Source organism: Mesorhizobium sp. M0408 (assembly GCF_040321495.1).
Lineage (GTDB): Bacteria > Pseudomonadota > Alphaproteobacteria > Rhizobiales > Rhizobiaceae > Mesorhizobium.
On sequence record NZ_JAMYRO010000031.1, the window covers coordinates 1 to 57,671 of the forward strand.

Genomic DNA, 57,671 nt, shown 5'->3' on the forward strand with positions numbered 1-57,671 from the left:
TGCTCCACCCCCCCGGCGCCCCCCACCGTCAAATGGGGGGGTGGGGGCGTTACCTGAAACCCCCCCCGGGGCCCCCGTAGCGGGGGCCCGCGGTCAAGACCAACCGCCAGACGATGCGCGGCTACGGCGCCTGAGGAAGAGACCATGATCATCCGCAAGCAAGACCGTCGCCTTCGTGTCGGTGTGCTCGGCTGCGGGCCAATCGCGCAATTTGCCCATCTGGAATCCTGCGTGAAAGCCCGGAATGCCGACCTCTACGCGATCTGCGATGCCGCTCCCGACCTGCTGGCGCGCATGGGCGCGACCTATGAGCCCGAAAAAATGTATGGCGACTACGATGAGATGCTCGCCGACCCTGAACTGGAAGCGGTGATCGTTGCGACCTCGGACGCCTATCACGTTGCGATGTCGATCAAGGCGCTCGAGGCCGGCAAGCACGTGCTGTGCGAGAAGCCGATCGGCGTCTCGGTCGAGGAAGGTGAGACGCTCGCCGATGCGGTTAAGCGCTCCGGCAAGGTGCTGCAGGTCGGACATATGAAGCGCTTCGACCCGGCACTGGAAGCGGCGCGCGATTTCGTCCGCGACGAGATGGGGGAAATCCTGGCGCTGAAGGCCTGGTATTGCGATTCCACGCATCGCTACACCAACACCGATGCGGTGCAGCCGCTGCCCGTCACCAGCAAGCTGGCAAAGAAGCCGGCCGGCAATCCGAAGGCCGACCTCAGGCAGTATTTCATGCTCGCGCACGGCTCCCACCTTGTCGATACCGCACGCTTCCTGTGCGGCGAGATTGTCGCGGTGCGCGCCCGCCTCAATGAGCGTTTCGGCGCCTATTGCTGGTTCGTCGAAACTGAATTCGCCAATGGCGCGCTCGGCCATCTCGACCTCACCGTCGCCGTCCGCATGGACTGGCACGAAGGCTTTCAACTCTATGGCGAGAACGGCTCCGTGATCGCAAAGACCTTCAATCCCTGGTATTTCCGAGCGAGCGAGGTCGACATCTTTCACGAGAAGGATGCGACGGCGCGAAAGCCGCTTGGCGCCGACGGCCATTTCTTCAGGCGGCAACTCGAAGGCCTCGCCAACACGGTCCTCGACGGCGCGCCGCTGCGCGGCGCCGATGTCGAGGACGGCCTCGCCTCGATCCGCGCCATGGTGGCGATCGCCCGCTCGGTGGAGAGCGGGCTGCGCGTCGAGATCGCTGCCGTCACGGGAGCGGTCTGATGCAGGTCGGGGTGTTCGCCAGGACCTTCCCGGGCAGCGAGCCGGCCGGCGTGCTGGCGGCGGTGCGCGACGCGGGATTTGCCGTCACCCAGTTCAATCTTGCCTGCGCCGGCCTGCCGTCGATGCCGGATGCGGTACCTGACGGTGCCATCAGCGCCATCGCGGCAGCATCCGGTGCCTCCGGCGTCGCCCTGGTGGCGCTGTCGGGCACCTACAATATGGCCCATTCGGACAAAGCGGTGCGCGACGACGGCATGCGCCGGCTTGGCGTGGTCATCAAGGCCGCGGCGTCCCTTGCTGTTCCGCTCGTCACCCTGTGCACGGGAACGCGCAACGCGGACGATCAATGGGCGTATCACCCCGACAACGCCGACCGTGAGGCATGGGACGACATGGCAGGCGAGATCGAAAAGGCGCTTCAACTCGCCGAGCGTCATGGCGTCGATCTCGGCATCGAGCCCGAACAGGCCAACATCGTAACCTCGGCGCAGGATGCGATGCGCCTCATCGCCGAGATGGGCTCGAAGCGGTTGCGCGTCGTGCTCGATCCGGCCAACCTGTTCGAACAGGCGAGCCCCGAGGAAGCAAGCGCCATCGTGGCCGCCGCCGTCGAACGCACTGCCGGCCACGTCGCCATGGCGCATGCCAAGGACCGCTTCGCCGACGGGCGCTTTGCCACCGCCGGCAGGGGCGTCGTCGATTTCCCGGATTTCGTCGCCAGGCTGAAGTCATCAGGCTTTGACGGGCCGCTGGTCACGCATGGCCTCTCGGCCGAAGAGGCACCAGGGGTTGCTCGCTTCCTGATGGGGCTGACCTGATGGCGCGCCTGGCCGCTCTGCTTCGCGACGACGCCACGCTTCGGATTTCTGATAATGGCAACGGGCTTGCCGTCGTCTTCCAGCATGGGCTGGGCGGCGGCGAGGCGCAAATCGCCCAGGCTTTCCCGGCCGGTGCCGACTTGCGGCGCATCACGCTGGAATGCCGCGGGCACGGCGCCTCCGGACTGGGCAGCCGCCGTCCGTTTTCCCTGAGCATGTTCGCGGACGATGTTGTTGCCGCCGCCGATCAAGCCGGTCTCGACCGTTTCGTCGCCGGCGGCGTTTCCATGGGCGCCGCCATTGCCTTGCGCCTTGCCTGTCGCCACCCGGACCGCATCGCGGGTCTGCTGCTTGTACGCCCGGCCTGGATTTTCGACAGCGCGCCGGTGAACCTGCGGCCGATCGCCGAGGTCGCCGGCCTCATCCTCGACCACGGCCCCGACAAGGCCAGGACGATCTTCGCGCAATCGGAAACCGCCGAGCGCCTGCAGCGCCACGCGCCCGACAATCTCGCCTCATTATTCGGCTATTTCGACCGGCCGGACGCCGCGCCATTCGCGCAGGTCCTCGCCGACATCGCCGCCGACGGACCGGGCGTTTCTGAAAGCAACGCCGCTGCCCTTGGCGTCCCCACGCTGGTCATCGGCAACGCCATGGATGCGGTGCATCCGCTGCCGGCTGCGCGCACGCTTGCCACGGCGATCCCCGGCGCAACCTTTGCGGAAATCTCTCCCAAGGCGCTCGACAGCGTCAGGCATTTCGCCGAGCTGCAGGCTGAGATCACGACCTTCCTTCGCGCTCACTTCAACATCCGGAGCCTTGTCCCGTTATGACGACCAAATCCCTGTCCGGCCCCGCTGCCATCGCCGCCCTTCCGCGCAACCGGCTGCTCGGCGAGTTTTCGCTGTGGTCGGCCGACCTCGCCAATATGGAGCGCGACCTGAAGCGCATAGATCCGTTTGTCGACCTCCACCACATCGACGTCGCGGACGCCCGCTTCACCCCCGGCTTCCTGTTCTTTCCGGACCTGGTGGCGCGGATTGCCATGCTGACGGCAAAGCCGATCCATGTGCATTTGATGGTTGAAGCGGAGATCGTCGAGGAGCAGACGCGCCAATTCATCGAGGCCGGCGCCGATCTTGTCAGCGTCCATGCGGAAAACGGCGAGGCCGGCCTACGCGCCGTGCGGCTGGCGCGTGAGCTCGGCGTCGAGGCCGGGGTGGTGCTGAGACTGGAAACGCCGGTGGCCGCGGTCAAACCTTTCCTGTCGCAAGTGGCTTTCGTGACGCTTCTCGGCACATCCATCGGCGTCAAGGGCCAGAGCCTGTCCGACCAGGCCGGCCCGCGCCTGATCGAGGCACGGGCGCTGATGCGAAAAGCAGGTCGAGAGAACGAAATCATCTTGGCTGCCGATGGCGGCATCCGCCACGAAACGGTGCCCCGCCTGCGCGCCGCCGGCGCCGAAACCGTGGTGCTCGGATCGCTGGCATTCGGCGACCCCGACCTTGCGCAGCGCATGGCCTGGCTGCATGGGCTGGAGATTGCCGCCTGATGACAAAGGTTGCGCTTGCCTTCGATCTCGGCGGAACGGAGCTGCGCGGCGCGCTGGTCGAGAGCGGCGGCCACGTGATCGCCCATGTTTCGGCCCCGACGATGGCGATCGCGGGATCGGAAGCGGTGATCGGCCAGATCATCGCGCTGGCCGGGGACCTTCTGACACAGCACCCACAGGCCAAGGTTGCCGGCATCGGCGTCGGCGCACCGGGGCCGCTCGACCCCAAGGCCGGGATCGTGATCGCACCGCCGACACTGGCTGGCTGGCACGATGTGCCCTTGATCGACATTCTCGGCAAGTATTTCGGTCTGCCGGTGCGGCTGGAGAACGACGCCAATGCCGCAGCACTCGGCGAATGGCGCTTCGGCGCCGGGCGTGGCACCGGGTCGATGGTGTTCGTCACCGTGTCGACTGGCATTGGCGGTGGCGTCGTTGCCGAGGGTCACGTCTATCATGGCCGGCGCGGGCTGGCGGCCGAGATCGGCCACATGACCATCACCGGCGAAGGAGACCGCTGCTTCTGCGGCGCCGTCGGCTGCTTCGAGGCGGTCGCCTCCGGAACCGCGCTCGGGCGGCGCGCCACGGCGCTGACGGCGCCGGGCGACGGCTCGCTGCTGCGGCGCCTTTCGGCCGACGGCGACATCTCGGCCAGGCACGTGGTCGATGCCGCGCGTGCAGGCGACGGGCGCGCGCGCACACTCATCGAGGCGGAGGCGAATTGGCTGGGCATCGGCTTCACCAATCTGCTTCATCTCTATTCGCCGGACCTGATCGTAATGGGTGGCGGTCTCGCCAACGGTTTCGACCTCTTGGCTCCAAGCATCAGGGCGGTCGTCGAGCAGCGGGCGATGCCCGCCTACCGGGACGTACCCATCGTGCCGGCGCAACTCGGCAATCAGGCCGGACTGATCGGCGCCGCCAGCCTGATCCTGTGGGAAGGCGAACCAGGCGCGCCGCTGGCGATGGCGCAAGATGACGAAAACAACAACGACACGACCAAACGTGCCGGTGCCCGGGAGGCAAGCCATGGCTGAGCTCAAGCTGAGCGGCGTGCGCAAATCCTACAGATCCGTCGAGGTCATTAGTCCACGACCAGGCGACTCTGCTCGACTACACCGCTGGAGGTGCGCGCCATCGCAATGGGCGCATACAAGCCTTCTGGTAGTCGCGGCGAGACTGCGAACTGCCCAGCGGCGGCATGACCGTTCGAAGCAGGGCTCGGCCAGCGTCGCCCGTGCGGAGGCGTCATTAATTTTGCTGACAGATTGCCGATCTACATTGGTCGGCGGTGCCTGGCGGGCGGCTCGACTGTTGGTTGGGGACAAGGATTTCGACGTGGTTCGCGCTGGCTGCGATCGGCGCCGAGGTTACCTAAGGCGATGTGCCGGCGGCCGAAGCCGCATCCACCTTCTCGAGCTCGAGCTTCGGTGAGAGAAGTGACCGGGAGGAAACTCTTGGCTGCTACGGTCCTACCAGCACGTAAATCCCCCATCGACGGGTACGACGGCTCCGGTCATCAAACTGGCCGCGTCGGAAGCGAGGAACAGGACAGCGCTGGCGACTTCGTGCGCCTGGCCCATGCGGCCCATTGGCGTGTCTCGCAACCACGCTTCTATACGCGGCGCGTTTTCCGGAATCGCCAGGACCATCGGCGTTTCGATGTAGGTTGGCGCCACCGCGTTAACCCGCACGCCATGAGGCGCCCATTCGGCGGCGATCGAGCGGGTCATGTGATGCACGGCCGCCTTGGAGACATTGTAAGGTGTTTGCGGCTGCGGCCGGTTGCAGATCGTGCCCGACATGGAACCCAGATTGACGATTGAGCCGCGGCCGGCCGCGATCATGTGGCGGCCGAAAGCGCGCGAGCACCAGAAGACGCCGTTGATGTTGACGTTCATCATCCACAGCCAGAGTTCATCACTGATATCTTCCGACGAAATGCCGCTGCTGCCGACGCCGGCATTGTTGACGAGAATCGAAGCCGGCGTGCCACGAGTGGCGAGCGTGTCAGCAATCTCGCTCATCCTTGTTGACGAAGTGACGTCACCGAGCATCAGCTCGGCCGAGTAGCCTTTCGCAGTCAGTGCATCCCTGCCAGCACTGCCGATCTGCTCGTCGGGCTCTATGATGACCACATGCGCTCCGGACTCGCCCAACGCTTCGGCACATGCGAGGCCAATACCTCTGCCTCCGCCGGTCACCACGGCGACCTCGTTGTCCACCCTGAAGCGCGCTTGGTACATGGCCTACCTCCCCGAATTTCGATGCCGAGACGCTACGTCTCAAATGTCGAAGTTGGTCGGCAGAATGACGATATCGCGAATTGTCACCGTTCTCGGCCGGGTCAGCATGAACAGCAGGACTTCGGCAATTTCCTTCGGCTCAAACAGATTTCCGGCCGCCATCGCCCGGTCGAGGTTCTCCTTCGGCCAGTCGGCGACGAGGGGCGTCAGGACCGGTCCGGGGGCGATCGCGCCGACACGGATGCCGTGCTTCGCCACCTGTCGCCTCAGCGCATGGACGAACGCTTGAACTGCGTGCTTGGAAGCGGTGTAGATCGGCTCCCATGGTATTGCGGTATGGCCGGCAACGGAACTGGTGACGACAATGTCTCCCGTGCCCCGCTCGATCATGTGCGGCAGGACCGCATGGACCGTTCGGAATACGGCATTGACGTTCAGCTTCAGCATCCCGTCAAAGGCGTCCGGATCACCATCAATGAAATCGCCGCCGATATAGGCGCCGGCATTGGCATGGAAGGCGTCGAGGTGACCGACCTTGTCCAGAATGCCGGGCATCATGCCTGCCACGCTTTCCGGATTGGTGAGATCCACCCTCAAAGGAATCGCGTTCTCGCCGAGATCAGCAGCCAGGCTGCGCAGTTTCTCATCCGCATAGTCGATCAGGACCACCCGCGCGCCAGCATCGAGACAACCACGGACACAAGCAAGGCCGATACCCGATGCCGCGCCCGTGATTGCAATGACCTTTCCAGAGAGTTGTTCGCTCATCTTCGTCCTCCAGCCGTCGGGTTGCTTTCGGTGTTGAGTGCCTCGCCCGTGCAGGCGAAGCGGTACTCGTCCAGGCTGCGCTGGATCGAGGCGATCAGTAACGAGGTAGGCTCGAGCGGTTTGCCTGCAAACGCCTCGAATGCGGGCAGATGCTGGCGAAACAGCGTGAGCGGCACCGTCTTGCCGTGCAGGGCCGCGGTCAGGCTCGCGACCGCTGCTTCCGCCTCCGGCTGGTTCCAGTAATACCGGATGCGGTCCGAGAACGAGTAGTGGCGCTGGATGCGCTGTTCGGCTTCCGAGCTGTGATAGTGGCCCTGCCAATTGCCGGGTTTGGCCAGCATCAATCGCTCCATGGCCTGATAGAGTGGACGGGCTCCGTATTCAGGCAAAAGATCGGTCGCGATAAGGTCCAGCGCGTAGAGCGCCTCACGCAGGACGAAGGTCAATTCCGGCCCCACTTTCAGGATCGGGAAGCCGTCCTCGACCAATTGGCGCAAATATGTTCGTCCCTGGTAGTCGGTTGAATGCGCCTCGTAGACCAGGCCAGGCTCCTGCTCGAGCAGCCGCGTCAGCCCGCGTGCCCTGGCGGAATCGTAAAGGACCACATTCTCATTGCCGAACTCCACACCGGGCTGGACCACCAGTGCGATGACGCGTGAGAACGCATCGGCCAAGCCTTGCTTCAGGAACAGGTCGCGATGAACATCGATCGTGTGCGTCGCCGCCGCTACGCTGGTCGGCTCAATGTCGCTGATTGCATGGTTGGCGCCGCCGGGCGTCGGCACCTCGGTGCCGATGATGTAGACCGGGGCCTCATCTCCTGCGGCGCGCGCCGCGCGCTCTGCCGCCAAGGCCAGCCGCGCTGCACGCTCCGCCGTTCTGGCGTCGTCGAGCGCGGCAGGCTCGCCGGCGCATCCCATCGAAGCATCGAGGTGGATCTTTCGAAAGCCGGCGGACACGTACGCCGTGACCATCTCTTCTGCCTTCGCCATCGCTGCGCCGGCATGTTCCCCGCGCCACGGATTTGGCCCAACGTGATCCCCACCGAAGATGATCCTTTCCATCGGAAGCTTTTCTTCTGCCGATATGTGCTGGACGAGACGAACAAAATCGCTGGGCAGCATTCCGGTGTAGCCACCGAACTGGTTGACCTGGTTGCAGGTTGCTTCGATCACAAGCATGTCGGAGAAGCGTGCAGCATTGCGCGCTGCTGCCCGAATGACCAATGGATGCGCTGAGCAGACAGACGTGACGCCTATCGGCGAACCATTGCGCCGCGCCGCCGCCAGGCTTTTGAGGAGACCGGTCATCGAGCGTTTCTCGGGGTCACGGCGATGAATTCGTCAAGCTGCCGACGCGAGGCGGCACCTTCCATCGGACCTTGAATAGTAACGTTGCGGGCTCCCGCGGCATTGGCATACTCTAGGGCTTTGAACACAGGCATGCCGAGACGGCGGCAAGCGACGTAAGCGCCGCCGAAACAGTCGCCAGCGCCCGTCGGATCAATTTCCGCAACCCTGAACGCCGAGCAATCAATTCGCGAGCCGTCAGCACCGAAGAATGTTGATCCGTGTTCGCCGCGTTTAAGCGCAATCTCTGTCACACTGCGCCCAAAGAGCGCGATGACCGCGGCAGATTCACCATCAACTCCAGCTGCCATGAACAATTCGTCGCCGGAGGGCAGGATAAGGTCGGCGACATCGACGAGCTTGGCGAAGCGCTCCTGCGTCTGCCCGAGCCCGAGCAATTCCTTGCGCAAGTTCGGGTCAAGTGAAACGGAGCCGCCGCGCCGCTTGATGACGCCGATGGCATGATCCATCGTCTCCCAGATACCCGGGATGGCAAAAGCGCTACCCATGACGTGGAGGTGTCCAGCCCGCTCGAAGAGCGCCTTCGCTTCAACCGTCAGGCTCACCAGGGCCGCCGCCGATTTTCCGATGTTGAAGACAAAGTCGCGCGAGCCGTCATTGCGATAGCGAACAAACGCGCTTCCGGTCGGATAATCCTGGCTGACCGAGATGGCCGATACGTCCACGCCGTCAGACCGGAGCCGCTCGATGTTGATGCGGCCGAAATCGTCATCGCCGACCGAGGCGACAATTGCCGCCGACCCGCCGATCTTGGCGCATTGATCGATGAAAATCGCCGGCGCGCCGCTGGGAAAGGGGCCGATAAGCTCTATCGGCTCGAGAAAGCCGTCGCCGCGACTTTTAGCCATGATCTCCACCAGGATCTCGCCGATGACCACCGTCGGCCCTAGTGCGTCGGGTGCGAGCTTGGTCTGACTTAAAATCGCATCTGCGGGCATCATACAACTCGGCTAGCGCACATCTTTTGACTGGAGCACGCGCCTGGAGGTTGCGGCCGCTCGCTCCACAGCGAACGACAACCCGAGACGGCCACGATGGGAATGCGGGATGCTCCTCCAGAGGCTACATTAATTATGTTTGTCGCTTTATGCAACATATTAATCAATCGAGACGGACACGCCACAATGGCGTTCTAAATCGCGATCAGACGGGTAGCCCGAGCAGCAGCATCGGTTCGGCAGTGCCGAACCTGGACATTAGTCTTCGTCTTCCTCTGCCCCTTCGAGTTCCGCCGTACCGTCGGCGAAACGCTGGCTTTGCAGAGACAAGTATCGCTGATGTAACATGCAGGCCGCACCGAAGGCGGAACCGACAGTTCCTTCATCATTCATTGTGATCGATGGGAACGGGAAACTGGATTCCTGTATGGCATGGATGTGTGCAGCGACCCTGGCAGCCATCAAGGGATAGAGTGCGGCGACCGAACCGCCTAGCACGATCTTGTCGGCGTCGATGATTCGGCAAGTCTGCACCAGGCCTATTGCCAAAGCCCTTGCCCAGTCCTCGGCTGTTGAGACGGCGCTGGGCAACCGGTTTTGGACATCGGAAAGGAAGTTGCCGAATGTCGGATCACTGAGGGCGGAGGTCTTGCGATAATCGGCCATAATGTTTTCAAGGCCGATTAGTTGTTCGAGATTGCGGCGCGGGCCTGGCGCGTCGCTGATAATCAAGTGCCCAATCTCCCCCGCCAGCCCGTTGGCGCCGCGAAAAAGGCTGCCGTCAACGATAATGCCGCCGCCGACACCGCTCTCCATAACGAGAAAAAGCGTGACGCCGGAATGCACCTCGCTGCGCCCGTAAGTCGCGCCGATCGCGAATGCGTTGGCATCGTTCTCGGCAAGGACCGGAACACGAATCGGCAGGGCGTCTCTCACCAGCTTTGCAAGGTGAACATTTCGCCAGCCGAGAAGCGGCGCAAAGTGGACGAAGCCATTCTTATCCATTTGCGCCGGGGTTGATACGCCAACGCCTTCACATCGCTCCAGTTTTGACACAGGAATAGATTGGAGAGCCAGCCTCACGGCGCGGTCGACCGCGGCCTCTACGTTGATCGACGGACCATCAAACGGTTCCACATTCGTCGAAACGATATTGGTTCCAAGATCGATCTCTACCGTACTGATATGCTCGACACCGATCTCGACCCCAAGGAAGAAAATAGCATCCGGCACAAGCTCCAGCATGATGCCGGGACGGCCGGCTCGGGCACAGCCCGCTTGTTCAGGCAGATCCTCAATTGCTTCGCGCACCAGACCGTCAGCCGTCAGGCTCGCGATGATATGCCCCGACGAAGAGCGGTTAAGCCGTAACTTGCGCGCGAGTTCGGCTCGAGTGAGACGTCCAAATTGATGAAGGGCTCTTAGAGCCGCCACTTCATTGTTTTGTCGAATCCTGCGATTTGAACTGGCGGTCAGCGCCGGGTCATTCACTTAGGTCTCTCCAGGTTACCTGCGGTCCGCAAGCCGAACGCAACCACAACGCGCTCACTTGGTACACGCCGCGCAGGCGTGCAGCAACTGGCGCGATCTTATTGAACGCGCATCCCCCGAAGCTTCTGTCTCACGGATCCGAGGCTGCCGATGAACAGCGAAAAAACCGCAGCACTACAGCGCTGAAGACCGCGGAGCAGGGCGCCTTAGGCAGAGGGTCCGCACTGCCGCATAATCAGATTATCCTCGACTTATGGACGGGCATTCGTCGTTCGCCGACGAACCGCCTCTTGCATTTTCAGGTCGATGAAGGCCTTGGCGTGCTTTGCCAACGGCATGTTCTCGGTCCAGGTATCGCGCCATATGGCGCATGCGAGGGACAGACCCTCATCGACCACGGCGCTGGAGAACGATTCAAAGGTGATGTCGCGGTTATAGCCGATGTCTAGCAGCGCGTCGAAGATGCGATCGAAATCGATCACTCCATCGCCGAGGTAGCCGCGATTGCTTTCGCCGATGTGAAAATAGCCGATCTTGTCGCCGGCCAGACGAATGGCCGCCGCTGGATTGGCCTCTTCGATGTTCATATGAAACGTGTCGAGATGGAGCGTGACGTGATCGGAGCCGGTCGCCTTGATGAAGTCGAGGCCCTGAGCCGCCGTGTTCAAGAGATTCGTCTCGAACCGGTTGACGACCTCCAGGACCAGATCGACGCCGGCCTTCTTTGCTGCGTCAGCCGTCTTGGCAATGGCTGCAATGCTGTTCTTGCGGCCGCGATCACTCGGCATTGTCGAGTATTTCGTATGCGCGGAATAGAGAATGCCCCCGAGCTTGGTGCCGCCGATGTCCCGCACCGCCGCGACTGCATTCGCGAGTAATTCCTCACCTGCCTTCACGACAGCGCCGTCCTCGCTCGACACATCGGCGCCCAAGGGCAGGCCCATGGTGAGGGCGATTTCGAGATCTAACGACTGAGCCTTCTTGGCGAGGCGATGGATGTCGAACTTTTCGGGTTGAAGATACGCAAACTCGATCAGCCGGTAACCGCACGCAGCCGAATTCTCCATCGCTTCTTCAAGCATGGCCTGAGTGCCACCGCCGGTCCATACGAACGAATGAATGCCCAATCTGCGCATCGGCTGTTTCCTCCTGGGTACTGGCGACTCTATAAATGTTGACAATGACAACAAAAATGCCCCCATCGTGACAAATGTCAAGGTCCTCGACGGCGCAACCAATGCTTGTGCGCGCGGCAACTCCTAACCGGATTGAGCATCATTCACGCAAATATGCAGAGGATAATACGCGGAATCCCGGGGCCGTTGCCTCGGCGGGTTTTTTGGCTTGACAGAATTCCCGTACCGTTTAATTTGTGGCCAAGAACAACATATAACGCTGCCAACCAGCGAAACGTGGAGGAGGAAATTAACTTGCCCTGATCCAATTTCTCCGCTCTTCGCGACAGATGGGCTGATAGCGCTCTTCTGTGCTCGTTCGCATGAATATGGCCAACTCGGTCCGTGAGTTGAGACCAAGCCGGCAATTCGAAACAGCAGAAAATGTTGCCTCCCAAGGCCGGCACCTGAGGGGAGTTTTCTGCTCGGGTGCGGGCACGAAAAGCGATGAATCTTCATAGGGCCAGTGCCCGTGCGTTGGCGTCTTAAATTTGGATCAAGCCGGGAGGCGCCACCGGGCCGATTGGAGGAAATCGCGGAGGCGGGGCCCCCACAATGCCTTTGATGGCCAGGAGGTTTCCGGTCTGGCGAGAAGGAACATTGCCATGACTGCGAAATGACGGACTGACATTCAAGATTCTTTGGAGGAGTGAAAGATGAGACATGAACTCGGAATAGGCCTTGCCGCATTGGCAGTGGGGCTAACGACCAGCGTGATGCCTGCCATGACGTATCAAAGGTTACAATGAGCACATCATATTTTGACATAAAGATATGTTTATGTCACGGTGTATGATCTTGGAAGCCGAGGCTCACCGTGGTGCATTCTGAATCCTCCTTGGATTCCCTTTTCGGACCCGTTGTCGCCAAGGCGGATGGATCGGAGATTCGTTCTGCCTTGGAATCGGCCGCGCGCGAACGAATCCTCATCCTCGACGGCGCGATGGGCACGCAGATCCAGGGGCATGGCTTCAACGAGGAACAGTTCCGCGGCGACAAGTTCGTCGGCTGCGCCTGCCATCAACAGGGCAACAACGACCTGCTGATCCTGACGCAGCCGAAAGCGATCGAGGAAATCCACTACCAGTACGCGATTGCCGGCGCCGACATCATCGAGACCAACACCTTCTCCTCCACGTCGATCGCCCAGGCCGATTACGGCATGGAGGATGCGGTCTATGACCTGAACCGGGACGGTGCCCGTCTGGTGCGGCGGGCGTGCATTCGCGCCCAACAGGAAGACGGCAAGCGACGCTTCGTCGCCGGCGCGCTGGGACCGACCAACCGCACCGCCTCGATGTCGCCGGACGTCAACAACCCCGGCTATCGCGCCGTCAACTTCGACGATCTGCGCATCGCCTATGGCGAGCAGTTGCGCGGCCTGATCGACGGCGGCGCCGACATCATCCTGATCGAGACGATCTTCGACACGCTGAACGCCAAGGCGGCGATCTTCGCCTGCAACGAGATCTTCCTCGAAAAGGGCGTGCATCTTCCGGTCATGATCTCAGGCACGATCACTGACCTGTCGGGCCGCACGCTGTCGGGCCAGACACCGACGGCCTTCTGGCATTCGATCCGCCACGCCAGTCCGTTCACGGTCGGCCTCAACTGCGCGCTCGGCGCCAACGCCATGCGCGCACATGTCGCCGAGATTTCCGGCGTCGCCAACACCTTCACCTGTGCCTATCCCAATGCCGGCCTGCCCAACGAGTTCGGCCGCTACGACGAGAGCCCGGAATTCATGGCGGCGCAGATCGAGGGTTTTGCGCGCGAGGGACTGGTCAATGTCGTCGGCGGCTGCTGCGGCTCGACGCCGGATCACATCCGCGCCATCGCAGCGGCAGTGAGGAAATATCCGCCGCGCGCCATTCCGGAGATCGAGCGCAAAATGCGCCTGTCAGGTCTGGAACCCTTCACGCTCACCAAGGAAATTCCGTTCGTCAATGTCGGCGAGCGCACCAACGTCACCGGCTCGGCGAAATTCAGGAAACTGATCACCGCCGGCGACTACCCTGCCGCCCTCGACATCGCGCGCGATCAGGTCTCCAACGGTGCCCAGATCATCGACATCAACATGGACGAGGGCCTGATCGATTCGAAGAAGGCGATGGTCGAGTATTTCAACCTGATCGCCGCCGAGCCGGATATCGCCCGCGTGCCGGTGATGATCGACAGTTCGAAATGGGAGATCATCGAGGCTGGCTTGAAATGCGTGCAGGGCAAGCCGCTGGTCAATTCCATCTCGATGAAGGAAGGCGAGGAAGCTTTTCTCCACCATGCGAAACTCGTCCGCGCGTATGGCGCGGCGGTCGTCGTCATGGCGTTCGACGAGGAAGGCCAGGCGGACACGCAGGCGCGAAAAGTCGCCATCTGCACCCGCGCTTACAAGCTCCTGACCGAGCAGGCCGGCTTCCCGCCGGAAGACATCGTTTTCGACCCGAACATCTTCGCCATCGCCACCGGCATCGACGAGCACAACAATTACGGGGTCGACTTCATCGAGGCGACGCGGGAAATCATCCAGACCCTACCTCACGTCCACATTTCGGGTGGCGTCTCGAACCTGTCCTTCTCGTTTCGCGGCAACGAACCGGTGCGCGAGGCCATGCATGCCGTGTTCCTCTACCACGCCATCCAGGCCGGCATGGACATGGGCATCGTCAATGCCGGCCAACTTGCAGTCTACGAATCGATCGATCCGGAACTGCGCGAAGCCTGCGAGGACGTCGTCAACAACCGCCAGCCGGCGGGCGGCGGCAGCGCCACCGAGCGGATGCTGGAACTTGCCGAGCGCTTCAAGGGAACCGCCGGCAAGGAGGCCAAGGAACGCGATCTCGCCTGGCGGGAGTGGACTGTCGACAAGCGCATTTCGCATGCGCTGGTCAATGGCATCACCGAGTTCATCGACGCCGATACCGACGAGGCGCGGCTTGCCGCCGAGCGGCCGCTCCATGTCATCGAGGGCCCGCTGATGGCCGGCATGAACGTCGTCGGCGACCTGTTCGGTGCCGGAAAGATGTTCCTCCCGCAAGTGGTCAAGTCCGCGCGCGTGATGAAACAGGCGGTCGCCGGGCTGCTGCCGCACATGGAAGCCGAGAAGCTGGCCAACGCCGCCAACGGCATCGACACCGGCGAACGCCAGACCGCCGGAAAAATCCTGATGGCGACGGTCAAGGGCGACGTCCATGACATCGGCAAGAACATCGTCGGCGTCGTGCTCGCCTGCAACAACTACGAGATCATCGATCTAGGCGTCATGGTGCCAGCGACTAAGATTCTGCGGACGGCGCGCGAGCAAAACGTCGACATCATCGGCCTCTCCGGCCTGATCACGCCGTCGCTCGACGAGATGGCGCATGTCGCCTCCGAAATGGAGCGCGAAGGTTTCGACATTCCGTTGCTGATTGGCGGGGCGACGACCAGCCGCGTTCACACGGCGGTCAAGATCCACCCGCGCTATGAGCGCGGCCAGACGGTCTACGTCACAGATGCCAGCCGCGCCGTTGGCGTCGTCTCGTCATTGCTGTCCCACCAGGCAAAGGGCGACTATGTCGATATGGTACGCGCCGAGTACCGCAAGGTGGCGGACGCGCATGCGCGTAGTGAAGCCGACAAGCTGCGCCTTCCGCTCGCCAGGGCAAGGGCAAACGCCCACAAGATCGACTGGTCGGGCTATGTCCCGCAAAACCCCTCCTTCCTTGGGCTGAAGGTTTTCGAGACCTGGGACCTCGCCGAACTCGCCCGCTACATCGACTGGACGCCGTTCTTCCAGACCTGGGAGATGAGGGGGCGCTATCCGAAGATTCTCGAAGACGAGGCACAGGGGCCGGCGGCGCGCCAGCTGTTCGAGGATGCACAAGCGGTGCTGAAGCAGATCATCGCGGAACAATGGTTCGCACCGAAGGGCGTGATCGGCTTCTGGCCGGCCAATGCCGTCGGCGACGACATCAGGCTTTTCACCGACGACACGCGTTCGCAAGAGCTGGCGACCTTCTTCACGCTGCGCCAGCAACTGACCAAGCGCGACGGCAAGGCCAACGTCGCCCTGTCGGATTTCGTCGCGCCGCTCGAAAGTGGCAAGGCGGATTATCTCGGCGGCTTCATCGTGACCGCCGGCATCGAGGAAGTGGCGATCGCCGAGCGCTTCGAGCGGGCCAATGACGATTATTCCTCGATAATGGTGAAGGCGCTCGCCGACCGCTTCGCCGAAGCCTTCGCCGAGCGGCTGCACGAGCGTGTCCGAAAAGAGTTGTGGGGCTATGCGCCGGACGAGAACCTGGCCCCGGAGGATCTGATCGGCGAACCCTATTGCGGCATCAGGCCGGCGCCCGGCTATCCGGCGCAGCCCGACCATACCGAGAAGGCGACGCTGTTCAGGCTGCTCGACGGCGAACGCAACGCAGGGGTCACCTTGACCGAAAGCTATGCCATGTGGCCCGGCTCGTCGGTCTCCGGCATCTATCTCGCCCATCCGGAAAGCTATTATTTCGGGGTGGCCAAGATCGAGCGCGATCAGGTGGAGGACTATGCACGGCGCAAAGACATGTCAATTTCGGAGGTCGAGCAGTGGCTCGGGCCCATCCTGAATTACATCCCAGTGCAGGTCGCTGAGGCCGCTGAATAGATTGTCGGCGTACCAGCTTCAAAGTGGAATTCGTCCTGTATTCAAGCCTTGCCGGGCGCGCCAATGAAATCAATGTTTTTGGCGCATCCTCCGGGCCCACCATTGTCGTTATTTATCAATGACTTAGCATCATATTTTGGTTTGGTTGGCCAAGTCAATATTGGCGAACCACGGTGTATCGCGTTGATTTTATTGATTTATGGTAGGCTCCCGAGGACTGCCGATCGATTTGCTGCGCGAGCGTGGCGCATTCGTGCAGTCTTCCAGTCAACGGACGAACTTATGCAAATCCCTGCTCACACATCTGAACTTGGCTCGCACTTTCCGACCGTTGAGACTCACAACAACTGCGACCCTTCGGAGCCCGCTGTCGGCTTATTTTACCCCATTCCCTACACGCGCCATAGATAGGTCCATCCCAAAGCTGGCTCGATTGGCGGGCCGCGCCTCACGCCAGACGATCTATTAGGCTGCGCACGGCCTTCAGACCCACAAGGACGACAAAGGCGCTGCCGCAAGCTCGTCGCCGAAGGGCACGAGATCGGAAATTCAAGCGTGCATGCCGCCCACTGGCAACAAATGATGTGGTCGGACGTTTGGGCACAAGCGGTGTCGGGCACCTGAAGGCGCACTAGCCAGGCGGAAGGTATTCCGAGGCCGGCGGACCTGAAGATTTCCCGCTTCTTAGCCGTCCAGGCGATTTGACACTGTATCGCCAAGGGAGAAGAAAATGGCTGAAGGTCATTCCAAATTAGACGGGCCGGATCTGGTCCAGGGCGTCGCGTTCGCCGATCTTCCCGATGGCGGCAAGTTCGTCGGCCATTGTGGCAGCGAGCAGGTACTGCTGGTGCGCCGCGGGGCTGAGGTCTTCGCCATCGGGGCGGCATGTACACATTACGGTGGGCCGCTCGTCGACGGTCTTGTGGTGGGGGATACTGTCCGGTGTCCGTGGCATCACGCGTGCTTCGATTTGCGCACTGGCGAGGCCTTGCATGCCCCCGCCTTCAATCCAATCGCATGCTGGTCGGTGGAACTACGCGATGAACGGATATTTGTGGGCGAGAAGCGCAAGCGGACGGCACCGAAGCAGCGCGATAGAGGCTCCGGCCAGGTTCCCGAGAATATCGTCATTGTCGGCGGCGGCGCGGCCGGTTTCGCAGCGGCCGAAAAACTGCGGCGCGAACACTATCATGGCAGCATCGTCATGCTCAGCAACGACGAAGCGCCACCCGTTGATCGGCCCAATCTTTCCAAAGATTACCTCGCCGGCAAAGCACCGGAGGATTGGATCCCGCTCCGCCGGGAGAGCTTCTACTCAAAGAACGATATCGATCTGCATCTCAATGCGGACGTCGTCAGCATCGATGCACGTTCTGGCGAGGTTGTACTCGCTGATGGCGCCCGGACCCCCTATGACAGGCTGCTGCTTGCGACCGGAGCCGAACCGGTCCGCCTCACTATCCCCGGCGCCGACCAGCCACAGGTTCACACGCTGCGCTCGCTCGCAGATTGCAAGGCGATCATCGAGCGAGCCACGACTGCGCGCCGCGCCGTCGTGCTTGGCGCCAGTTTCATTGGCCTGGAAGTTGCCGCGGCCCTGCGCTTGCGCGACATCGAAGTTCATGTCGTGGCACCGGAGAGACGGCCCATGGAGCGGGTCCTTGGTCCGCAAATGGGCGACTTCATCCGCGCCCTCCATGAGCAGAATGGTGTCTTATTCCGTCTCGAAGATACCGCGAGCAGCATCGACGGCACCAACGTGAAACTAAGTAGTGGCAATACGTTGACGGCAGATTTCGTCGTCGTCGGCATCGGCGTGCGACCGCGGACTGGGCTTGCCGAGAAGGCAGGGCTGACCGTTGACGACGGGGTCGTCGTGAACGCGTTTCTGGAGACGAGCGCGCCAGGGATCTTCGCCGCCGGTGACATTGCGCGGTGGCCCGATCCTCACACTGGCGAGAACATTCGGGTCGAGCATTGGGTGGTAGCAGAGAGGCAGGGGCAAACCGCAGCACTCAACATACTCGGCCATCGCGAGAAATTCGTCGCCGTGCCGTTCTTTTGGAGCCAGCATTACGATATTCCCATCAACTATGTCGGTCATGCCGGACAATGGGACGAGATCGCGGTCGATGGAGACATCATTGCCAAAGATTGCCTGCTGCGCTTCAAGCGCAAAGGGCGCACGCTGGCTGTCGCTTCGATCTCCCGCGACATCGAAAGTCTAGAGACAGAGGTGGAAATGGAGCGCCAATGACCTAGCGAAGTGCAAGCTGTTATCCGCCTTCCGTGGCGATCAACATCCAATTGCGCTTCCTCGAGGATATCACAGGCGAACGTCCACGCATCGATCACCTTAATGATCTCCTGGGGATCGCCAGCAACGATCGCATCATTGGGCCGAGCGTGTAACGCTGGCCAGGTCGGAAACGAAGCGAACAGCAATCTCAGCGGTATCATCTCCTTGAGAACGTTGACGACCCGTCGCTTCGCTCGTTCCGATGGACGTCAGCCGCAGCATCTCCTACCGACCCCGGCGTTCTGCAATCGCTCGCGACCTAATCCGCGCGCTGCGTTCGCTCGGCTTCGTCACCTCTTCCTCTCTACCTAGGCGGAAATCAGAGTCGCCGCCGCTCCGGGCGGGAGAGTCGCAAGAGACCCTGTTGGCCTCCTCGACGGCAAATCGACGTCGGCATAGCGCGACGAGGGTGCGGGTGGTGGACAGTACGACAGCATCGGACGCTAAATCCGCAAGCGTTCCTTCGCACACCTTGCGCACGATTGTATACGAAAATGAAGAATAATGTTGACAATTTTCCAATCCAGGTTTCCCTTTAAGGCATCCGCGCAGCCGATGAGCAAAACACAAAGCGCGATAACCAGAAGGGGAATGCAGAATGATCAACCGACGCGCGACTCTCAAATCGATGGCGCTTGGCGCCGTCTCGACCCTGGCCATCGCCGCCATGGGTATCCCGTCCGTGCAGGCCCAGAACAAGGAACTGAAGATCGGATTCGTCGGTGTCACAAGCGGCTCCGCCGCCGCCTGGGGCACATCGAATGTGCGTTCAATGCAGACGCGTGCCGCCTGGCTCAACGAAACCGGCGGCGTCAAGATCGGTGACAGCACCTACAACGTCAACATCGTTACCTTCGACGATCAGAAAGACCCAAAGCGCGCCATCGCCGGCATGGAGAAGATGGCTCAGGAGGGCATCCACTATGTGGTCGGCCCGAATGTCGATGACGGTGCCGCCGCCGTGCGTCCGGTCGCCGAGGCCAACGGCATCATTTATTTCCCGTACGCTTTCCCGAAGGCGCTTTATCAGAAGCCTGCCTCGAATGCCGTGCTCGGCATGATCGCCAACTATCAATCGGGCCCGGCGATCTACAAATATCTCAAGGAAAAAAAGGGGGTGAAGACGATCGCCTTCGTTGCCGCCAATGAATCGGATCCGTTGAGCCAGCGCGATGGTGGCGTCGAGGCAGCCAAGGCATTGGGCCTCGAGATTGTCGCCCAGAACGACACCTATCAGAACGACACGCGCGACTTCACGCCGGTGCTCACGCCGATCGTTTCGCTGAAGCCCGACCTGCTGGTGCTATCCGGCGTCGCGCCCGCCAATGCGCCGCTGCTCATCCGCGCCGCCCGTGAGCTCGGTTTCGAGGGCCTGATCTCGACCGAAACGGCGCAGGACGCCAAGGTTCTGGAGGAGGGCGCTGGCGAGTACGCCAACGGCTTCATCTCCGTCGGTGGCGCCTCCACGCCGGAAATCGCCTCCGACACGATGAAGGAATTCGTCGACCGCTACACCAAGATGTTCGGCGAATACAATGACGAGTCCAATACCAAGGTCTATGCGCTCGAATACATCCTCGAAACGCTGAAGGCCAATCCGGCGGCAATCGACAATGTCGAGGAGTTCAAGAAGACCATCGACACCTTCTCGGCTCCCAACCCTTACCTGAAAGGCGACGCCAAGCTGAGCTATGTTGGGACGACCTCTTTCGGCCAGAAGCGTCAGCTCGCGGTGCCGATGGTTGTCAATGAGTACAAGGACGGCGCCTTCCAGACCCTGTTCGTCGGCTCGGTTGATTAGGGTTAGGTTCCTGCGGTTATTTCCTCCCGCGTTGCCGGGGGCCCGGAGCATGTTCCGGGTCTCTCGGAAGATCGAAGGCGTCAATGGAACAGGTCATCGCCAACGGATTCTACCTCGGTGCCCAATATGCACTGATCGCACTGGGGCTCACGCTTATCTTCGCCTTGATGAACGTGCTCAACTTCGCCCATGGGCAGATGTATGTGCTGGGCGGGTTCATCACCTACACAATCTACGGACAACTCGGGCTGCCTTTTGTTGTGGCGCTGCTGGCGTCCGGCGTGACGCTCGCTGTCGTCGGCGCGCTGATGGAGAAATTCCTCTTCCGAACTGTCATCAGGCGAAGTCTACGCGAAGAAAGCACAATGCTGCTCGCGGCGGCAACGGCATTCTTTTTTGACGCGGTCATCCTGCTGTTGTTCGGTGAAAAACAGCGCGGTGTCCCCAAGATCGTCAAGGGCGTGTTCAACGAGGGCGGCATCATCATGCCCTATGACCGTATGGTCGTCGGCGTGCTCGCACTGGTCTTCATCGCGGCCTTTGTCCTCTACATGCAGTACAGCAGGGTCGGGCGAGCCATGCGGGCGCTGGCCCAGGATCGGGTCGCCGCCCAATTGATGGGCGTTCAGGTCGATCGCTATTCGATGATCGGCTTCGCCATGGGCGCCATGCTGGCGGGCATCGTCGGCGGTCTTTTGGTCACCATCACTGGCGTCAATTCCGGCATCGGCGGGCCGATCTCGATCAAGGCCTTCATGATGGTGATGATCGGCGGCGCCGGCGTTGTCGGCGGTGCGATCGCCGGCGGCTTCATCCTTGGCATGATGGAGTCGGTCGGCCTCACCGTGCTGCGCCAATATGGCGACGTCACTTACCTCGTCATCTTCGCCGCGCTGATGGTGTTCCTGTCGATCCGCCCCAACGGGCTGATGGGCAAGCCGTGGGGTTGATGGTGCCATGACGCGTAGCGTGAAAATCGCCCCGGTTGCCGCCTTTCTGGCGATCGTCTTCATCGCCGTGCCGGTTCTGATCTCGGCCAGCGGCCGGATCGACCTCTATTACACGCTCACCTCGGTGGCGTTGCTTAGCATCGCCAGTGCCGGCGTGTGGCTCACTTTCTACATCGGCCGGATCAATATCGGCCAGGGCGCGTATGCGCTGATGGGTGGCTACGTCTCGGCCATACTTGTGGTGACCTATGGCTGGTCGTTCTGGCTGACGCTGCCGGTCGCCGGCCTGTTTTGCGCGGCCGCAAGCGTGCTTATCGGCCTGCCGATCCTGCGCCTACGCGGCGTCTACTTCGCCATGGTGACGCTGGTGCTGACCGAGGTTGCGCGGCTTCTGGCGCTGGCGCTGCCGATCACCAACGGTGCCAAGGGCATGGTCAGCATCCCGCTGCCTGGGGCGCTCACGATTCTGGGCCTCACCATCATCCCGGATTTCGCCACGTTGCATAATTCTCGGCTGGCCTTCTACCTGCTGGCGGTCGCGCTTATGCTGGTCTGTTTCGCGGTGGTGTACCGGCTGGTTCATTCGCGCGTCGGCAAGCTCTGCCAGTCGCTCCAGCAGAACGAAGATCTGGCCTCGTCGATCGGCGTCAATATCGCCTATCTGCGCGTCATAGCCTATGCCGTCTCGTCCTTCTTCGGCGGCGTCGCCGGTGCGATCTTCGCCGCCATCTCGCAGTCGATCTATCCGTCGAGCTTCACGGTCACCGACTCTGTCAACTTCATGCTGAACTGCTTCCTCGGCGGGCTCGGCTACGTATTCGGGCCGATGCTCGGCACGCTGGTGCTTTATTTCGGCTGGGACCTCCTGTTCCAGACTGGCCGGTTCCAGCTTCTGATCTACTCGACCTTGATGATCGTGCTGATGCTGTTTCTGCCCAATGGGCTGCTCAGCCTTGCGGCCACGACCCGGAAGAAGGGTTGAGCCATGGCCGATCTGCTTGAGGTCTCGGCTCTGACGAAACGCTTCGGCGGTCTCGTCGCGGTCAACAACATCTCCTTTTCGGTGCGCGAGAAGGAGATTCTGTCGGTCATCGGTCCCAACGGCGCCGGCAAGTCGACGCTATTCAAGCTGATCTCGTCGTTCCTCAGGCCGACATCGGGCGAAGTGCGCTTAAAGGGCGAGCGCATCTCCGATCTCGCGCCGCACATAGCCGCACGCAAAGGCGTCGTCCGGACGTTTCAGGAAACGACGATCTTCAAAAACATGAGCGTGCGCGACAACGTCATCATCGCTCACCATCTGCGCTCCACCGCGAGCCTGCTTGGCTTCTTCCTCGGTACTGGCACGGCTAAGGCTGACGAGGCAGCCTTTGGCGCATCAGCCGACGAGATTCTGGCGTTGCTTGGCCTGTCGTCGCTCGCCGGCGAAATCGCCCGAAACTTGCCGCACGGTCACTTGCGGGCTCTCGGCATCGCCATCGGCCTCGCCACGAGCCCGTCGATCCTGCTGCTTGACGAGCCCTTCGCCGGGATGAACCACGACGAGACGATGAGAATGGTGGCGATGGTCAGACGGTTGCGCGAGCGCGGCCTCACCATCCTTCTGGTCGAGCACGACATGCCTGCCGTAATGAAGATTTCTGACCGCATCGTCGTCTTGAATTTCGGCCAGAAGATCGCCGAGGGAACGCCAGCGGAAATCCAGAACAATGACAAGGTGATCGAGGCTTATCTCGGCAGCGAAGACGAGGCCATCGGGCTATGAACCAGATCCTGAAATTTGCTGATGTCCAACTCTACTATGATCACGTCTACGCGCTGAAGGGCGTGTCGCTGGAAGTCAATGAGGGCGAGACCGTCGCGTTGGTCGGCGCCAATGGCGCCGGCAAGTCGTCGATCCTTCGCGCCATTACTGGGCTGCGCAAGATCAAGTCCGGCGAGATCCACTACAATGGCCGGCGCATCGACGCCGCCGCCCCCGATGCGATCGTCAAGATGGGCATCGCCATGGTGCCGGAGGGACGCCGTGTCTTCCCTTACATGTCGGTCAAGGACAATCTCCTTATGGGCGCCTTCACCCGATCCGACAAGGCCGAGATCGCTGGCTCGCTGGAAATGGTGCTTGGCCGCTTCCCCCGCCTCAAGGAGCGCTATTCGCAAGCCGCCGGCACGATGAGCGGCGGCGAGCAGCAGATGCTGGTCATCGGCCGCGCGCTGATGGCCAAGCCGCGTCTGCTGCTGCTCGACGAGCCGTCGCTGGGCGTCGCGCCCAAGCTCGTCCAGGACCTTGCCCGCTCGATCGTGGCGATCAATCGCGACGAGAAAGTCAGCGTTCTGCTGGTCGAGCAGAACTCACGCATGGCGCTGCGCATTTCCCAGAGAGCCTATGCGCTGACTACCGGCAGCGTTGCGCTGAGTGGGAACTCCGCTGATTTGCTGACCGACGAACGGGTCAAGCATCTTTATCTCGGCGGCGAGATTTGAGGCTGATCGGCATGCGCATACTCGTCATCAATCCCAACACGACCGCATCGATGACCGCCAAGATCGGCAAGGTCGCGACGAGCGTCGCTTCTGCCGGGACGGAAATCGTTTCGGTGAATCCCGGCGATGGTCCGCCGAGCATCGAAGGCTATTACGACGAAGTCTTCGCTATTCCGGGTATCGTCGCCGAAATGAGCAAGGCGGCCGCTATCGATGCCTATGTCATCGCATGTTTCGACGATACCGGGCTGGACGCGGCACGTTGCGCCGCCGAGGCCCCGGTCATCGGCATCGGCGAGGCCGCCTTCCACCTCGCTAGTCTCGTCGCCGGCAAGTTCAGCGTCGTGACGACGCTCGCCCGCTCCGTCCCCGCGATCGAGCACAACCTGGCGAAATACGGCCTCGCGTCGCGCTGCGCGAAAGTCAGGTCGTCGGAAGTTGCCGTGCTCGATCTCGAACTGCCGGGCTCGGACGCCAGGGCCAGAATCTCGGACGAGATCGCGCGCGCCATCAACGAGGACAGGGCGGAGGCGATCGTTCTTGGCTGCGCAGGCATGGCCGATCTGGCAAGCAGCCTATCGGAGGAACACGGCGTTCCCGTACTCGACGGTGTCGCCTGCGCGGTCACCTTGGCAGAGAGCCTTTTCAGAGTCGGTCTGAGGACATCGAAGATTGGTGGCTACGCTGCTCCCCGCGGCAAACGGTTTTCGGGCATCTATGAATCGCTGTCTCCGGCGGGCGCTGCGGCAGCTATACCGCCGACCCAGAACGCGCCTGGCCCCACAAATTGAGATACTGTGTCCCGGGATTGACCGCCACGTAAGCGATACTAGATTGCATCGACCGTTGAGCTGTTTGGGATGAATCAGGCAGTATCGTGCCTGCGCGTTGAGAAGCATGTTGACAGTGCTCAGAGAAGAAGACCGCGACGAAAAACCGGCAGCCCGCTGGTCGCCGATTTACTATGGTCTGAGAGATGCCATCGTCAGCCACCGTCTCGCCCCTGGCACCAAGCTGCCGGAAGATGAGCTGGCGTCGATCTATTCGGTGAGCCGAACCGTCATTCGTGCCGCCCTGCAAGCTCTGGCTCATGACCGGTTGGCGCGGCTGGAGCCAAACCGCGGCGCCTTCGTGGCCCAGCCATCGACGGTGGAAGCGCGAGAGGTATTCGAGGCACGAGCGCTGATTGAACCAAAGGTGGCTTGGCTTGCCGCGAAGGCAGCAGTGCCATCCGACATTGCGCAGTTGCGGCAGCATCTCGAGAGGGAGCATGAAGCACTTCACGCCGGCCGGGACAGTGAGGCGATCATGCTGTCGGCACGTTTCCACGTAGGCGTCGCCGAAATCGCTGCACATTCGGTGTTCACCAAATTCGTTCGCGACCTTGTCTCTCATTCTTCTCTCATCATCGCACTCTACTGGAAACGGCGCGACGCGACCTGTGAGAAACACGCCCATCACGCTCTGGTCGATGCAATCGAAGCAGGGCGTAGTTCCCAAGCGGCCGACCTGATGACCAGCCATCTGGTCGACCTCCTGTCGGGGCTCGACCTCACAGACAAAATAGAAAAGTCAGACAACCTCTCGGATTTGCTTCGTCCGTAGAACAGGAGAGGACACAGCACTGCTGTACCCGAACAGCGCCAATTGCCGGCGCTGCCCGGATTATGGCCTCACGAGTTTTCGGCGCTTGATGCAGTGGGAGTGACGCCCAAGGAAACGGATCGAAAGAAGCGGGATTGGCAAGCGCGCTCCGCGCTAGCATAGTCCAGGCTCGTGAGATGGCGGTAGTTCAGGTCGCCGACCAAGTCCAGTGCCCAGATGTATTCCGCCCCCAATTGCTTCATTGACTAAGCTTGGGAAGAGGGCACTTCAATGAAGGGAAAGGTTCGGTCCCTGCGCAGGCTTACCTCGATGTGACGCGATTACTCCAATTGAAGAGGCTAAATGACTGAAGTGGTGGACTTTTTTGCGGACAGAATGACCGAGAGTTAGCGGGCAGGATCGAAGCGGATCGTAGCGTAGGGAAACATCGGATGCCGGCGCGCAGCATCGTGTCATGGCGTAGAAAAGGCGGGGCTCGCCGGGCTGAACGAAACCGCGAACTTATGTGTTGCAGATTGCCCTCAAAGCTACGCCAGAGCCCTCCGTCAGGATGCGGAAGCGTGATCGCGACCGCGCCGAGCGGATCCGGCTTGCCGGTGGTCCAAAGCCGACATTGAGGGAACGCGCCGTCTCGCTCGCTCTTGAGAACGGCGAAGTCCGGACAAAAGACCTGACCGACATCGGCGTTCCTCGCTGCTACCTCGCCCGCATGTGCAAGGAAAGCTTGCTCGTGAAGGTGGGCTATGGGAGCTACCGTGTGGCAGTTCCCAAACAGGGCCTCAAGCTAGTCCGCCATGCAGCTTAATTCGGGCTGCCGCATCTGCTATGTCGTTGACGATCGCTGCGCGCGCCTCGGCGCTGTCGCGCTTATCAAGTGCTGCAAGAAGCTTCTCATGATGCCTCACCGGGCGGCCGCGGAATACTGGCGCGCGCTGTGCCATTTGGTGCTGACGAAGCGGTTGTGACATGTTCGGCAGCCCGCGGGATAGGGCCGCGATGTTCGACTGTCTGGCTGTCGCGGTACCATACGGAACGATACGGGAAGATTTCCGACTTTGGCCCACGAAAAAGCCAATGAAATCAACAATCTTGGTCCATCCTCCGGGCCCACCATATTATTACATATCAATATGTTACGCTTAATTCTTCGGGTGAGCGCTGTCGGGTAAATCCGTGACTTTTAGCGAAATGATTTTGGGCCCGTTCGTCGATTTTCTCCGTCTCGTTGATGGCACCCGTCACAGGTAGCTCAACACTCCCGGCTTCAAAAGACCCTTCAGCGATGCGTACGGCAATCGGCGGCAACGACGTGCAATTAGGCGGGTTCTGAACTCGGCCGTAGTCTCAAAATGCCCTTGTGCGGAGCAAAGTGTGGATCCATCCGCTTGCAGGTTCATGACCCTTCGCCAATCGCCGCTCCAGTCGCGAGCGGAATACCGGCACCAATTGCACCGGCCGCGGCGGTCCGTAGACCGCGGCTGCGGCCCGGTCATCCGCTGGCCGGGTAGTATCGCGTCTCCTGGAAGCTCCGATCTCCATTTGCCCGATGGCGCTCCCGATTGTGAAATCGGATGCAAGTGAAAAAAACTACCGGGCAATCAAAGCAGACATTTCTGGACTGTTTGTCGACCGCGGCGGAGTTTGGCGCGACGCTTGAACTTCAGCCGGGACCGAAATGGCTTTACCGTCCGATCCAGATCACGACGCCCGCGAAACGCTTCGACTGATCGGCCCCGATCCGCAGAACTGGGTGCCGGACCGGGAGGGCATCGACCACAATGTCTTTATCGTCGGCGGCGGGCAGACGGGTGCGACCTTCGCCTTCGCGCTGAGGCGTGCCGGCATCGGCAGGGTCACCGTCGTCGATGCCGCGCCCGATGAGAGCAAGGCCGGTATCTGGCTGACCCATGCGCGGATGAACCGGCTGCGGACGCCGAAAGGTCTGCCGGGACCGGAACTCGGTCTGCCGGGCCTGAGCTTCCAGTCCTGGTACGAGGCCCACCACGGTGCGGAAGCCTATGCTGGCTTCGATCGCATCGCGCGGACGGATTGGGCGAACTACCTGAAATGGTATCGCGACTTTCTCGGCATCGGCATCCGCTATGGCACGCGACTCGTTCGCATAGAGCCGGCTGACGGGCATTTTCGCCTCCACCTCGAAGTGGAAGGCAGGCCATCGGTCGAAACCGCGCGCAAGATCATTTTGGCCAATGGATTCGGCGGCAGCGGCGGTGCGGTGATACCGGATGTGCTCGCCACTCTGCCGCCTGGCTTCGTTGCGCACAGCTCGGCGGCAATCGATTTCGCTTCTCTCAAGGGCAAGGTAATCGCTGTCGTCGGATCGGCGGCTTCGGCATTCGACGCGGCCGCGACGGCCCTTGAAGCCGGCGCGAAATCGGTGCGTCTGTTCGCCAGACGCACCAGCATCGCCAGCGTGCCGATCAACCGCGTGCGCGGCTATCCCGGCGCCTATGACAATTATCCGCTGCTGCCCGTTGCGGTGCGCTGGCGCCAGGCGCTGCGCTTCCGCGAGGCCGGTTCGACGCCACCGCTCGATGCGGTGGAGCGGGCGGTGCGGCACCAGAATTTTCATCTGCATCTCGGTGCCCCCTGGACAAATGCGGATGTCGAAGACGGCAAGGTCGTCACCGAGATCGCCGGCGAAACATTTGCCTTCGACTTCATCATCGCCGGTACCGGGTATTTTGCCGACCCGACCCGCAAGCCGGAACTTGCCGATTTCGCCACCGCCATCCGGCTATGGCGCGACCAGTACGCGCCGTCGGAAGCAGAGCGGGATGAGTTTTTCGGCGCCCATCCTTATCTCGGCCTCGGCCATGAATTTCTCGAGAAGGCGCCGGGGGAGGCGCCATTCCTGAGGAATATCCATGTCTTCAATCCCGGCGGCTTTGTCAGTTTCGGCCTGCCGATCGGCGATGTGCCGTCGATCAGGCGCGATGTGCCGGCTGTGGTCGCGCGCATCAGCCGCGATCTCTTCCTCGCCGATCTCGACAGCCATGAGAGTCGCATAACCGGGAGCCATCCGGCCGAGTTCGGCGAAGACGCCTATGCCGCTTCCGTCTGGCGGCCGGCGCGGACCATCGCGGCGGAATAGACGCATTTCCATGGACAAACGCCGATGACCTTCAGCCCTGACCTTTCCGACCCGTTCGTCGCCACGGCGGTCGAACTGCGCGATATCTTCGATCGGGATGCCGTGGCGCGCGACAAGGCCGGCGGGCGGCCGGTCGAGCAAATCCGTCTGCTGAAGGAAAGCGGCCTGCCGTCGGCGCAGATTCCCAAGCGCTATGGCGGCAAGGGCGCACCCTGGCTGTCGGTGCTGCGCGTCGTGCGCGAATTCGCCCGCACCGACGGCTCGCTCGCCCATCTCTACGGCTACCATCATCTGCCGCTCAACGGCGTGCTGTTTCGCGGGACCGAGGCGCAGAAGGACCGACTGCTGAAACGCTCGGCAAGGGAGAACTGGGTCTGGGGCAATTCCGGCAACGCCATGTCGAAGACGTCGACGGCCAGGCGCAACGGCACGGGCTGGATCCTGAGCGGCTTTCGGCCCTTTTCTTCCGGTTCGCACATCGCTGACTATATCCAGGTCGCCTGGGAGGACGGTCAGGACCGGCTGGCAGCCGCAATCCCGGCTGACCGTGAGGGCATCGTCATTGAGGACGACTGGGACGGCGTCGGACAGCGCCAGACGGGTTCCGGCAAGGTCACCTTCAAGGACGTGCATGTCGGTGATGACGAACTGATTGGCTCGCCCGCGGTGCCGCTGACGCCATTCCAGACGCTGACGTCACTGTTCCAGCAGGCGGTCCTGCTCAACCTGTTCGTCGGCAGCGCGCAAGGAGCGCTGAGCGAAGGCCGCGACTATACGGTCTCGCAATCGCGCCCCTGGGTCTATTCCGGCTATGAGAAACATACCGACGATCCGTTCGTGCAACGCAAATATGGCGACCTCTATATCCGCACGCTCGCCGCGGCCGAACTGGCCGATATAGCGGCATGCAGCCTCGATGCCGCCTATGGCCAGGGCGAGGCGTTGACCCTGGAGCAGCGCGGGCAGACGGCGATCGATCTCGCCACCGCCAATGTCTACGCTGGACAAATCGGCCTCGATGCGTCGAGCGAGGTTTTCGAGGTGATGGGCGCCCGCTCAGCCACCAAGGCCAACGGCTACGACAGGTTCTGGCGCAACGTGCGCACGCACACGCTGCACAATCCGGCCGAATACAAGGAGCGCACGATCGGCACCTGGTTGCTCACCGGGGAATTCCCGGTCGGCGGATTGTATCGCTGAGGAGGCGCGGAACATGGCCAGCCGCAAGGACAAGCTCAAGCTTGGAGCCTTTCTTCTCTTCACCGGCCACCATGTCGCAGCCTGGCGCCACCCGGAGGCAGGAGAAGGGACCAGCCTCAACGACTATGTCGAGCTGGCCCGGCTGGCGGAAGCAGCCAAGTTCGACACGATCTTCTTCGCCGACGGCGTGGCGGCGCGGCTGAAGGATCTGGAGGCCGCCAGCCGCAAGGCGCATAGCGGCGTCTATCCGTTCGAGCCGATCACGCTGCTGTCGGCACTGTCGGCTGTGACCAGGAACATCGGCCTCATCGCCACGGCGTCGACCAGTTTTTCCGATCCCTACAATCTGGCCCGCCAGTTCGCGTCGCTCGACCATCTGAGCGGCGGGCGGGCCGGCTGGAATCTGGTCACTTCGTCCGATCCGGAGGCAGCGTTCAATTTCGGTCACGAGACGCATATCCAGCATGGCGAGCGCTACGACCGCGCCGAGGAATTCGCCGATGTCGTGCTCGGCCTGTGGGATAGCTGGGAAGATGACGCCTTCCCGCGCGACAGAGCAATCGGGCGCTATTTCGACAAGGACAAACTGCATGTGCTGAACCACAAGGGCCAGCACTTCAAGGTGCGTGGTCCGCTGAACACGCCGCGAACGCCGCAAGGTCATCCGGTCGTGGTCCAGGCCGGGGCGTCGGGTCCGGGCAAAGAGCTGGCGGCTCGTACCGCGGAAGCGATTTTCGCCGCGCAGATCACGCTCGACGAAGCCACCGCCTTCTATGCCGACGTCAAGGGCAGGCTCGGCAAATATGGCCGCTCGGAGGATGACCTGAAAGTCCTGCCAGGCATTTTCCCGGTCGTCGGCCGCACCGAAGCCGAGGCGCGGGAGAAGTTCGAACAGCTGCAGGATCTCATCCAGCCGGAAGTCGGCCTCGGTCTGGTCTCGGCGCTGGCCGGCGGCTTCGACCTCAGCGCCTATCCGCTCGACGGGCCGGTGCCGGATTTGCCGGAGACCAATGCCGGCAAGAGCCGGCAGGCTCTGGTGATCGATCTGGCGCGACGCGAGAATCTGACGATCCGGCAGCTCTATCTGCGCATCGCCGGCGCCCGCGGCCACTGGCAAGTGGTCGGCACGCCGCAACAGATCGCCGACATCATGGAAGAGCGGTTCGAGAATTACGGTGCCGACGGCTTCAACATCATGGCGCCGATCATGCCCGGCGGCCTGAAGGATTTCATCGAGCTGGTGGTGCCGGAACTGCGCCGCCGTGGCCTGTTCCGCGATGAGTATGAGGGCAGCACCTTGCGCGACAATCTCGGCCTGAAGCGGCCGGCAAACCGCTTTTCGCGGCATGCCGCGGCGGCTGCGGAGTAGGCCGGCAATGGAGCGCGACACGCTCTTTCTCATCCAGCCGGGTTTCGCCGACCCAAAGCAGCCGGGCCAGACGTTCGTCTGCCCCTATTGCAACCAGGTTGAGGGATTGCTCGCAGCCTTTCCCGATCTCGCCGCCAGACTCGACGTTGAGCGCGTGCCGTTTTCGAGGCCGAGAGGCAAGGTGATCGATGCGCTCGGCGAACGGCACCAGTCGCTGCCGGTGCTGATCATCGGCAGCGATCCGCCCGCCGGCCTGCCGACGGCCAAAGGCAAGGTCTTCGTCGACGATACTAGGCGTATTCTCGCACTGCTTGCCGAGCGCCACGGCTTCCCTCATCTGCATGAGTGAGACGATGACCTTCGATCCCGATACGTCCAATCCATGGATCGCCAAGGCGGTCGAGCTGCGCGACATCTTTGCCCGCGATGCGGTCGAGCGCGACCAGCTTGGCGGCAGACCCGTCGAACAGATACGGATGCTCAAGCAAAGCGGCCTGCTCACCATCGTCATTCCCAAGGAATTCGGCGGCGCCGGCGAACCCTATTCGACAGCGCTGAAGATCGGGCGCGAGTTCGCCAAGGTCGACGGCTCGATCGGCCATATTTACGGTTACCATTTCAGCGCACTGATCGCCGCCAGGCTCAATTCGGACGAACCGCGCTCAGCCGATCTGCTGCGGCGTTCGGCTGCCGGCGACTGGTTCTGGGGCAACACCGGCAACAGTTTTTCCAAAACGCTGTTCGGCCGCAAAGATGGCGAGTGGACGATCGTCAACGGCTTCAAACCCTTCGCCTCCGGCTCGCATGTCGCCGACTATCTTTCGACCTCGTGGGAAGACGAGGTCAGCGGCGAGAGGAAATTCGCGGCGATCCCCGCGAACCGCGAAGGCATCACCGTTCTCGACGACTGGGACGGCATCGGCCAGACGCAGACCGGCAGCGGCAAGGTCGCTTACAAGGACGTCAGGATCCACGACAGCGAGTTGGTGCGCGGTTGGGTCGACGCGTCGTTGCCAATCCGCACCATCGGCCCGCTGCAGCAGCAGAGCGTGTTGCTCAATGTCTTTGTCGGCACGGCCCAGGGCGCGCTGCTGGCGGCGCGAGATTATACGCTCAACAGTTCGCGGCCGTGGATGTATTCCGGCGTCGAGCGCCATATCGACGATCCATGGATCAAGCGGCAGTATGGCGAGCTCTGGGTCAAGACGCGGGCGGCGACGGTGCTGGCCGATCGCGCGGCGGCGGCGATCGATCATGCGATCGCGCGCGGCAAGGCGCTGACCGAGCAAGAACGCGGTGAGGCGGCGGTTGCCGTCGCCGCGGCCAATGTGCTGGCAGGCGATGTCGCGCTCGAAGTCACGACCGAGATATTCGAGGTGATGGGTGCCCGCTCCGCAGTGCGCAAATACGGCTTCGACCGCTTCTGGCGCAACGCACGCATTCACACCTTGCACAACCCTGCCGAATACAAGACCCGCACAGTCGGCACCTGGTATCTGACCGGCGCTTATCCCGAGCCCGGCGTCTTTCGATGAGCGGCCGGCAGCTCCATCTCAACGTCAACGTCCTGCATGCCGGCTTCTCGCCGGCGGCATGGCGGATGGACGGCGTCGACCCCTATGCCGCCTTCACCGTCGACCACTATGTACAGGTGGCGAAGATCGCAGAGCGCGCAAAGCTCGACGCCGTATTCCTTGCCGACCAGGCGGCGATATCGGACCGCATTGACTATCGTCCGATCACGTCGCTGGAGCCGACCATCGTGCTGGCGACGGTAGCCGCCGCAACCGAGCGCATCGGCCTGATCGCCACGGTATCGACCAGCTTCAACGAGCCCTACAATATCGCCAGGCGCTTCGCGACGCTCGACCATGTCAGCGGCGGACGCATCGGCTGGAACATCGTCACCACGGCCGATCCCGCCTCGGCCCGCAATTTCGGCCTCAACGGTGCCATCGATCATGGCCGGCGCTACGAGCGGGCGGCGGAATTCGCTGACATCGTCAAGGCATTGTGGGACAGCTGGGAGGACGATGCCTTCATCGGTGATGTCGCCAGCGGGCGCTTCGTCGATGCCACCAAGGTTCACGCCATCGACCACAAGGGCGCACATTTCTCGGTGCACGGGCCGCACAATGTGCCGCGTTCGCCGCAAGGGCATCCGGTGGTCGTCCAGGCCGGCGGGTCCGATGACGGCAAGGACCTCGCCGCCCGCCACGCCGAAGCCGTGTTTTCCGCATCGCAATCTTTCGAGGAAGCGCTCGGCTATGCGCGGGAACTTAAGGCGCGTGCCGTCGCCTATGGCCGCACCGGCGGCGTGCCGCTCAACCTCGCCGGCCTAGCCACCATCATCGGCAGCACAGAGGCGGAAGCGGAGCGGCGGCAAGAAGAGCTGTGGGATCGCATTCCGCTCGACTACAGCCTTGGGCGGCTGTCCGGCGTGCTCGGCATCGACCGCGAGCGGCTGAAGCTCGACGAGAAGCTGCCAGAAGGGATTCAACTGCCCCCCAATGGCGGCCACACCTTCTTCAAGGCCACGCTCGCGCTCGCGCGCAGCAACGATTTCACCGTTCGCCAGCTGATCCGGGCGCTGAACGGCAGCACCGGCCACCGCACCATCGTCGGCACGCCCGAGCAGATCGCCGACGACATCGAAAGATGGTTTGTCGCCGGCGCCGCCGACGGTTTCAACCTGATGCCGGACGTCCTGCCGACCGGACTGGAGGTCTTTGTCGACACGGTGGTGCCGATCCTACGCCGGCGTGGCCTGTTCCGCAGCGAATATGAAGCGCGCACGCTGCGCGACCACCTCGGCCTTATCAGGCCCGAAAGCCGCTTTGCACCGCAGCCGCGCAAGGCGCCAGGGCTGCAAGGGGCAGCCTTTTGAATGATCATCAAAATGCAGCTGAGCGGAAGGTCCTGCCATTGACCTGCATGCCCGACAAAAATACAGGCCCGAGAATGAGCGCTGATACCGAGTTTCTTTGGTACATCCCGAACCAGGTCGATCCCGGTCATCGCGGCGAGCCGGCCGTCGAGGACCACAACAGCCTGGAGACGCTGACCAGCCACGCGAAGGCGCTTGAGGAACACGGTTGGAAGGGCGCGCTGATCGGTACCGGCTGGGGGCGGCCCGACACGTTCACCGTCGCCGCCTCGCTCGCCGCGCGGACCACCTCCTTCGAACCGCTCATCGCGATCCGCCCGGGTTACTGGCGGCCGGCGCACTTCGCATCCGCGGTCGCCACGCTCGACCAGCTGATCGCCGGGCGCGTGCGTATCAACATAGTGTCGGGCAAGGACAACCTCGCTGCGTATGGCGACAGCGAAGGCGAGCAGAACCATCGCTATGCCCGCACCGGAGAGTTCATGCGGCTGGTCCGCAGACTTTGGACCGAAGAGAACGTGACCTTTGCGGGCGAGCACTTCCAGGTCACCGGGTCTACCGTCATGCCCCGCATTCCTGTGCGTGGCGATCGTCGCCATCCGAAGCTCTATTTCGGCGGCGCGTCGGAGGCGGCCGAGCGGGTGTCGGCCAGCGAGGCGGATGTCCAGCTCTTCTGGGGCGAGCCGCTCGACGGCGTCCGGGAGCGGATCGAGCGGCTCAAAGCCTTGAGCAGCGAACTCGACCGAGACCTCCCGCCTCTGGAATTCGGGTTGCGGGTCACCACGCTGGTCCGCGACACCACTGGCCAGGCCTGGGCGGACGCCGAGGCGAAGGTCGAGGAGATGGCCAAGGGCCAAGGCGCCGGCTGGAACGATCACGGTCGGGCGGTAGCGGTGGGCCAGCAGCGTCTGCTTGATCTGCACGCGCGTGGCGAGGTGCTGGACGACAACCTCTATACTGCGCCGGGCAAATATGGCGGCGGCGGTGCCGGTACCACCTGGCTGGTCGGCTCGGCCGCCGACGTCGCCCACTCGCTCGGCAGGTACGGGGATCTGGGCATCACGCATTTCGTGCTCTCGGACACGCCGTACCTTTCCGAGATCAAGCGGCAAGGCGATCAGTTGCTTCCGCTATTGCGCAATGGGGCCTAAGCCGCGCTTCTTGAACCGGCAAGGGCCGGCGAGGGAAGCCAGATTGCCAAGTAGGGAAGACGATGTCACAGCCGGCCGCCTTCAGCATCCGCCCTTCCGACGCCGACCTGCGTGGTGAAGCGGCGCTGCGGCGGCGTTACCGGGCGCCGCAACATACGCACACCGGAAACTGGAACGAAGCCCTCGAGGCGATCCTTTCGCATCGCTCGGTCCGCAACTATCTCGCCAGGCCTCTGCCCGAAGGAATGCTCGAACTGATCATCGCGGCCGCCCAGTCGGCACCGACCTCGTCCAATCTCCAGGCGTGGAGTGTCGTCGTCGTCGAGGATCCGGCGCGCAAGGCGCGGCTTGCCGGACTGGCGGCGATCAATCGCCATATCGAGCAGGCGCCACTGCTGCTGGTCTGGCTGGCCGACCTGTCGCGGCTGCGCGCCATAGCCGAGGCAAACGGCCGGGAGGGCGAGGGGCTCGACTATCAGGAGAGTTTTCTGCTGGCCGTGATCGACGCCGCACTTGCCGCGCAGAATGCCGTGGTGGCGATCGATGCGCTCGGGCTCGGCTCCTGCTACATCGGCGCCATGCGCAATCATCCGCAGGAGGTGGCACGCGAACTCGGTCTGCCGCCGGAAACCGTGGCGGTGTTCGGCCTGACCGTCGGCTATCCCGATCTCCTGGCTGCGACTGACATCAAGCCCAGACTGCCGCAGGCTGTGGTGCTGCACCGCGAGCGCTATCGATCAGAGCCCGATCCGGACGATCTTGCAGCCTACAACCAGAGGCTTCGTTTATTCCAGCAGGAGCAGGCGATGCCTGTGGTGGACTGGACAGAGTTGCTTTCGAACCGCATCGGCAGCAAAGCAGCGCTGAAAGGCCGTGATCGCCTGGGCGAAGTGCTGAAGGCCCTGGGCTTCAAGCTCAAATAGGCGCGCGCCTGCTCGCGAGACCGAGGCGGGGCTATTCGGCGGCGATGATGGCGATGCGCGCCGGCAGCGCCGCCGGCGGCGTGAAGTCGAGCGCGCCAAGCCTCCGCGCCTCGGCCTTCAGCCAGCCATGGAAGCGCTCGACTGTCGCCAGCTTCGCCTTGTGCGGTGTCGTCGCGAAATAATAGGAAAACTCGACCGGCTGCGGTGAGCCGAACGGACTGACCAGCCGCCCTGCGGCAAGGTCAGGCTCGGCCAGCCGGAATTTGCCGAGACCGATGCCCTTGCCGGCAGCAGCAGCGTCGAGCACCAGTGACGATTGGCTAAGCCGTATACCGCCCTCGACAAAGCGGCCAGACAGGCCGTTGGATCTCAGCCAGCCCTTCCAGTCAGGGCAGCTTGGATCGCGTTCCGGACCGTCCTCATGCAGGATCGGTGCGTCACGCAGCCCCTCCGGCCCGCGATAGAGACCGTGCATGCGGGCAAATTCCGGGCTGCAGACGGGGAGCACCGCTTCCGAAAAAAGCCGTTCCGTCAGCAGGCCGCTATAGGCGCCCGACCCGTAGCGGATGACGCAGTCGACGTCTTCGCTGGCAAAGTCGGCAAGTCTGGTCGATGCGTCGACCAGCACTTCTAGGCCGGGTACCGCGTCGCGCAGTGCGTCGAGGCGCGGGATCAGCCATTTGCTGGCGAAGGAGGGCGCGACCGACACTTTGATCGGCGCATCCTCCTCGTCGCCGGAAATCCGCGCGACCGACTCGACAACGACGTCGAAAGCCTCGGTGAGGCCGGGCATCAGCGCCTGGCCGGCCGACGTCAGCAGAAGCTCGCCGCGGTTTCGATGGAACAGCGGTTGACCGAGGTGATCCTCGAGCAGGCGGATCTGCTGGCCGATGGCGGCAGGCGTCACATGGAGTTCTTCGGCCGCCCGCGTAAAGCTCAGGTGGCGGGCGGTTGCGACAAAAGCGCGAAGCGACGTCAGCGGCGGAAGCCTCGCCAGCGTCGGCCGCAGCTTCCTTGATTTTGCGCGAATGAGATCGACCATGGAGCGCATTCAACACGTTCAGGCCGGGCGCGACGAGGGCGGGCTTTGCGCCAAAGTGCCCGGTGGAAAATTTCGTTTGCCGCAGCGTCGCGGCAGCGGGAACGGAAATCTAAAAAATCGTAATGTCTACAATTCTTGTAGAAATAAGATCGGAGCGCTGATTTGGGCGTCGAGCAGCTTTGCCAGATCCTGGAATGAAACGGTCGTGCGAAGCGGTGCTTTCGGCAGACGATAGAAAATCATTCTTCCGGTTTTGCGGCGTGGCAGAGATCATCGCGTCGAGGCGCCGGAGTGTGTTCGGCCGCCGGATGCCATCGAAGCCGTTTTCCGGAGCTCAAGGCCATGTCTGTCAATCGTCGTCATTTCAACCAGCTCTTGCTGCTTGGCGGTGCGAGCTTCGCATTGCCCGGTCTTTCCTTTGCCGCCGAAGGCACGCCGGTTCAGGGCGGTACGCTCAACTGGGCCTACTATCCCGACCCCACGTCGCTGATCGCCATCAACACCTCGTCGGGCACCGGCCAGGCGATCGGGCCCAAGGTCAATGAGGGCCTGCTGGATTTCGACTATGATCTCAACCCGAAACCGCTGCTGGCGACGGAATGGTCGACCAGCGATGACGGCCTGCGCTATACCTTCAAGCTGCGCGAGGGCGTCAAATGGCACGATGGCAAGGATTTCACCTCGCAGGACGTTGCCTTCACCATCTTTCGGCTGAAGGAGGCGCATCCGCGAGGCCGCATCACCTACCAGAACGTGACGGCGGTAGAGACGCCTGATCCGCACACCGCCATCATCGTGCTTTCAAAGCCGGCGCCCTATTTGATCACGGCGCTGAGCAGTTCGGAATCGCCGATCGTGCCGAAACACGTCTATGAAACGTTCAAGCCGGCGGAGCAGCCCAAGCTGGAGCAGACGATCGGCACCGGTCCCTTCGTGCTCAAGGAATGGGTGCCCGGCAGCCATCTGATCTTCGACCGCAACCCGGACTACTGGGATGCGCCCAGGCCCTATCTCGACCGTGTCGTGCTGCATGTTATCCTCGACCCGGCCGCACGCTCGGCGGCTCTTGAAACCGGCGAGATCGATATCGGCGCCAATCCCGTGCCGCTGGCCGATATCGAGCGGCTGAAGGCAAACCCAGCTCTGGTCGTCGACACCAACACCTACGCCTATTCCGGCCCGCAGCAGCAATTGTTCTTCAATTACGAAAACGAAATCCTGACTAAGCGCGATGTGCGCCTAGCCATTGCCCACGCCATCGACCTGCAGAAGCTGGTCGACATCGCGCTCTATGGCTATGCGCAGGTGTCGCCAAGTCCGATCAGCACGGCACTGCCAAAATGGTATGACCCCAGCATCAAGGCGCGCGAGCCCGATACCAAACTGGCGGAGAAACTGCTCGACGACGCCGGCTATCCGCGTGGCGCCGATGGCACGCGCTTCAAGCTGCGGCTCGCCTATAACGCGTTCCTGCCAGCGTCCTATGCCGATTTCATCAAGCAGTCGCTGGCAGTGGTCGGCATCAACGCCGAGATCCTGAAGCTCGACCTGTCGACGTTCCTGAAGACCGTCTACACCGACCGCGCCTGGGACCTGGTGGTCGAGTCGCTCTCGAACACCTTCGATCCGACGCTCGGTGTTCAGCGCGCCTACTGGTCGAAGAACTTCAAGATCGGCCTCGTCTTCTCCAACGCCAGCCACTATGCAAACCCCGAGGTCGACCAGATCCTAGAAGCGGCGGCGATCGAGCCCGATGAGACCAAGCGGCGCGAGCTCTGGTACAAGTTCCAGCACATCATCCATGACGACGTGGTGTCGGTCGATCTCGTGGCGGCCGGCGCGCAGATTGTCGCCAACAAGAAAGTCCGGGATTTTGCGCCTGGCGCGCAAGGGATCAACAACAGCTTTGCACAGATCTGGCTCGCGCCAAACGCCTAAGTGCAAGTCCCTTTGGTTGGGATCGGCGCGTGAAAACGGCGACCCCGACTTCTCCACTAAAGGATAAATCGCGCCAACGCGGAGTACCGACCATGACCATCAACCGACGCCTGTTCAACCAGTTCCTGCTGCTGGCCGGCGCGAGCGCCGCACTTCCCGCCGGGGCATTCGCAGAAGACGCAAGGCCGGTGGCCGGCGGCACACTCAATTTCGTCTACTATCCCGAGCCCAACCAGATCGTTTCCATCAACACCAGCGCCGGCGGACCGGCCACCATCGGTCCGAAGATTTTCGACGGCCTGCTCGCCTACGACTACGATCTCAATCCGCGACCGCAACTGGCCACCGAATGGTCGATCAGCGACGACGGGCTCGAATATGTCTTCAAGCTGCGCCAGGGGGTGAAGTTCAGCGACGGCCATGATCTGACCTCCGAGGACGTGGCCTTTTCGATCTCGCGGCTGCGCGAAGCGCATCCGCGCGGGCGCATCACCTTCCAGAACGTCACCGACATCGACACGTCGGACCCGTATATCGTGAAGATCAAATTGTCGAAGCCATCCGCCGCGCTGATCTCGGGGCTGGCCGCGACGGAATCGCCGGTCGTGCCCAAGCACGTATACGAGAAACTGAAGCCGGCTGACGATCCGTCCTTCGAGCAGATCATCGGCAGCGGGCCGTTCGTGCTGAAGGAATGGGTGAAGGGCAGCCACATCCTCGTCGAAAAGAACCCGACCTATTGGGATGCGCCTAAACCCTATCTCGACCGGATCATTTTCCGCTTCATCACCGATCCGGGTGCACGCGCCGCGGCACTGGAGGCCGGCGAGGTCGACATCGGACCGAACCCGGTGGCGTTTGCCGACCTGGAGCGTTTCAAGGCGCTGCCGCAATTCGTAGTCGACAGCACGGTCTTCGCCTACAGCGGCCCGCTGCACCAGTTGATCATCAATCTCGAAAACCCGATCCTGAAGGAGAAGAAGGTCCGCCAAGCAATCGCGCACGCGATCGACCTCGACGCGGTCAATGCAATCGTGTTTTACGGTTATGGCCAAGTCTCGCCGACGCCGATCAGCGTCGTCAACAAGAAGTATTTCGATCCCGACGTAAAGGCCGCGACCGTCGATACGGCATTGTCGGAAAAACTGCTCGACGAGGCCGGCTTCAAGCGGGGAGCGGACGGCGTACGCTTCAAGCTCAGGCTCACCAACAATCCCTACAACCCTTGGGGCTATGCCGATTTCCTCAAGCAGGCATTGGCCAAGATAGGCATCGATGCCGAGATCGAAAAATTCGACTTCGGAACCTATGTCAAAACCATCTACACCGATCGCACCTGGGACCTGTCGACGGAATCCTGCGGCAACATCTTCGATCCGAGCGCCGGCGCGCAGCGGCTCTACTGGTCGAAGAACATCAAGAAAGGGCTGCCGTTCTCCAACGGCGCGCACTATGAGAACCCGGAGGTTGACCGGTTGCTGGAAGCCGCATCGGTCGAGCTCGACGAGGCCAAGCGCAAGCAGCTCTTCTTCAAGTTCCAGGAGATCATCGCCGATGAGTTGCCGATCATCAATCTGATCGCGCCGCCGACCATCATCATCGCCCGCAAAACCGTCAAGAACTACGCACCGGGTGCCGAAGGCCTGTCGGCCAGTTTCGCCGACGCCTATATCGATCCGAACGCCTGACCCTGCAGGGCAATCGGAATGAGAAAGGGCTGCATCTCGATGCGGCCCCTTTTTGTGTTTCTGTCGCCTTGATGTGCAGCATGCTCAGGCCAGAGCACGCAGCCTTGGGCTGGCCTTGACCAGAAGGTCGGCAAGGGCGATGGCCTGAGCCAGCTGTTCGCCGATGGAACTCGATTCCCAGGCAACGCCGCGCAGCGGATGGCCGACGGCAAACAGATTGCCGTGGGTCCTGCCGTTACGGGAAATTACCTGACCTTCGCGCGTGGCATCGATGCCGAAGCTGGTCGCATGCGGCCTAACGATGCCGTTCTCGAGCAGGCTTTGGACGAATGGATCGGCGATCCGCCGCCAGTCGTGCTCCTGATGGCCGCGGCAGTTGACGACACCATCGAAACGCAGGCGTTCGACCGCGCCGCTATCGCGCCAGCGGATCTCGGCGGCAATGCCGTCGGCTTCCGGATTGAGCGCCAGCACCCGTCCCGCTCCACCCGTCCAACGGCCTTGGCTTCGCGCCAGTGCCACGCGCTCAAAGCTCGGTGGCGCCGCGCGGTGCGCGGTGACATCCCAGAAGGCGCGCAGATGGCGTGCGAACTTCAAGCGCTCCCTGTCGGTGGCGCCTTGCCACAAGGCCAGGATCCACGGCCGGATCGTCAGTGGCAGCCCTTGCCAGTCCAGGCCGGTGGTTTCGATTGCCCGGCGTTCGGCCTTGACCAGTGCGAGAAGCGCCCTGGTGGTTTTCGGCAGCGGCCGCCCGGTGAGGAAATCGCGCCACGCTTCCGCGTTGCGCCGAGGTTCGACGATCTGTCCGCGCCGCGACACGACGCGATAACCGCCCTTGAAGCCGCGCGCTTCCATGCTGGCGACGACGTCGACCATGCTGAGGCTGGAGCCGATCAGCAGCAGTTCCTTGCTGCCGGCGAGCCGATCGAGCGCCGCCGAATCCCAGGGATTGGCGACATAACGGGGATCGCTGACGACGGCTGCTTCCGTGGTGGACGGCTGGCTCTGGAACACCCCGGTTGCCAGCACGGCCTCATCGGCCAGCAATTGCTGGCCGTCGCCGGTGCCGACGCATACCCCTGACGGGCCGGTCAGCATGTCGACGGCGGATGCCTTGATGTGGCGCAGCGACGAACGCCCGTCTGCTTCTCTGATCGCTCTCGTCAGTTCGGACTGGACATAGCTGCCGAACAGCCAGCGCGGCGGGCTTGAGTCCGGGACATCCTCGGGCGGTGTCCAGCCGTGCTCCGGCCCATTCGCCATAAGCCAGCGAACGAGGTGATCGGGATCGTCCGGATGCAGCGAGAAGATGCGCGCCGCGCCGTTGACGAGGTGTTGTGGATCGACGGTGCTATAGGCAACGCCGCGACCGAGCTCGGCCCGGCGCTCGATGATGGTGATTGCCAGCGGCTCAGTTGAACGGTCGAGCAGCTTGATCGCGGTAACCGCGCCGGCAAAGCCGCCGCCAACGATGATGATTGAACGAGGGATCGAGCGTAGCGGGGAGGAAGGGGTATGAAGCATCAAGAACCTTTGCGACGCCGGTGGTCGTGGCTCTAGCCCATCGCCCCGGCAACGATCATCGTGCTTTCCCGTAACCCGATGTCAAAAAACAATAATTGCCAGCTGGCGGAAGGCATTCTTTCACTCAGCGGGTTTGGCAGGCGCTAGATAGGAACGCCCTTTGCGACCAGCCCGAGAACCGCTGATGACTGAAAATCGAAAGATAAGGCTTGGAGCCTTTGTTCGCGGACCGGGCCATCATGTCGCTGCCTGGCGCCATCCCGATGTGCCTGCCAATCCGGGCCTGAGCTTTCAGCACTATGCGGACGCCGCGCGCACTGCCGAGCGTGGCCTGTTCGACATGGTGTTTCTGGCCGACAGTCTCAGCGCGCGCAATGGCGAGCAGCCGATCGAGACCTTCGAGCGCACCGGCCATGTCGTGCATTTCGAGCCGCTGACGCTTTTGTCGGCGCTCTCGACCATCACGCAAGGGATCGGGCTCGTTGCGACCGCCTCGACCACCTATTGGGAGCCGTTCCACTTGGCGCGGCTGTTCGCTTCGATCGATCATCTCAGCGGCGGCAGGACAGGCTGGAATGTCGTCACCTCAGCCGATGCGCCGGCGGCGGCGAATTTCAGCCTCGACCAGCATCCCGTTCATGCCGACCGTTACGCCCGCGCCGAGGAATTCGTCGCTGTCGCGCAGAAGCTTTGGGACAGCTGGGACGACGATGCCTTCGTCGCCGACAAGGCTTCGGGGATCGCCATCGACCGGCGCGGCATCCACGCCCCGGACCATGCCGGCCGGCATTTCCGCGTCAAGGGACCGCTCAACGTCGCTCGCCCACCGCAGGGCCATCCCGTCATCGTCCAGGCGGGCTCGTCCGATGCCGGCCAACACTTGGCGGCGCGAACGGCGGAGGTGGTTTTCACCGCCCACCCGACCATCGAATCGGCGCGCGGCTTTTACGGCGAACTGAAAGGCCGGCTGGGCTCGTTTGGCCGCTCCGCCGACAGCTTGAAGATCATGCCCGGTGTCTTCCCGGTCGTCGCGCCGACACGCACGGAGGCCGAGGGCAAGTTCGATGCGATCCAGCGCCTGGTCGATCCTGTGGTTGGTGTGGCGCTGGTTTCAGGATTGCTCGGCGGTGTCGATCTTTCCGGCCATTCACTCGACGGACCGTTGCCGGAACTGGGCAGTTCCGATGCCGTGAAGAGCCGCCTGAAAGTCGTTTCCGAATTGGCCGCGAGCCGGAACCTGACCATCCGCCAATTGTATCTCGCCGTTGCCGGCGCGCGCGGCCATTTCCAGATCGTCGGCACGCCAAAGGATGTGGCCGACATGATGGAGGAGTGGTTCGCCGGTGGCGCGGCGGACGGCTTCAACGTCATGCCGCCGATCCTGCCGACGGGCCTCACCGATTTTGTCGACCTCGTCATTCCGGAGCTGCAGCGGCGGCGTCTGTTCCGGACTGCTTACGAAGGCGGGACGTTGCGCGAGAACCTCGGCCTTGCGCGTCCGATCCGTGGCGCCGCTGAACAGCAAGAGAGGAAAGCATCATGAGCGACAGGACGATCGATTCGAAAATGTTTCGCCAATGGCTGGCGGATGGCGAAGAACTGGCGGTGCTAGACATTCGCGACAGCGCGACTGTCGGATACGCATCGCCGCTGTTCGCCACCAACCTGCCCGCGGCTCAGGTCGAGGCCGAGATCGACCGCTTCATCCCGCGCAAATCGGTGCGCACCGTGCTGGCGGACGACGGCAGCGGCGTTGCCGAGCAACTTGTCGAACGACTGGTGGGGTATGGCCGTACCCAGCTGTTTTCGCTGAACGGTGGAATTCCGGAATGGACGCAAAGCGGCGTTGAAGGCCTGCCGACCTTCGATACGCCGGGCGTCGATTTTTCGCTGGCGATCCGCGACGAGAAGGGGACCCCGGTCGTCAGCGTTGAAGAGCTCGCGGTGCTCAGAGGCCGAGGCGCCGACGTGGTGGTGCTCGACAGCCGCACGGTGGCGGAGTTCGAAAAGGACCATGTGCCGGGCGCCATCAGCGTGCCGGGCGCCGAGCTGGTGCTGCGCTTCGCCGACCTGGTGCCGTCACCGGAGACGCAGGTTGTCGTCTCCTGCGCCGGCCTGCCGCGCGCCATCATCGGGGCGCAGACACTGATCGATGCCGGCGTGCCCAACCGGGTCGCCTATCTGCACGACGGCACCAAGGCATGGCGCGAGGCCGGTCTTGCACTCGAAACCGGCAAGACCGCAATCTATGGTCCGGCAAGCGAGGATGCCAAGCGTTTCGCCGGGGAGCACATCGCAAAGCTTGCCGAAGGCGACAGCTTTCCCCGCATCAATGCGGCCAGGGCCGCGAACTGGGCGAAGGACGAAAAGCGGACGACCTACCTGCTTGACGTGCGCACGCCCGACGAGTTCGCCGAAGCGCATATTCCGGGGTCGATCGCGTCTGAGGGCGGGCAGTTGCTCGGTGTCGCCTATCGCACCATCGCCGTGCGCGGCGCCCGCGTCGTGCTGATCGACGATCTGCTCGGTGTCCGCGCGGCGACGACGGCGCATTGGCTGCAGCGGCGCGGCTTCGAGATCGCGATCCTCTTGTATGACTTCCAGTCGGCCAGCCTGGTGGAAGCGGCGTAGGGCAGGCGCACTGTCAGGCGATTTTTTCGGAGCCACTATTCGGCGGCTTCCGATTGGCGGCGACGGCCCGCCAGCACGTTCTTCTGCATCGCCGTCAGCGAAGACCGCACGGCTTTGGCGCCGTGCTCCAGCATCTTGGCCTCATACTCCGACAGCGCCTGGAGAAGCGGCTTGTCGCCGCGTTTGGCGGCCACCAGCTCTGGCACCAGCAGCCCGGCGTCGTAGATCGCGGTGTTGCCGCCAAGCGCGCGAAAATAGGTCATGGCGTGGATGGCATCGCCAAGCAGCGTCACCGGTTTCGTCGGCCAGGGATCGACAGGTTCGGAGCTGTGGACATGAAGCAGCGCCACCGTCGATGGGTCGGTGTAGCGGATGAGGTTGAGGATTTCCGGGTGCCAGTGGGCGATCTTCGAGATCAGCAGGTCAATCAGTTCTGAACCGGAGAGCTTTGCCAGCGCGTCGTCCGTGGCAAGTTCGTCCTTTTCATAGGCGGTGTTCCACCAGACATAGCTGGTGGTGTTGTTGAAATGGAAACCGGAAAAATCCTTGTGGGTGGCGTCGTCCAGCCCGATCAGTCCATGCTTTCGTAATGCGTCGACATTGACCCTGTGGCTGGTGACCATAAGCCCATGACCTTCGGTTGGCCTGACGCCGGCATTGTAGTCGAGTAGCAGCGGCGAGATCTGGTGAAGGGCTGCGGGATGCAGCGTCATCTTGCCGGCCAGGCGCCTGACGCCGGTGTCGAAGCTTCGCGCATGCGGCACCAGTTGCTGGCGCACGCGCGAGCGGGCGCCGTCGGCTCCGACCAGCACATCGGCATGGATTGCCGAACCGTCCTCGAAATGCGCGACGACCGAACCATCCGGCTGCTCGTCGTAGCGTGAAAAGACCTTGCCATAGCGCATGATGCCGTCGAGGCCAGAGAGCAGCACCTGGCGCAGCGTGATACGGCTTACCGATTTTTCGATATGCGTGTCGTCGGCCTCGCCCAGCGCGTTGCCGCCGCCCCAGGCATCCTCGCCCAGGATCTTGAAATTCTCGTCCAGCAGGATGTTGCGATCCGGCGCCTGGCCGAGCGTGGCGACAAAAGCGTCGTAGAGTTCCGGCGGCAAATTGGCGATCAGCGAATCGATGCCGCGCTGGCGGATGCGCAGACGAAAACCCTGGACATAGTCGGTGCGGGCGCGGTCCTTCTCGAAGACCGCGACACTGATGCCGTTCTTCTTCAGGCCTTGCGCCAGTGTCAGGCCGCCGGGGCCTCCGCCGATGATGGCGACTTCGACATGTTCTGTTGTCATGGCGCTCAACCGACCGCCGCGAGCTTGGGCTTGCCAGCGGCAATAGCCGGTGTCTCGGCCAGCTGCCGGGCGGTATGGCGGCTGAGCGTCGCCTTGGCGGCGATCGTGCGGATCATGTGGTTCTGCGGTGCGTGGGAACGGGCGGTCAGCGCATCACGGTGGTGGCGCTCAAGCTGGAAATCTCTGTTAAGGCCTGGATTGCCGGCAAGCTCCAGCGCCAGCGAGGTGACGGCAACGGCATTGTCGATGACGACATGCCTGACCGTCATGCCGTCGGTGCCCACAGGCCGGCCGGCGTCGACATCTTCGGCGAGCGAACGCAGCAGCCGCGTGCTGCTCGCAAGCCTGACCTCGATCTCACCGAGCCCTGCCTGGATGTGCGGCACGGTCGACAGCGGCGCACCAAGACTTGCCGGCGCGTGCGTGCTGACAAAGGAGACAAGCCGGTCACGGGCAGCACGGGCGGCACCGTGGTAGACAGCGCCGATCAGCGAAAAGAAGAACGCCGTCGCGCCTTCCTCGCGCCTCAGCGGCTCGGATGCCGGCTGCGCCTCGGTGATGTCTTCGGCAGGAACCGCAACATTATCCAGAATGATGTCGTCGCTGGCCGTCGCCCGCATGCCGGCGGCGTTCCATGTCTTTTCGACGCGCAATCCGGGCGCGTCGGTCGGCACCAGGAATGAAGCCAGACGCGGCTGCGGCTCGTCGGTCAGCGCCAGCAAGTTCACCCATTTCAGAATAGGAATGCCGGTGACGTAGTTCTTGTGGCCGGATATCCGCCAGACATTGCCGTCGCGCCGGGCAATGGTTTCGGGCGGCTTGCCATGGGCGGGCGAGCCAATCCGCGGCTCGGCTTGCGCGGCGTTGATCAAAGCAGGGCCAAGACGGCCGGCCTCTACAATCCGCTGAACCAGATGGCGCGGCCATTTTCCGGATTTCCGCATCGCATACTGGCTGTTGTAGTGCATGGCCAGCACCAGCGCCGTCGACGGCTCGCCACGGCCAATCTCGGCGATCACCGCCTGTGCTTCCGTCAGCCCGCCACCGAAGCCGCCATGTTCGCGCGCCGTGACCAGGCCAAGCAGCGCCGCCTGGTGAAGCCGGTCGAAATTGGCGAATGGGAATTCCCCGGTCGCGTCGTGATGCGCGGCGGTCAGCGCGAGATTGTCGGCAAGGCTGGCCACTCTGTCGAGGAGTTCCGGAAATCCTGAAATCGTGGAGGTCATGATGCTGGCTTTCCTCTCAGGCGGCGGCGCGCGTATCGACCAGATCGAAGGGTCGTCGATCGACCCAGGCCTCGACGTCGAAGTCGCCGGCGAGGAAGCCCCAGTCGCGCAGGAAATCCTTGTAGTGGGAAATCGCGCCGACCAGCTCAGGCTGCAGTCCGAGGCCGAGATGTTTGTGGACATCCGGGCCGTTGGCGGCCAGCACCTGCTCCTCGGTGGCACCGGCTTCGCGGGCGACGAAGCGCCTCGTCTCTTCCGGATGCGCCTCGGCCCAGGCGCTGGCGCGCAGGATGGTCTCGATCAGTCGCGCGACCAGATCGGGGCGTTTCTCGGCCAGCAGGTCATCGACGGTCAACACCCGCGGCGAACCGGAATTGATGCGGATGTTCGGGTCGGGGTGGAAGCCGAATTCGGCGACCTGGATGGCGCCGATCAGATTGGCGACGTTGATGCCGGCCGTGCCCTTCACATAGATGGCGTCGACCTCGCCCCGGATCAGGGCTGCGGCTTCCTCGCCATAGGCCTGCTTGCGCTTGAGGCCGAACAGCGACGGTCCTTCCTGGCTGTCGAGAACGCTGTCGGCCAACGCTATGTCGACGATCTCGACGTCGCCATGGCTGAGGGCTTCGAGCGAGAGGGCCGAGACCAGGCCCTTCAGCGCCGTCGCCCGCATGAAGTCGACGATGCCTTCGGGGCGCCGGGCGATGCCGAAGCGGCGGCCTTTCAGGTCCTGGGTTGTCCTGATGCCGCAACCGGGCAGGGCGATAATTGCCTGGAATTCGTCGGTCCAAGTGATGCCGACGAGACGCGTCTTGCGCCCTTCGGACCGCGCGCGGATCGGCGGCACGTTGCCGCCGTGGCGGAACGACCAGTCGAGCGTGTGGTTGAAATGGCTCTGGCGGATGTCGCGATTGGGCGAATCGATGATCGACTTCAATTCGATCCCCTCCTTGCGAAAGGTCTCGTGGAGAAGCCCGAGCTGTGCGGCGAGCCCGACAGGCGTCGGCACCGGGCAGCGTGTGTACCAGATTTCGGAGATCCCAGTCGCGGTCATGATGGCTCCTTAGGTGTTGCGCAGGCCAGCCTGCTTCATCAGCGGCAGGATGTTCTCGCCGAAGAATTCGAGGTCAGGCTTGAAATCGAAGAAGGACAGCTGCAGGCCGTCAATGCCGGCGTCCTTCAACTTGACGAACTGGTCGACGATCTGTTCGGGCGTGCCGATGAGGTAGATGTTGCCGCCGACCTTGGCGTAGGGGTCCTCGCGGCCTTCGCGTCCTTTCCAGGCCTGGGCGTCGCTGTTGAAGGTCTGGAAGCCTTTCGGCGTGCGGCTGTCGGCATGGGCGACGATCTCATCGGCGACCGCCCAGGCTTCCTTCTCGGTCGGCCGGCTGATGATCAGCGGATTGAGCAGAGTGCGCACGGTGCGGCCGACACCAAGGGCCGCGTCCTTCACTTTCTCCGTATGCGCCGGCAGCGCCTCCAGCGCGCTGGCGATGTCGGAGCCGGCCGGGCTGGTGACGAAGACGATGTCGGAATAGCGGCCGGCAAAGGAAATGCCGGCATCGGAGCCAGTGGCGTTGACCAGGATCGGCCTGCCGTAATTCGGCTTCGGCGTGACGAAGCCGCCATTGAGCTTCCAGCTCGATTCTCCGGAGAAGGAGAAATTCTCATCATCCTGCCACAGCCGCTGCAGCACTTCGACGAATTCGGCGGCGAGTTCATAGCGGTGGTCATGCTCGATGCGGTTCCAGCCGAACATTTCATGTTCGACAGCGCGATGACCGGTGACCACGTTGATGCCCCAGCGGCCGCCGGAGATGTGGTCGAGCGTGGCGCCGAACTTCGCCAGATGCAGCGGATGCCACGGGCCGTAGAGAACATGCATGGTCGAAATCAGCATGATCTTCTTGGTGATCGCGGCCATGGCCGCCACGGACACAAAACTGTCCAGCGCCTGGCCGTTGAAAACGCCGCCATAGCCGCCCTTGGGCAGCCATTGACTGAGCGCGAAGACGAGGTCGAAGCCAAGCTCCTCGGCCTTCAACGTCAGATCGCGATTGTAGTCGAAGCGCCAGTCGGTCGAGCGCGGCAGCGTCGAGTTGGTCCAGCCACCGGCCTGGATCGGCAGGAACAGCCCGAGCAGCACCGGCTGCTGAAGTGCTTTCGACAGCGGGCTGTCCGGATAGTCGGTCGGCGCCTTGAAGAAGGGCGTGCCGACGATGGAACCAGGCTTGTGGGCGAGCGTCATGGCGAACTTTCTCGGGTGGAGGAAGGGAACCCGTGCGAAGGACCGCGCACGGGTCAGGCTCAGGCGACGATATGGGCGGTTGCGAGGGAGCCGGCATTGCCCTCGGCGCCCACCGTGTGACCGGCTATGCGCCTGTTGTAGAGGGTGATTTCCGGTTGGCTGACGATGCCGATGTCGGGCAGGTCCTCGACAAGGATCTGCTGGATCGCGGCCCATTGCTCGAAGCGCTTTTCGTGGTCGACCTCGACGGCGGCCGCTTCAAGAAGTTCGTCGACCTTGGCATTGCTGTATTTCGAACCGTTGGAGAACGGCACGCCGGGCTTGAAGTTCTTCGACCAGTAGAGCCGCTGTACGCCTACCGTCGGGTCGAACAGATTGCTCATGCCGTTGAAGGTGAAGTCGAAATCGCGGTCGGTGTAGATGCGCTTGGTGTAGGTGGCAAAATCCTGGCTGCGCACGGTGACCTCGATCCCGACCGCGGCCAATGCCTGCTTGATGTAGTCGGCGCCGCGCTTGTAGGTTTCGCCGCTCGGGACATAGTCGTGGACAAGCTTGAGCCGGGTACCGTTGGCGTCGCGCGGCAAGCCTGCTTCGTCGAGCAGTTTCTCGGCAGTGGCAATGTCGACCGGATAGGTCTTCAGGTCGGCGACGTACCACTTCTTCAGATTGGGGTTGATCGGGCCTGGAATGGTCGCGCCATAGCCATAGTTGATCGTCTCGCGGATGACGTTGCGGTCGATAACATGGGCGAAGGCACGGCGGACGCGAACATCCTGGAAATAGGGTTTCTCCAGGTTGAACTCGACCCGGCTGATGCCATTGGAATACTGATAACCCTGCTTCTCGAAGCCGATATGCGGCAGCGTTTCGAAGCGCTGCAAATCGCTGTACGGAATCGGCGTGGCCGGCGCCAGATCGATCTCGCCGGTCTCCAGCGCCAATGCGCGCGCCGAAGCGTCAGGGATGAAACGGACAATCAGCCGGTCAAGGTAGGGGCGCGGCGCGTCCCAATAGTCGGGATTACGTTCGTAGACGATGTGGCTGCCGCGCAGCCATTCCTTGAAGACGAAAGGGCCGGTGCCGACCGGAGCGACGTTGACCGGATTTTCGGCTGCCTTTGTGCCGTCATAGAGGTGCTTCGGCACGATCGGCGTTTCGGCCGCGGCCAAGGCCGTGATCAGGTAAGGCGCCGGCCTCGACAGAACCAGCGTCACCGTCAGCGGATCCGGCGTCTGGATGTCTACAAGGTTGAGGAAGGTGTTGCGGCCGCGCGGATGAACCTCTCTGATCGTGGTGATCGAATAGGCGACGTCGGCGGCGGTGAACGGCTGGCCATCATGCCACTTCACGCCTTCGCGCAGCTTGAAGGTGTATTGCAGCCCATCGTCACTGACCGACCATTGTCTGGCCAGGGATGGGCGCGGCGTGAGATCGAAATCATAGGTCAGCAGGCCCTCGGTGGTCTTTGCCGAGACGTAGACCGAATTGAATGCCGTGTGGGCGATGGTCGTCAGCACAGGCGGCTCAGCCGAGAGCACCAGCGTCGCCATTCCACCCTGTTTCGGCTCGGCGGCGTAGGCGCTGCGCGATGCAGGCAACAGCGTCGCTCCGAGTGCGGCTGCCGAGATGCCGAGGAACCTGCGGCGGTTCGGAATGAGGAAATGAGACATCGCGCCCTAGTCCTTTTTTGCTGCCGCCCCCGATCGGCCGATCCTCGGCCACCGAGTTAAAAATCTATTGTTCCAAGAGCGGGCCCGTTTGCGAAAAGATTTGGCCGACCCGCTCCCGCGCTTAAGATTTCATGCCTCAAACCGCTAATTTCGTAGCATGAAATAAAATTCTATTCTGCAAAGTCGCCATTTGCAGGATAAAATTTCTTGAATCAGGTTTGACAATGTCTATAAATTTTGTCAACTAAAAAGCACGAAACTTTCCGGGAAACAGCAAACCCGCATCGTCAGCCACAGCCGGGATAGCGAAAACGATGTCGACCCTGACGCGCATTGGCAGAACGTTTCGACGCACCGCGATACAGGCGGTGCCGACCGTTCTGGGCATCGTGATCCTGAATTTCTTTCTGCTGCAGCTCGCGCCGGGCGATGCGGCCGACGTCATGGCTGGCGAGGCTGGTTCGGCCACGGTGGAGACCATGGCGGCACTGCGCCAGCGCTTTGGGCTCGACAATCCGCTGCTCGTCCAGCTGTTCAACTATCTCTACAATCTGGCGCATTTCAGCCTCGGCTTTTCGCCGCGCTACGGCATGCCAGTCGCCGACCTGATCGGCCAGCGGCTGCCCGGCACGCTGGTGCTGATGGCGGTGGCTCTGGCCGTCGCCATTGTGCTCGGCCTCGCCCTTGGATCGGTGATGGCGGTGTTTGCCGGGCGCCTGCCGGATCGTCTGCTCTCCGTTATTTCGCTGCTGTTCTATTCAATCCCGGGTTTCTGGATCGGCTTGATGCTGATCGTGTTGTTTTCGGTCAAGCTCGGCTGGCTGCCGAGCGGCGGCTCGGGAACCATCGGCAGCAACCTGACCGGCCTTGCCGGGCTCTGGGACAGGGCGCGCTACATGATCCTGCCGGCACTGTCGCTGGCGCTGTTCTACGTGGCGATCTATGCGCGGCTGACACGAGCGGCGATGCTGGAGGTCCAGTCGCAGGACTACGTGCGCACCGCCGCAGCCAAGGGCCTGCCGCCGGCCATCATCACCATTCGCCATGTCCTGCGCAACGCGCTGATCCCCATTACCACCATGGCCGGCATGCATGTTGGCGGCATGCTCGGCGGCGCCGTCGTTGTCGAGACCGTCTATTCCTGGCCCGGCCTCGGGCGTCTCGCCTTCGAAGCGGTCATGGGCCGCGATTTCACCGTGCTGCTCGGCATCCTTCTGTTGTCGTCGCTGCTGGTCATCATCGCCAACGCGACCGTCGATCTTCTGCACGCCTGGCTCGATCCCCGCATCGGAGTACGCTGATGGCTTCCACCGATTTCGCCGCGGGCGATGCCCGTTCCCGCCGTCTCCATGCCGATGCCCGCGGGCCCGCGGCACCGCCTGAGCCCGAGGCAAAGAGCTGGAGCAATCTCCACGCGCCCGACGCACGCTCCGCTTCGGCAGCGTCGGTGCCGATAGCCGTTGGAGGGCGTGCGCTGAAGGTTTTCCTGCGCAATCCCAACGCCATGTTCGGCGTGGTGTTCCTGTCGTTGGTCGTGCTGGCCGCACTGCTAGCACCAGTCCTCTATCCGGCCGATCCGCTATCGATGGTGGCGCGGCCCTTCCTGTGGCCGGGCCAGAACCCAGCCTTCCCACTGGGCACGGACTCCATGGGCCGCGATGTGCTTTCCGGCATTCTGCATGGCGCGCGGATTTCGCTGTTCGTCGGCCTGGTGGCGACCGCGCTCGGTCTCGGCTTCGGCATCCTGGTCGGCGCCGCCGCCGGCTACTTCGGCGGCTGGATCGACGATCTGCTGGTGCGCCTGATCGAGATCTTTCAGACCATACCGAGCTTCGTGCTTCTGGTCGTCATGGTGGCGATCGCGCAGCCGACCGCGCCTGTCGTGACAGTGGCGATCGCCGTCATCACCTGGCCGACGGTGGCGCGGTTGACCCGCGCCGAATTCCGGGCCATCCGCGAGAAGGATTTCGTCATGGCCGCCCGCAGCCTCGGCTACGGCCATGCCCGCATTATCTTCCGCGAGATCCTGCCCAATGCGCTGCCGCCGTTGATCGTGACCTCGTCGGTGATGGTGGCGACCGCGATCCTGATGGAATCGGCGCTGTCCTTCATGGGCCTCGGCGATCCCAACGTCGTCAGCTGGGGCTCGATGATCGGAGCGGGCAGGGAATTGATCCGCACCGCTTGGTATCTGACAGCGCTTCCGGGACTGGCGATCGTCTTTACCGTGCTGGCGCTCAACCTGATCGGTGACGGCCTCAACGACGCGCTCAACCCGCGCTTCTCACAGGAGCGCTAGAGATGGCGGCTCCTTTGCTCAGGATCGACAATCTGACGGTTCGCTTCCCGAACACTGAGCCGGTCAGCCGGCTGAGCTTCGAGGTCGGTGAGGGCGAGACGCTGGCGATCGTTGGTGAATCAGGCTCCGGCAAGTCGCTGACTGCGCTCGCCCTGATGCAGCTTCTGCCGCGCTCGGCGAAAATCCCCAATGGCCGGATCGAATTCGCCGGCAGGGACCTGCTCGGTCTCGACCAGAAAGCGATGCGCAACTTGCGCGGGCGCGAGATCGCCATGATCTTCCAGGAACCGATGACATCGCTGAACCCGGTGCTGACCATCGGCCGGCAGATCACGGAGGTGCTGACGCTGCACGAAGGCATACGCGGCAAGGCAGCGCGGAACCGTGCCATCGAGCTTCTCAATCTGGTTCGCATTCCCGATCCGCAGCGGCGTATCGACGACTATCCGCACCAGCTTTCCGGCGGCATGCGCCAGCGCGTCATGATTGCCATCGCCGTTGCCTGCCGGCCGCGCCTGCTGATTGCCGACGAACCGACGACGGCGCTCGACGTCACCATCCAGGCGCAGGTGCTCGATCTGCTCGATACGCTGCGCCGCGAACTATCGATGGCTGTCGTGCTCATCACCCACGATCTTGGTGTCGTCGCACAATGGGCCGACAAGGTCGTCGTCATGTATGCCGGCCGCAAGGTTGAACAGGCGCTGCCCGGCGTGCTGTTCAGAACACCCCTTCACCCCTATACGCGCGGCCTGCTGGCGGCGTCGCCGCGGCTGAAGACCAATCTCCACTACCGCGACGCCAGGCTGACGGAGATTCCCGGCAGTATCGTCTCGGCCGCCGGCGAAAAGGGCTGCCCGTTCCGCCCGCGCTGCGCGGTGGCGCGCGACAGCTGCGCCCATTTCGTACCCGCCCTCGTCGAGGTGAGCGAGGATCGTCTAGTCGCCTGCCCCTACAGCTTCATTCCGGAGGTTGCGCATGGCGCTGCTCTCGGTCTCTGACCTTTCCACCCATTTCCACGCCCAGGGCGGCACGCTGCGCGCCGTCGATGGCGTATCCCTCGAAGTCGGACGCGGCGAGACGGTTGGTCTCGTCGGCGAAAGCGGTTGCGGAAAATCGACGCTAGGCAAGACCATCATGCGGCTGGTCGACCCGACTAGCGGCAGGATCGAGTTCAACGGCACCGACATCACCGTTCTCGACGCGCGCCGGCTGAAGGCGGCGCGCCGTAATATCCAGATGATCTTCCAGGATCCGTTCGCATCGCTCAATCCGCGCCACATGATCGGCGACATCCTGACCGCGCCGCTGAAAGTCCATGGCATCGGCAGCAAGGCCGAACGGCGCACCATTGTCGAGGACATCATCGAGCGTGTCGGCCTGCCCAAGGATTCGCTTGGCCGCTACCCGCATGAATTTTCCGGCGGCCAGCGCCAGCGCATCGGCATCGCCCGGGCGCTGATCCTCAATCCGGAACTGGTCGTCTGCGACGAGCCGGTGTCGGCGCTCGATCTCTCGATCCAGGCGCAGATCCTCAACCTGTTGGTCGACATGAAACGTCAGCTCGGCCTGTCCTATCTCTTCATTTCGCACGATCTATCAGTCGTCCGCTATTTCGCCGACCGGGTGCTGGTCATGTATCTCGGCCGCATCGTCGAAAGCGCCGACAATTCGATGCTGTGGACCTCGCCCCAGCATCCCTACACGCGCGCGCTGATGGATGCCGTGCCGGACCCGTCGCGGCGCCGCCAGGCCGCGCCGATCCATGGCGATCTGCCGAGCCCGCAGAACATCCCGAACGGTTGCCGCTTTCACACGCGCTGCCCGCTGGCGACGGATCTATGCCGTTCGCAGGAGCCGGCATTCCGGGCGATCTCGCCCGGACACCACGTCGCCTGCCACTACGCCGAACCAACCCTCAATTGAAAGTTCAACGGAGCAGAAAAATGTCCGATTACCGCTATCTTGGCCGCAGCGCCCTGAAGGTTTCGCCGCTCAGCCTGGGCACGATGATGTTCGGCGGGCCGACCGAGGAGACGGTCGCGCATCGCATCATCGACAAGGCGCGCGAGCAAGGCATCAACTTCATTGACACCGCCGACGTCTACCACAACGGCAAGTCCGAGGAAGTCGTCGGTCGCGGCATCAAGGCGACGCGCGATCATTGGGTCGTGGCGACCAAGTTCGTCAACTCGCATGACAAGGGGCCTAATCTCGGCGGCCATTCGCGCAAATGGGTGATCCAGACGGTCGAGAACAGCCTGCGGCGCCTGGGAACAGACTATATCGACCTGTTCTACTTCCACCGCGCCGTCTTCGATGCGCCGCTGGAAGAGCCGGTGCGGGCGATCGCCGACCTGATCCGCCAGGGCAAGCTGCGCTATTTCGGCGTCTCCAACTTTCGTGGCTGGCGCATCGCCGAAGTCGCGCATCTGGCCGATGAACTCGGCATCGACCGGCCGGTGGCCAGCCAGCCGCTCTATAACATCGTCAACCGCACCGCCGAGGCCGAACAGCTGCCGGCGGCCGCCTATTACGGTCTTGGCGTCGTCTCCTACAGCCCGCTGGCGCGCGGCGTGCTGACCGGCAAATACGAGCCGAACCAGGCGCCTGCCGCCGACACGCGGGCCGGCCGTGGCGACAAGCGCATCGCCGAGACCGAGTGGCGCCCGGAATCGATCGAGATCGCCAGGCAGATCGCGGCGCACGCAAAGTCACGCGGCATCTCGGCCGCCGATTTCGCGCTGGCCTGGGTGTTGAACAACCGGCTGATCACGGCGGCGATCGCCGGCCCGCGCACCGAGGAACAGTGGGACAGCTATGCGAAGGCGCTGGACTTCAGGCTGAGCGCCGAGGACGAGGCCTTTGTCGACCGCCTCGTCACCGCCGGCCATGCCTCAACGCATGGGTTCAATGATCCGAGCCATCCGGTCGAAGGCCGCGTGCCGCGTTCGGAGCCGGCCGCGCCGATCCCGCTGACACGGCCTCTGCGCGCCGCCTGACGGTCGCCGACGAAATGGCGGGGCCGGCGGCCCCGCCCGCGTTTCCCATTGCTTTGGACAGATGAGAGAGCCCATGAATTTCCACGTCGAACGGCTGCGCCAGAACATCGTCGTGCTTTCGGGCAACACCCACAGGCCGTCGAAGTCGCGGACGCTGGCGCATCATCTCGGCGAGGCGCTGCGCGAAAGATTGTCTGTCACAGTAAATTTCCTCGATCTTGTCGATGCCGGCCGTGGTCTGGGTGCTGCGTTTACGCGAAGGGAATTGACGCCGGAGGCGCTGAATGTGGTAAACGCGGTCGAACAGGCCGACGCGCTGATCGTCACGACGCCGGTCTACAACGGCTCCTATGCTGGCCTGTTCAAGCATCTGTTCGACCTCATCGATCCACTGGCGCTCGTCGACCGGCCGGTCCTGATCGGCGCGACGGGTGGTGGCCAGCGCCATGCATTGGTGGTCGAACACCAGCTCCGCCCGCTGTTCGGCTTCTACTCGGCGCTGACCGTGCCAAGCGCCGTGTACGGCAGCGACAGCGATTTTTCCGATGGCAAGCTTGTGGATCCGCTGGTCCTGGCGCGGGCCGGGCAGGCCGTGGATCAATTCGTTGCCCTGCTTTCAGCGCGCCAGCCGAAGAGCCAACCGGTCCGGGCGGCTTCGGGCTGACGGATATCGGGTTCGAGCAGGTGCCGGATGCCTTGGACGGCCAAATAAGCAGAACGTTCGGTGTTTTGGCCGACATCGGCGACGGAACCATACGGAACGATACGGGAAGATTTCTGATTTTGGCCCACGAAAAAGTCAATGAAATCAATGCTTTTGATGCATCCTCCGGGCCCACCATTGTTATTATTTATCAATGACTTAGCGGTGTGTTTTGGTTCGGGTAGCCAAGTAATAACTGGCGAACCGCCGTCCATAGCGTTTGATTTTATTGACTTATGGTGGGCCTCCGGAGGCCGCAGATGTGTTGCCAGCCGCCGGTGGAGTGTCAGGATCGTTTATCAAGTGCTTGAACGACGCCGGCACGGTGTTCGGAATAGAAATCCGCGCATAGTCCCGTCGCAATCAACCTCGAATTACTGTCTGGATGCTACATCGGCCATCGCCGCAC

At 62.6% G+C, this 57,671-nt stretch carries 46 protein-coding genes (1 of these 46 running past the window's edge); 32 read left to right on the forward strand and 14 right to left on the reverse strand.

The genetic code is table 11. The features are described 5' to 3' along the window. Positions 1 to 147 precede the first annotated feature (147 nt). From NKI67_RS27465 to NKI67_RS27485, 5 genes are read left to right on the forward strand one after another with little or no spacing between them, the layout of a single operon-like run. Positions 148 to 1,224, forward strand: a complete 1,077-nt coding sequence (locus NKI67_RS27465) for a Gfo/Idh/MocA family protein (RefSeq protein ID WP_352457863.1) — start codon at positions 148 to 150, stop codon at positions 1,222 to 1,224. After that, positions 1,224 to 2,042: a sugar phosphate isomerase/epimerase family protein gene (locus tag NKI67_RS27470; RefSeq protein WP_352457864.1), complete on the forward strand. Its 819-nt coding sequence runs from the start codon at positions 1,224 to 1,226 to the stop codon at positions 2,040 to 2,042. Before NKI67_RS27465 ends, NKI67_RS27470 begins: the two co-directional genes overlap by 1 nt. Further along, a complete protein-coding gene (locus NKI67_RS27475) occupies positions 2,042 to 2,875 on the forward strand; it encodes an alpha/beta fold hydrolase (protein WP_023680303.1) in 834 nt (277 codons plus the stop codon). Before NKI67_RS27470 ends, NKI67_RS27475 begins: the two co-directional genes overlap by 1 nt. Next, positions 2,872 to 3,594 carry a ribulose-phosphate 3-epimerase gene (locus NKI67_RS27480; protein WP_352524746.1) on the forward strand — a complete coding sequence of 241 codons (723 nt, stop codon included), beginning with the start codon at positions 2,872 to 2,874 and terminating at the stop codon, positions 3,592 to 3,594. The genes NKI67_RS27475 and NKI67_RS27480 overlap by 4 nt, the downstream gene beginning before the upstream one ends. Then, positions 3,594 to 4,631 (forward strand): ROK family protein, encoded by a 1,038-nt coding sequence (locus tag NKI67_RS27485; RefSeq protein ID WP_352457866.1) that lies wholly within the window; start codon positions 3,594 to 3,596, stop codon positions 4,629 to 4,631. Before NKI67_RS27480 ends, NKI67_RS27485 begins: the two co-directional genes overlap by 1 nt. A gap of 435 nt (positions 4,632 to 5,066) precedes the next feature. On the opposite strand, the gene NKI67_RS27490 is transcribed toward NKI67_RS27485, so the two are convergent. The 6 genes from NKI67_RS27490 to NKI67_RS27515 all read right to left on the reverse strand — a co-directional run bounded on the left by NKI67_RS27490 (position 5,067) and on the right by NKI67_RS27515 (position 11,543). Further along, complete coding sequence (locus tag NKI67_RS27490) at positions 5,067 to 5,840, reverse strand: SDR family NAD(P)-dependent oxidoreductase (RefSeq protein ID WP_023679412.1); 774 nt, start codon at positions 5,838 to 5,840, stop codon at positions 5,067 to 5,069. Positions 5,841 to 5,879: 39 nt separating this feature from the next. Further along, positions 5,880 to 6,608 (reverse strand): SDR family oxidoreductase, encoded by a 729-nt coding sequence (locus NKI67_RS27495; RefSeq protein WP_023679413.1) that lies wholly within the window; start codon positions 6,606 to 6,608, stop codon positions 5,880 to 5,882. After that, positions 6,605 to 7,918, reverse strand: coding sequence for a D-tagatose-bisphosphate aldolase, class II, non-catalytic subunit (locus NKI67_RS27500; protein ID WP_352647872.1), 1,314 nt, complete (start codon positions 7,916 to 7,918; stop codon positions 6,605 to 6,607). Before NKI67_RS27500 ends, NKI67_RS27495 begins: the two co-directional genes overlap by 4 nt. Continuing rightward, the gene (locus NKI67_RS27505) at positions 7,915 to 8,916 is read right to left on the reverse strand and encodes a tagatose kinase (RefSeq protein WP_352637646.1); all 1,002 of its coding nucleotides are present in this window, start codon (positions 8,914 to 8,916) and stop codon (positions 7,915 to 7,917) included. Before NKI67_RS27505 ends, NKI67_RS27500 begins: the two co-directional genes overlap by 4 nt. 258 nt (positions 8,917 to 9,174) lie before the next feature. Then, complete coding sequence (locus NKI67_RS27510; RefSeq protein ID WP_352637647.1) at positions 9,175 to 10,407, reverse strand: ROK family transcriptional regulator; 1,233 nt, start codon at positions 10,405 to 10,407, stop codon at positions 9,175 to 9,177. Between the two features lie 251 nt (positions 10,408 to 10,658). Then, positions 10,659 to 11,543 (reverse strand): sugar phosphate isomerase/epimerase family protein, encoded by an 885-nt coding sequence (locus NKI67_RS27515; RefSeq protein ID WP_023679418.1) that lies wholly within the window; start codon positions 11,541 to 11,543, stop codon positions 10,659 to 10,661. A gap of 856 nt (positions 11,544 to 12,399) precedes the next feature. Here NKI67_RS27515 and metH point away from each other — a divergent pair. The 17 genes from metH to NKI67_RS27600 all read left to right on the forward strand — a co-directional run bounded on the left by metH (position 12,400) and on the right by NKI67_RS27600 (position 35,993). Then, positions 12,400 to 16,209: a methionine synthase gene (metH, locus tag NKI67_RS27520; RefSeq protein ID WP_036239289.1), complete on the forward strand. Its 3,810-nt coding sequence runs from the start codon at positions 12,400 to 12,402 to the stop codon at positions 16,207 to 16,209. 730 nt (positions 16,210 to 16,939) lie between these two features. After that, positions 16,940 to 18,466, forward strand: a complete 1,527-nt coding sequence (locus NKI67_RS27525) for an FAD-dependent oxidoreductase (protein WP_352647874.1) — start codon at positions 16,940 to 16,942, stop codon at positions 18,464 to 18,466. A 640-nt stretch (positions 18,467 to 19,106) separates the two neighbouring features. Beyond that, a complete protein-coding gene (locus tag NKI67_RS27530) occupies positions 19,107 to 20,309 on the forward strand; it encodes an ABC transporter substrate-binding protein (protein WP_352621169.1) in 1,203 nt (400 codons plus the stop codon). Between the two features lie 83 nt (positions 20,310 to 20,392). Further along, positions 20,393 to 21,259, forward strand: coding sequence for a branched-chain amino acid ABC transporter permease (locus NKI67_RS27535; protein ID WP_023679424.1), 867 nt, complete (start codon positions 20,393 to 20,395; stop codon positions 21,257 to 21,259). Positions 21,260 to 21,266: 7 nt separating this feature from the next. After that, positions 21,267 to 22,241 (forward strand): branched-chain amino acid ABC transporter permease, encoded by a 975-nt coding sequence (locus tag NKI67_RS27540; RefSeq protein WP_023679425.1) that lies wholly within the window; start codon positions 21,267 to 21,269, stop codon positions 22,239 to 22,241. A gap of 3 nt (positions 22,242 to 22,244) precedes the next feature. Then, positions 22,245 to 23,024, forward strand: coding sequence for an ABC transporter ATP-binding protein (locus tag NKI67_RS27545; RefSeq protein WP_023679426.1), 780 nt, complete (start codon positions 22,245 to 22,247; stop codon positions 23,022 to 23,024). Next, positions 23,021 to 23,743: an ABC transporter ATP-binding protein gene (locus tag NKI67_RS27550; RefSeq protein ID WP_023679427.1), complete on the forward strand. Its 723-nt coding sequence runs from the start codon at positions 23,021 to 23,023 to the stop codon at positions 23,741 to 23,743. The genes NKI67_RS27545 and NKI67_RS27550 overlap by 4 nt, the downstream gene beginning before the upstream one ends. Positions 23,744 to 23,754: 11 nt before the next feature. Next, a complete protein-coding gene (locus NKI67_RS27555) occupies positions 23,755 to 24,534 on the forward strand; it encodes an aspartate/glutamate racemase family protein (RefSeq protein ID WP_352647876.1) in 780 nt (259 codons plus the stop codon). 106 nt (positions 24,535 to 24,640) lie between these two features. Continuing rightward, positions 24,641 to 25,348 (forward strand): GntR family transcriptional regulator, encoded by a 708-nt coding sequence (locus tag NKI67_RS27560; protein ID WP_352621166.1) that lies wholly within the window; start codon positions 24,641 to 24,643, stop codon positions 25,346 to 25,348. Positions 25,349 to 27,023: 1,675 nt separating this feature from the next. Beyond that, positions 27,024 to 28,463 (forward strand): NAD(P)-binding domain-containing protein, encoded by a 1,440-nt coding sequence (locus NKI67_RS27565; RefSeq protein ID WP_352647878.1) that lies wholly within the window; start codon positions 27,024 to 27,026, stop codon positions 28,461 to 28,463. Positions 28,464 to 28,487: 24 nt separating this feature from the next. Then, positions 28,488 to 29,663 (forward strand): acyl-CoA dehydrogenase family protein, encoded by a 1,176-nt coding sequence (locus NKI67_RS27570; protein ID WP_352647881.1) that lies wholly within the window; start codon positions 28,488 to 28,490, stop codon positions 29,661 to 29,663. Between the two features lie 13 nt (positions 29,664 to 29,676). After that, positions 29,677 to 31,032 (forward strand): LLM class flavin-dependent oxidoreductase, encoded by a 1,356-nt coding sequence (locus NKI67_RS27575; RefSeq protein WP_352647883.1) that lies wholly within the window; start codon positions 29,677 to 29,679, stop codon positions 31,030 to 31,032. Between the two features lie 7 nt (positions 31,033 to 31,039). Beyond that, complete coding sequence (locus NKI67_RS27580) at positions 31,040 to 31,381, forward strand: DUF3088 domain-containing protein (protein WP_352647885.1); 342 nt, start codon at positions 31,040 to 31,042, stop codon at positions 31,379 to 31,381. A 4-nt stretch (positions 31,382 to 31,385) separates the two neighbouring features. Continuing rightward, the gene (locus tag NKI67_RS27585; protein WP_352647887.1) at positions 31,386 to 32,567 is read left to right on the forward strand and encodes an acyl-CoA dehydrogenase family protein; all 1,182 of its coding nucleotides are present in this window, start codon (positions 31,386 to 31,388) and stop codon (positions 32,565 to 32,567) included. Beyond that, positions 32,564 to 33,919 (forward strand): LLM class flavin-dependent oxidoreductase, encoded by a 1,356-nt coding sequence (locus NKI67_RS27590; protein WP_352647890.1) that lies wholly within the window; start codon positions 32,564 to 32,566, stop codon positions 33,917 to 33,919. The genes NKI67_RS27585 and NKI67_RS27590 overlap by 4 nt, the downstream gene beginning before the upstream one ends. A 74-nt stretch (positions 33,920 to 33,993) precedes the next feature. Further along, entirely contained in the window at positions 33,994 to 35,070 is a 1,077-nt protein-coding gene (locus NKI67_RS27595) for an LLM class flavin-dependent oxidoreductase (protein WP_352647892.1), read from the forward strand. A gap of 62 nt (positions 35,071 to 35,132) precedes the next feature. Beyond that, a complete protein-coding gene (locus tag NKI67_RS27600) occupies positions 35,133 to 35,993 on the forward strand; it encodes an NADPH-dependent oxidoreductase (RefSeq protein WP_352647894.1) in 861 nt (286 codons plus the stop codon). Positions 35,994 to 36,024: 31 nt separating this feature from the next. On the opposite strand, the gene gcvA is transcribed toward NKI67_RS27600, so the two are convergent. Next, on the reverse strand, positions 36,025 to 37,035 hold the full coding sequence (gene gcvA, locus NKI67_RS27605) for a transcriptional regulator GcvA (protein WP_352647896.1): 1,011 nt from the start codon (positions 37,033 to 37,035) through the stop codon (positions 36,025 to 36,027). 342 nt (positions 37,036 to 37,377) lie between these two features. Here gcvA and NKI67_RS27610 point away from each other — a divergent pair, with 342 nt between their 5' ends. Then, a complete protein-coding gene (locus NKI67_RS27610; RefSeq protein WP_352647899.1) occupies positions 37,378 to 38,973 on the forward strand; it encodes an ABC transporter substrate-binding protein in 1,596 nt (531 codons plus the stop codon). Between the two features lie 92 nt (positions 38,974 to 39,065). Beyond that, positions 39,066 to 40,661 (forward strand): ABC transporter substrate-binding protein, encoded by a 1,596-nt coding sequence (locus NKI67_RS27615; RefSeq protein WP_352647901.1) that lies wholly within the window; start codon positions 39,066 to 39,068, stop codon positions 40,659 to 40,661. A gap of 84 nt (positions 40,662 to 40,745) precedes the next feature. On the opposite strand, the gene NKI67_RS27620 is transcribed toward NKI67_RS27615, so the two are convergent. Next, the gene (locus tag NKI67_RS27620) at positions 40,746 to 42,185 is read right to left on the reverse strand and encodes an FAD/NAD(P)-binding protein (protein ID WP_352647904.1); all 1,440 of its coding nucleotides are present in this window, start codon (positions 42,183 to 42,185) and stop codon (positions 40,746 to 40,748) included. Between the two features lie 181 nt (positions 42,186 to 42,366). On the opposite strand from NKI67_RS27620, the gene NKI67_RS27625 reads away from it, so the two are divergent. Both NKI67_RS27625 and NKI67_RS27630 read left to right on the forward strand, forming a co-directional pair. Next, on the forward strand, positions 42,367 to 43,728 hold the full coding sequence (locus tag NKI67_RS27625; protein ID WP_198023630.1) for an LLM class flavin-dependent oxidoreductase: 1,362 nt from the start codon (positions 42,367 to 42,369) through the stop codon (positions 43,726 to 43,728). Then, positions 43,725 to 44,816 (forward strand): rhodanese-like domain-containing protein, encoded by a 1,092-nt coding sequence (locus tag NKI67_RS27630; protein WP_023679447.1) that lies wholly within the window; start codon positions 43,725 to 43,727, stop codon positions 44,814 to 44,816. The genes NKI67_RS27625 and NKI67_RS27630 overlap by 4 nt, the downstream gene beginning before the upstream one ends. A gap of 35 nt (positions 44,817 to 44,851) precedes the next feature. On the opposite strand, the gene NKI67_RS27635 is transcribed toward NKI67_RS27630, so the two are convergent. Genes NKI67_RS27635 through NKI67_RS27655 form a run of 5 tightly spaced genes read right to left on the reverse strand, consistent with a single transcriptional unit; the run spans position 44,852 to position 51,258 of the window. Continuing rightward, positions 44,852 to 46,114 carry an FAD-dependent oxidoreductase gene (locus NKI67_RS27635; RefSeq protein ID WP_352647906.1) on the reverse strand — a complete coding sequence of 421 codons (1,263 nt, stop codon included), beginning with the start codon at positions 46,112 to 46,114 and terminating at the stop codon, positions 44,852 to 44,854. Between the two features lie 5 nt (positions 46,115 to 46,119). After that, positions 46,120 to 47,340 (reverse strand): acyl-CoA dehydrogenase family protein, encoded by a 1,221-nt coding sequence (locus NKI67_RS27640; RefSeq protein WP_352647909.1) that lies wholly within the window; start codon positions 47,338 to 47,340, stop codon positions 46,120 to 46,122. Between the two features lie 16 nt (positions 47,341 to 47,356). Further along, complete coding sequence (locus NKI67_RS27645) at positions 47,357 to 48,394, reverse strand: ABC transporter substrate-binding protein (protein WP_352647912.1); 1,038 nt, start codon at positions 48,392 to 48,394, stop codon at positions 47,357 to 47,359. A 9-nt stretch (positions 48,395 to 48,403) separates the two neighbouring features. Then, positions 48,404 to 49,588 carry an LLM class flavin-dependent oxidoreductase gene (locus NKI67_RS27650; RefSeq protein WP_352647914.1) on the reverse strand — a complete coding sequence of 395 codons (1,185 nt, stop codon included), beginning with the start codon at positions 49,586 to 49,588 and terminating at the stop codon, positions 48,404 to 48,406. Positions 49,589 to 49,647: 59 nt separating this feature from the next. Further along, positions 49,648 to 51,258, reverse strand: a complete 1,611-nt coding sequence (locus tag NKI67_RS27655; RefSeq protein WP_352647917.1) for an ABC transporter substrate-binding protein — start codon at positions 51,256 to 51,258, stop codon at positions 49,648 to 49,650. A gap of 314 nt (positions 51,259 to 51,572) precedes the next feature. Between NKI67_RS27655 and NKI67_RS27660 the strand changes: the two genes are divergently transcribed. From NKI67_RS27660 to msuE, 6 genes are all read left to right on the forward strand, one after another. Next, a complete protein-coding gene (locus tag NKI67_RS27660) occupies positions 51,573 to 52,559 on the forward strand; it encodes an ABC transporter permease (RefSeq protein ID WP_352647919.1) in 987 nt (328 codons plus the stop codon). Then, positions 52,559 to 53,557, forward strand: a complete 999-nt coding sequence (locus NKI67_RS27665; protein WP_352621988.1) for an ABC transporter permease — start codon at positions 52,559 to 52,561, stop codon at positions 53,555 to 53,557. The genes NKI67_RS27660 and NKI67_RS27665 overlap by 1 nt, the downstream gene beginning before the upstream one ends. 2 nt (positions 53,558 to 53,559) lie before the next feature. Beyond that, positions 53,560 to 54,558 (forward strand): ABC transporter ATP-binding protein, encoded by a 999-nt coding sequence (locus NKI67_RS27670; RefSeq protein WP_352647922.1) that lies wholly within the window; start codon positions 53,560 to 53,562, stop codon positions 54,556 to 54,558. Further along, the gene (locus NKI67_RS27675; protein ID WP_352647924.1) at positions 54,536 to 55,483 is read left to right on the forward strand and encodes an ABC transporter ATP-binding protein; all 948 of its coding nucleotides are present in this window, start codon (positions 54,536 to 54,538) and stop codon (positions 55,481 to 55,483) included. Before NKI67_RS27670 ends, NKI67_RS27675 begins: the two co-directional genes overlap by 23 nt. A 20-nt stretch (positions 55,484 to 55,503) precedes the next feature. After that, positions 55,504 to 56,559: an aldo/keto reductase gene (locus tag NKI67_RS27680; RefSeq protein ID WP_352619568.1), complete on the forward strand. Its 1,056-nt coding sequence runs from the start codon at positions 55,504 to 55,506 to the stop codon at positions 56,557 to 56,559. Between the two features lie 73 nt (positions 56,560 to 56,632). Further along, positions 56,633 to 57,223 carry an FMN reductase gene (msuE, locus tag NKI67_RS27685; RefSeq protein ID WP_352647926.1) on the forward strand — a complete coding sequence of 197 codons (591 nt, stop codon included), beginning with the start codon at positions 56,633 to 56,635 and terminating at the stop codon, positions 57,221 to 57,223. A 413-nt stretch (positions 57,224 to 57,636) separates the two neighbouring features. On the opposite strand, the gene NKI67_RS27690 is transcribed toward msuE, so the two are convergent. Beyond that, positions 57,637 to 57,671: the 3' portion of a thiamine pyrophosphate-dependent enzyme gene (locus tag NKI67_RS27690; RefSeq protein WP_023679460.1), read on the reverse strand. The gene runs 202 nt beyond the window's last position; 35 of the gene's 237 nt are visible here — the last part of the coding sequence; the start codon falls outside the window, past its right edge; the stop codon is at positions 57,637 to 57,639.

Excerpts from the sequence above, each read along its gene's own strand:
- NKI67_RS27475 (WP_023680303.1), top strand. The coding sequence starts at position 2,042 with ATGGCGCGCCTGGCCGCTCTGCTTCGCGACGACGCCACGCTTCGGATT.
- NKI67_RS27485 (WP_352457866.1), top strand. The coding sequence starts at position 3,594 with ATGACAAAGGTTGCGCTTGCCTTCGATCTCGGCGGAACGGAGCTGCGC.
- NKI67_RS27620 (WP_352647904.1), bottom strand. The coding sequence starts at position 42,185 with ATGCTTCATACCCCTTCCTCCCCGCTACGCTCGATCCCTCGTTCAATC.
- NKI67_RS27560 (WP_352621166.1), top strand. The coding sequence starts at position 24,641 with ATGTTGACAGTGCTCAGAGAAGAAGACCGCGACGAAAAACCGGCAGCC.
- NKI67_RS27585 (WP_352647887.1), top strand. The coding sequence starts at position 31,386 with ATGACCTTCGATCCCGATACGTCCAATCCATGGATCGCCAAGGCGGTC.
- NKI67_RS27565 (WP_352647878.1), top strand. The coding sequence starts at position 27,024 with ATGGCTTTACCGTCCGATCCAGATCACGACGCCCGCGAAACGCTTCGA.
- NKI67_RS27610 (WP_352647899.1), top strand. The coding sequence starts at position 37,378 with ATGTCTGTCAATCGTCGTCATTTCAACCAGCTCTTGCTGCTTGGCGGT.
- NKI67_RS27590 (WP_352647890.1), top strand. The coding sequence starts at position 32,564 with ATGAGCGGCCGGCAGCTCCATCTCAACGTCAACGTCCTGCATGCCGGC.
- NKI67_RS27495 (WP_023679413.1), bottom strand. The coding sequence starts at position 6,608 with ATGAGCGAACAACTCTCTGGAAAGGTCATTGCAATCACGGGCGCGGCA.
- NKI67_RS27650 (WP_352647914.1), bottom strand. The coding sequence starts at position 49,588 with ATGACGCTCGCCCACAAGCCTGGTTCCATCGTCGGCACGCCCTTCTTC.
- NKI67_RS27575 (WP_352647883.1), top strand. The coding sequence starts at position 29,677 with ATGGCCAGCCGCAAGGACAAGCTCAAGCTTGGAGCCTTTCTTCTCTTC.
- NKI67_RS27490 (WP_023679412.1), bottom strand. The coding sequence starts at position 5,840 with ATGTACCAAGCGCGCTTCAGGGTGGACAACGAGGTCGCCGTGGTGACC.
- NKI67_RS27640 (WP_352647909.1), bottom strand. The coding sequence starts at position 47,340 with ATGACCTCCACGATTTCAGGATTTCCGGAACTCCTCGACAGAGTGGCC.
- NKI67_RS27470 (WP_352457864.1), top strand. The coding sequence starts at position 1,224 with ATGCAGGTCGGGGTGTTCGCCAGGACCTTCCCGGGCAGCGAGCCGGCC.
- NKI67_RS27515 (WP_023679418.1), bottom strand. The coding sequence starts at position 11,543 with ATGCGCAGATTGGGCATTCATTCGTTCGTATGGACCGGCGGTGGCACT.
- NKI67_RS27615 (WP_352647901.1), top strand. The coding sequence starts at position 39,066 with ATGACCATCAACCGACGCCTGTTCAACCAGTTCCTGCTGCTGGCCGGC.
- NKI67_RS27635 (WP_352647906.1), bottom strand. The coding sequence starts at position 46,114 with ATGACAACAGAACATGTCGAAGTCGCCATCATCGGCGGAGGCCCCGGC.
- NKI67_RS27655 (WP_352647917.1), bottom strand. The coding sequence starts at position 51,258 with ATGTCTCATTTCCTCATTCCGAACCGCCGCAGGTTCCTCGGCATCTCG.
- NKI67_RS27680 (WP_352619568.1), top strand. The coding sequence starts at position 55,504 with ATGTCCGATTACCGCTATCTTGGCCGCAGCGCCCTGAAGGTTTCGCCG.
- NKI67_RS27530 (WP_352621169.1), top strand. The coding sequence starts at position 19,107 with ATGATCAACCGACGCGCGACTCTCAAATCGATGGCGCTTGGCGCCGTC.
- NKI67_RS27600 (WP_352647894.1), top strand. The coding sequence starts at position 35,133 with ATGTCACAGCCGGCCGCCTTCAGCATCCGCCCTTCCGACGCCGACCTG.
- NKI67_RS27660 (WP_352647919.1), top strand. The coding sequence starts at position 51,573 with ATGTCGACCCTGACGCGCATTGGCAGAACGTTTCGACGCACCGCGATA.
- NKI67_RS27525 (WP_352647874.1), top strand. The coding sequence starts at position 16,940 with ATGGCTGAAGGTCATTCCAAATTAGACGGGCCGGATCTGGTCCAGGGC.
- NKI67_RS27505 (WP_352637646.1), bottom strand. The coding sequence starts at position 8,916 with ATGCCCGCAGATGCGATTTTAAGTCAGACCAAGCTCGCACCCGACGCA.
- NKI67_RS27595 (WP_352647892.1), top strand. The coding sequence starts at position 33,994 with ATGAGCGCTGATACCGAGTTTCTTTGGTACATCCCGAACCAGGTCGAT.
- NKI67_RS27545 (WP_023679426.1), top strand. The coding sequence starts at position 22,245 with ATGGCCGATCTGCTTGAGGTCTCGGCTCTGACGAAACGCTTCGGCGGT.
- NKI67_RS27665 (WP_352621988.1), top strand. The coding sequence starts at position 52,559 with ATGGCTTCCACCGATTTCGCCGCGGGCGATGCCCGTTCCCGCCGTCTC.
- NKI67_RS27675 (WP_352647924.1), top strand. The coding sequence starts at position 54,536 with ATGGCGCTGCTCTCGGTCTCTGACCTTTCCACCCATTTCCACGCCCAG.
- NKI67_RS27535 (WP_023679424.1), top strand. The coding sequence starts at position 20,393 with ATGGAACAGGTCATCGCCAACGGATTCTACCTCGGTGCCCAATATGCA.
- NKI67_RS27550 (WP_023679427.1), top strand. The coding sequence starts at position 23,021 with ATGAACCAGATCCTGAAATTTGCTGATGTCCAACTCTACTATGATCAC.
- NKI67_RS27580 (WP_352647885.1), top strand. The coding sequence starts at position 31,040 with ATGGAGCGCGACACGCTCTTTCTCATCCAGCCGGGTTTCGCCGACCCA.
- NKI67_RS27630 (WP_023679447.1), top strand. The coding sequence starts at position 43,725 with ATGAGCGACAGGACGATCGATTCGAAAATGTTTCGCCAATGGCTGGCG.
- NKI67_RS27500 (WP_352647872.1), bottom strand. The coding sequence starts at position 7,918 with ATGACCGGTCTCCTCAAAAGCCTGGCGGCGGCGCGGCGCAATGGTTCG.
- NKI67_RS27570 (WP_352647881.1), top strand. The coding sequence starts at position 28,488 with ATGACCTTCAGCCCTGACCTTTCCGACCCGTTCGTCGCCACGGCGGTC.
- NKI67_RS27540 (WP_023679425.1), top strand. The coding sequence starts at position 21,267 with ATGACGCGTAGCGTGAAAATCGCCCCGGTTGCCGCCTTTCTGGCGATC.
- NKI67_RS27555 (WP_352647876.1), top strand. The coding sequence starts at position 23,755 with ATGCGCATACTCGTCATCAATCCCAACACGACCGCATCGATGACCGCC.
- NKI67_RS27645 (WP_352647912.1), bottom strand. The coding sequence starts at position 48,394 with ATGACCGCGACTGGGATCTCCGAAATCTGGTACACACGCTGCCCGGTG.
- gcvA (WP_352647896.1), bottom strand. The coding sequence starts at position 37,035 with ATGGTCGATCTCATTCGCGCAAAATCAAGGAAGCTGCGGCCGACGCTG.
- msuE (WP_352647926.1), top strand. The coding sequence starts at position 56,633 with ATGAATTTCCACGTCGAACGGCTGCGCCAGAACATCGTCGTGCTTTCG.
- NKI67_RS27670 (WP_352647922.1), top strand. The coding sequence starts at position 53,560 with ATGGCGGCTCCTTTGCTCAGGATCGACAATCTGACGGTTCGCTTCCCG.
- NKI67_RS27480 (WP_352524746.1), top strand. The coding sequence starts at position 2,872 with ATGACGACCAAATCCCTGTCCGGCCCCGCTGCCATCGCCGCCCTTCCG.